Origin of the sequence: Bacillus sp. es.036, assembly GCF_002563635.1 — a bacterium.
In the GTDB taxonomy this organism is placed as follows: domain Bacteria; phylum Bacillota; class Bacilli; order Bacillales; family Guptibacillaceae; genus Guptibacillus.
The window spans coordinates 171,108-228,778 of the sequence record NZ_PDIZ01000003.1 but is presented as its reverse complement, the minus strand read 5'-3'; the positions used below and the strand labels follow the sequence as shown (position 1 = coordinate 228,778).

The 57,671-nt window shown below is 42.7% G+C and carries 56 protein-coding genes, 2 rRNA genes and 1 riboswitch (2 of these 59 cut by a window edge); of the genes, 17 read left to right on the top strand and 41 right to left on the bottom strand.

Features of this window, described 5'->3' with window-relative positions:
* The 3 genes from ATG70_RS19930 to ATG70_RS19920 form a co-directional block, all read left to right on the top strand.
* Positions 1-939, top strand: partial view of a lactate permease LctP family transporter gene (locus tag ATG70_RS19930; protein ID WP_098446177.1) — the 3' portion only. 714 nt of this gene lie to the left of the window's left edge; the window shows 939 of its 1,653 coding nt (coding positions 715-1,653); its start codon lies off the left edge, out of view; the stop codon is at positions 937-939.
* A gap of 142 nt (positions 940-1,081) precedes the next feature.
* On the top strand, positions 1,082-1,270 hold the full coding sequence (locus ATG70_RS19925; protein WP_098446175.1) for a hypothetical protein: 189 nt from the start codon (positions 1,082-1,084) through the stop codon (positions 1,268-1,270).
* A 135-nt stretch (positions 1,271-1,405) separates the two neighbouring features.
* The gene (locus ATG70_RS19920) at positions 1,406-2,203 is read left to right on the top strand and encodes an alpha/beta hydrolase family protein (protein WP_218925502.1); all 798 of its coding nucleotides are present in this window, start codon (positions 1,406-1,408) and stop codon (positions 2,201-2,203) included.
* Positions 2,204-2,253: 50 nt separating this feature from the next.
* Here the strand turns inward: ATG70_RS19920 and ATG70_RS19915 are convergent, their stop codons facing one another.
* Positions 2,254-2,616 carry a winged helix-turn-helix transcriptional regulator gene (locus ATG70_RS19915; RefSeq protein WP_098446173.1) on the bottom strand — a complete coding sequence of 121 codons (363 nt, stop codon included), beginning with the start codon at positions 2,614-2,616 and terminating at the stop codon, positions 2,254-2,256.
* 183 nt (positions 2,617-2,799) lie between these two features.
* Between ATG70_RS19915 and hxlA the strand changes: the two genes are divergently transcribed.
* From hxlA to ATG70_RS19890, 5 genes are all read left to right on the top strand, one after another.
* A complete protein-coding gene (gene hxlA / locus ATG70_RS19910) occupies positions 2,800-3,429 on the top strand; it encodes a 3-hexulose-6-phosphate synthase (protein ID WP_098446171.1) in 630 nt (209 codons plus the stop codon).
* Between the two features lie 7 nt (positions 3,430-3,436).
* Positions 3,437-3,991: a 6-phospho-3-hexuloisomerase gene (hxlB, locus tag ATG70_RS19905; protein ID WP_098446170.1), complete on the top strand. Its 555-nt coding sequence runs from the start codon at positions 3,437-3,439 to the stop codon at positions 3,989-3,991.
* 224 nt (positions 3,992-4,215) lie between these two features.
* Complete coding sequence (locus ATG70_RS19900; RefSeq protein WP_098446168.1) at positions 4,216-5,274, top strand: fatty acid desaturase; 1,059 nt, start codon at positions 4,216-4,218, stop codon at positions 5,272-5,274.
* A gap of 132 nt (positions 5,275-5,406) precedes the next feature.
* The gene (locus tag ATG70_RS19895) at positions 5,407-6,543 is read left to right on the top strand and encodes a sensor histidine kinase (RefSeq protein WP_098446167.1); all 1,137 of its coding nucleotides are present in this window, start codon (positions 5,407-5,409) and stop codon (positions 6,541-6,543) included.
* Positions 6,540-7,139 carry a response regulator transcription factor gene (locus ATG70_RS19890; protein WP_098446165.1) on the top strand — a complete coding sequence of 200 codons (600 nt, stop codon included), beginning with the start codon at positions 6,540-6,542 and terminating at the stop codon, positions 7,137-7,139. The genes ATG70_RS19895 and ATG70_RS19890 overlap by 4 nt, the downstream gene beginning before the upstream one ends.
* A 13-nt stretch (positions 7,140-7,152) precedes the next feature.
* Here ATG70_RS19890 and ATG70_RS19885 read toward each other — a convergent pair whose 3' ends face one another.
* Positions 7,153-8,043 carry a LysR family transcriptional regulator gene (locus ATG70_RS19885; RefSeq protein ID WP_098446164.1) on the bottom strand — a complete coding sequence of 297 codons (891 nt, stop codon included), beginning with the start codon at positions 8,041-8,043 and terminating at the stop codon, positions 7,153-7,155.
* Between the two features lie 115 nt (positions 8,044-8,158).
* Here ATG70_RS19885 and ATG70_RS19880 point away from each other — a divergent pair, with 115 nt between their 5' ends.
* Positions 8,159-8,908: an SDR family NAD(P)-dependent oxidoreductase gene (locus ATG70_RS19880; protein WP_098446162.1), complete on the top strand. Its 750-nt coding sequence runs from the start codon at positions 8,159-8,161 to the stop codon at positions 8,906-8,908.
* Positions 8,909-9,063: 155 nt separating this feature from the next.
* Entirely contained in the window at positions 9,064-9,231 is a 168-nt protein-coding gene (locus ATG70_RS19875; protein ID WP_098446161.1) for a YjcZ family sporulation protein, read from the top strand.
* 140 nt (positions 9,232-9,371) lie between these two features.
* Here the strand turns inward: ATG70_RS19875 and ATG70_RS19870 are convergent, their stop codons facing one another.
* On the bottom strand, positions 9,372-10,022 hold the full coding sequence (locus tag ATG70_RS19870; protein WP_098446159.1) for an SDR family oxidoreductase: 651 nt from the start codon (positions 10,020-10,022) through the stop codon (positions 9,372-9,374).
* Positions 10,023-10,135: 113 nt separating this feature from the next.
* Positions 10,136-11,440, bottom strand: a complete 1,305-nt coding sequence (locus ATG70_RS19865; protein WP_098446158.1) for an aldehyde dehydrogenase — start codon at positions 11,438-11,440, stop codon at positions 10,136-10,138.
* A gap of 268 nt (positions 11,441-11,708) precedes the next feature.
* Between ATG70_RS19865 and ATG70_RS19860 the strand changes: the two genes are divergently transcribed.
* Both ATG70_RS19860 and katG read left to right on the top strand, forming a co-directional pair.
* Complete coding sequence (locus tag ATG70_RS19860; protein WP_098446156.1) at positions 11,709-12,533, top strand: Cof-type HAD-IIB family hydrolase; 825 nt, start codon at positions 11,709-11,711, stop codon at positions 12,531-12,533.
* Positions 12,534-12,910: 377 nt separating this feature from the next.
* Positions 12,911-15,148 (top strand): catalase/peroxidase HPI, encoded by a 2,238-nt coding sequence (gene katG, locus ATG70_RS19855; RefSeq protein ID WP_098446155.1) that lies wholly within the window; start codon positions 12,911-12,913, stop codon positions 15,146-15,148.
* A gap of 80 nt (positions 15,149-15,228) precedes the next feature.
* On the opposite strand, the gene rlmD is transcribed toward katG, so the two are convergent.
* From rlmD to putP, 6 genes are all read right to left on the bottom strand, one after another.
* The gene (gene rlmD, locus ATG70_RS19850; protein ID WP_098446153.1) at positions 15,229-16,599 is read right to left on the bottom strand and encodes a 23S rRNA (uracil(1939)-C(5))-methyltransferase RlmD; all 1,371 of its coding nucleotides are present in this window, start codon (positions 16,597-16,599) and stop codon (positions 15,229-15,231) included.
* Between the two features lie 296 nt (positions 16,600-16,895).
* Positions 16,896-17,843 carry a diacylglycerol kinase gene (locus ATG70_RS19840; protein ID WP_098446150.1) on the bottom strand — a complete coding sequence of 316 codons (948 nt, stop codon included), beginning with the start codon at positions 17,841-17,843 and terminating at the stop codon, positions 16,896-16,898.
* 295 nt (positions 17,844-18,138) lie between these two features.
* Positions 18,139-19,572, bottom strand: a complete 1,434-nt coding sequence (gatB, locus tag ATG70_RS19835; protein ID WP_098446149.1) for an Asp-tRNA(Asn)/Glu-tRNA(Gln) amidotransferase subunit GatB — start codon at positions 19,570-19,572, stop codon at positions 18,139-18,141.
* A 16-nt stretch (positions 19,573-19,588) separates the two neighbouring features.
* Positions 19,589-21,037 carry an Asp-tRNA(Asn)/Glu-tRNA(Gln) amidotransferase subunit GatA gene (gene gatA, locus ATG70_RS19830; protein ID WP_098446147.1) on the bottom strand — a complete coding sequence of 483 codons (1,449 nt, stop codon included), beginning with the start codon at positions 21,035-21,037 and terminating at the stop codon, positions 19,589-19,591.
* A gap of 14 nt (positions 21,038-21,051) precedes the next feature.
* Positions 21,052-21,342 carry an Asp-tRNA(Asn)/Glu-tRNA(Gln) amidotransferase subunit GatC gene (gene gatC / locus ATG70_RS19825; RefSeq protein WP_098446146.1) on the bottom strand — a complete coding sequence of 97 codons (291 nt, stop codon included), beginning with the start codon at positions 21,340-21,342 and terminating at the stop codon, positions 21,052-21,054.
* A 236-nt stretch (positions 21,343-21,578) separates the two neighbouring features.
* Entirely contained in the window at positions 21,579-23,042 is a 1,464-nt protein-coding gene (gene putP, locus ATG70_RS19820) for a sodium/proline symporter PutP (RefSeq protein WP_098446144.1), read from the bottom strand.
* A 617-nt stretch (positions 23,043-23,659) separates the two neighbouring features.
* Here putP and ATG70_RS19810 point away from each other — a divergent pair.
* Positions 23,660-24,637, top strand: a complete 978-nt coding sequence (locus ATG70_RS19810) for a metal ABC transporter solute-binding protein, Zn/Mn family (protein WP_098446141.1) — start codon at positions 23,660-23,662, stop codon at positions 24,635-24,637.
* 36 nt (positions 24,638-24,673) lie between these two features.
* Here the strand turns inward: ATG70_RS19810 and ATG70_RS19805 are convergent, their stop codons facing one another.
* From ATG70_RS19805 to ATG70_RS19780, 6 genes are all read right to left on the bottom strand, one after another.
* The gene (locus tag ATG70_RS19805) at positions 24,674-25,921 is read right to left on the bottom strand and encodes a CamS family sex pheromone protein (RefSeq protein WP_098446140.1); all 1,248 of its coding nucleotides are present in this window, start codon (positions 25,919-25,921) and stop codon (positions 24,674-24,676) included.
* Positions 25,922-25,934: 13 nt separating this feature from the next.
* Positions 25,935-27,935 (bottom strand): NAD-dependent DNA ligase LigA, encoded by a 2,001-nt coding sequence (gene ligA, locus ATG70_RS19800; protein ID WP_098446138.1) that lies wholly within the window; start codon positions 27,933-27,935, stop codon positions 25,935-25,937.
* A 25-nt stretch (positions 27,936-27,960) separates the two neighbouring features.
* Positions 27,961-30,183, bottom strand: a complete 2,223-nt coding sequence (gene pcrA / locus ATG70_RS19795) for a DNA helicase PcrA (RefSeq protein ID WP_098446137.1) — start codon at positions 30,181-30,183, stop codon at positions 27,961-27,963.
* Positions 30,184-30,246: 63 nt separating this feature from the next.
* The gene (locus tag ATG70_RS19790) at positions 30,247-30,936 is read right to left on the bottom strand and encodes a heptaprenylglyceryl phosphate synthase (protein WP_098446135.1); all 690 of its coding nucleotides are present in this window, start codon (positions 30,934-30,936) and stop codon (positions 30,247-30,249) included.
* 514 nt (positions 30,937-31,450) lie between these two features.
* Positions 31,451-31,747, bottom strand: a complete 297-nt coding sequence (locus tag ATG70_RS19785) for a YerC/YecD family TrpR-related protein (protein WP_048313459.1) — start codon at positions 31,745-31,747, stop codon at positions 31,451-31,453.
* A 155-nt stretch (positions 31,748-31,902) separates the two neighbouring features.
* Positions 31,903-33,642, bottom strand: a complete 1,740-nt coding sequence (locus ATG70_RS19780; protein ID WP_098446134.1) for an adenine deaminase C-terminal domain-containing protein — start codon at positions 33,640-33,642, stop codon at positions 31,903-31,905.
* Between the two features lie 93 nt (positions 33,643-33,735).
* On the opposite strand from ATG70_RS19780, the gene ATG70_RS19775 reads away from it, so the two are divergent.
* On the top strand, positions 33,736-33,981 hold the full coding sequence (locus tag ATG70_RS19775; protein WP_224883748.1) for a YgaP family membrane protein: 246 nt from the start codon (positions 33,736-33,738) through the stop codon (positions 33,979-33,981).
* A gap of 67 nt (positions 33,982-34,048) precedes the next feature.
* Complete coding sequence (locus ATG70_RS23005) at positions 34,049-34,150, top strand: EYxxD motif small membrane protein (RefSeq protein WP_337958033.1); 102 nt, start codon at positions 34,049-34,051, stop codon at positions 34,148-34,150.
* Here ATG70_RS23005 and purD read toward each other — a convergent pair.
* From purD to ATG70_RS19705, 14 genes are all read right to left on the bottom strand, one after another.
* Positions 34,128-35,396 (bottom strand): phosphoribosylamine--glycine ligase, encoded by a 1,269-nt coding sequence (purD, locus tag ATG70_RS19770; RefSeq protein WP_098446132.1) that lies wholly within the window; start codon positions 35,394-35,396, stop codon positions 34,128-34,130. The two genes, ATG70_RS23005 and purD, sit on opposite strands and share 23 nt — an antisense overlap.
* A gap of 15 nt (positions 35,397-35,411) precedes the next feature.
* The gene (purH, locus tag ATG70_RS19765) at positions 35,412-36,950 is read right to left on the bottom strand and encodes a bifunctional phosphoribosylaminoimidazolecarboxamide formyltransferase/IMP cyclohydrolase (RefSeq protein WP_098446131.1); all 1,539 of its coding nucleotides are present in this window, start codon (positions 36,948-36,950) and stop codon (positions 35,412-35,414) included.
* A gap of 14 nt (positions 36,951-36,964) precedes the next feature.
* Positions 36,965-37,543 (bottom strand): phosphoribosylglycinamide formyltransferase, encoded by a 579-nt coding sequence (gene purN / locus ATG70_RS19760; RefSeq protein ID WP_098446130.1) that lies wholly within the window; start codon positions 37,541-37,543, stop codon positions 36,965-36,967.
* Positions 37,540-38,580, bottom strand: a complete 1,041-nt coding sequence (gene purM, locus ATG70_RS19755; RefSeq protein WP_098446129.1) for a phosphoribosylformylglycinamidine cyclo-ligase — start codon at positions 38,578-38,580, stop codon at positions 37,540-37,542. Before purM ends, purN begins: the two co-directional genes overlap by 4 nt.
* 15 nt (positions 38,581-38,595) lie before the next feature.
* Entirely contained in the window at positions 38,596-40,008 is a 1,413-nt protein-coding gene (gene purF / locus ATG70_RS19750) for an amidophosphoribosyltransferase (protein ID WP_098446128.1), read from the bottom strand.
* Positions 39,984-42,209, bottom strand: a complete 2,226-nt coding sequence (gene purL / locus ATG70_RS19745; protein WP_098446127.1) for a phosphoribosylformylglycinamidine synthase subunit PurL — start codon at positions 42,207-42,209, stop codon at positions 39,984-39,986. The genes purF and purL overlap by 25 nt, the downstream gene beginning before the upstream one ends.
* On the bottom strand, positions 42,193-42,876 hold the full coding sequence (purQ, locus tag ATG70_RS19740) for a phosphoribosylformylglycinamidine synthase subunit PurQ (RefSeq protein WP_098446126.1): 684 nt from the start codon (positions 42,874-42,876) through the stop codon (positions 42,193-42,195). The genes purL and purQ overlap by 17 nt, the downstream gene beginning before the upstream one ends.
* Positions 42,873-43,124, bottom strand: coding sequence for a phosphoribosylformylglycinamidine synthase subunit PurS (purS, locus tag ATG70_RS19735; protein ID WP_098446125.1), 252 nt, complete (start codon positions 43,122-43,124; stop codon positions 42,873-42,875). Before purS ends, purQ begins: the two co-directional genes overlap by 4 nt.
* Positions 43,112-43,837 (bottom strand): phosphoribosylaminoimidazolesuccinocarboxamide synthase, encoded by a 726-nt coding sequence (purC, locus tag ATG70_RS19730; RefSeq protein ID WP_098446124.1) that lies wholly within the window; start codon positions 43,835-43,837, stop codon positions 43,112-43,114. Before purC ends, purS begins: the two co-directional genes overlap by 13 nt.
* A 22-nt stretch (positions 43,838-43,859) precedes the next feature.
* Positions 43,860-45,152 carry an adenylosuccinate lyase gene (gene purB, locus ATG70_RS19725; RefSeq protein WP_098446122.1) on the bottom strand — a complete coding sequence of 431 codons (1,293 nt, stop codon included), beginning with the start codon at positions 45,150-45,152 and terminating at the stop codon, positions 43,860-43,862.
* Positions 45,153-45,177: 25 nt separating this feature from the next.
* On the bottom strand, positions 45,178-46,290 hold the full coding sequence (purK, locus tag ATG70_RS19720) for a 5-(carboxyamino)imidazole ribonucleotide synthase (protein ID WP_098446121.1): 1,113 nt from the start codon (positions 46,288-46,290) through the stop codon (positions 45,178-45,180).
* On the bottom strand, positions 46,287-46,772 hold the full coding sequence (gene purE / locus ATG70_RS19715) for a 5-(carboxyamino)imidazole ribonucleotide mutase (protein WP_098446120.1): 486 nt from the start codon (positions 46,770-46,772) through the stop codon (positions 46,287-46,289). The genes purK and purE overlap by 4 nt, the downstream gene beginning before the upstream one ends.
* A gap of 142 nt (positions 46,773-46,914) precedes the next feature.
* Positions 46,915-47,016: riboswitch (purine riboswitch) on the bottom strand.
* A gap of 79 nt (positions 47,017-47,095) precedes the next feature.
* Entirely contained in the window at positions 47,096-47,290 is a 195-nt protein-coding gene (locus ATG70_RS19710) for an NETI motif-containing protein (RefSeq protein WP_098446118.1), read from the bottom strand.
* Between the two features lie 3 nt (positions 47,291-47,293).
* Positions 47,294-47,821, bottom strand: coding sequence for a DUF2179 domain-containing protein (locus ATG70_RS19705; protein WP_098446117.1), 528 nt, complete (start codon positions 47,819-47,821; stop codon positions 47,294-47,296).
* Positions 47,822-48,045: 224 nt separating this feature from the next.
* Between ATG70_RS19705 and ATG70_RS19700 the strand changes: the two genes are divergently transcribed.
* Complete coding sequence (locus tag ATG70_RS19700) at positions 48,046-48,483, top strand: Hsp20/alpha crystallin family protein (protein WP_098446116.1); 438 nt, start codon at positions 48,046-48,048, stop codon at positions 48,481-48,483.
* A 55-nt stretch (positions 48,484-48,538) separates the two neighbouring features.
* On the opposite strand, the gene ATG70_RS19695 is transcribed toward ATG70_RS19700, so the two are convergent.
* The 9 genes from ATG70_RS19695 to ATG70_RS19655 form a co-directional block, all read right to left on the bottom strand.
* Complete coding sequence (locus ATG70_RS19695) at positions 48,539-49,171, bottom strand: HoxN/HupN/NixA family nickel/cobalt transporter (RefSeq protein ID WP_098446114.1); 633 nt, start codon at positions 49,169-49,171, stop codon at positions 48,539-48,541.
* Between the two features lie 21 nt (positions 49,172-49,192).
* Positions 49,193-50,002: an urease accessory protein UreD gene (locus ATG70_RS19690; protein ID WP_098446113.1), complete on the bottom strand. Its 810-nt coding sequence runs from the start codon at positions 50,000-50,002 to the stop codon at positions 49,193-49,195.
* On the bottom strand, positions 49,999-50,616 hold the full coding sequence (gene ureG / locus ATG70_RS19685; RefSeq protein ID WP_098446112.1) for an urease accessory protein UreG: 618 nt from the start codon (positions 50,614-50,616) through the stop codon (positions 49,999-50,001). The genes ATG70_RS19690 and ureG overlap by 4 nt, the downstream gene beginning before the upstream one ends.
* Positions 50,617-50,632: 16 nt before the next feature.
* Positions 50,633-51,319, bottom strand: a complete 687-nt coding sequence (locus ATG70_RS19680; RefSeq protein ID WP_098446110.1) for an urease accessory protein UreF — start codon at positions 51,317-51,319, stop codon at positions 50,633-50,635.
* Positions 51,312-51,752 (bottom strand): urease accessory protein UreE, encoded by a 441-nt coding sequence (locus ATG70_RS19675; RefSeq protein WP_098446109.1) that lies wholly within the window; start codon positions 51,750-51,752, stop codon positions 51,312-51,314. The genes ATG70_RS19680 and ATG70_RS19675 overlap by 8 nt, the downstream gene beginning before the upstream one ends.
* A gap of 12 nt (positions 51,753-51,764) precedes the next feature.
* A complete protein-coding gene (gene ureC, locus ATG70_RS19670; RefSeq protein WP_098446108.1) occupies positions 51,765-53,471 on the bottom strand; it encodes an urease subunit alpha in 1,707 nt (568 codons plus the stop codon).
* Complete coding sequence (locus ATG70_RS19665; RefSeq protein WP_098446106.1) at positions 53,468-53,791, bottom strand: urease subunit beta; 324 nt, start codon at positions 53,789-53,791, stop codon at positions 53,468-53,470. Before ATG70_RS19665 ends, ureC begins: the two co-directional genes overlap by 4 nt.
* Positions 53,792-53,803: 12 nt before the next feature.
* Positions 53,804-54,106: an urease subunit gamma gene (locus ATG70_RS19660; RefSeq protein WP_098446105.1), complete on the bottom strand. Its 303-nt coding sequence runs from the start codon at positions 54,104-54,106 to the stop codon at positions 53,804-53,806.
* A 269-nt stretch (positions 54,107-54,375) separates the two neighbouring features.
* A complete protein-coding gene (locus ATG70_RS19655; RefSeq protein ID WP_373560803.1) occupies positions 54,376-55,023 on the bottom strand; it encodes a nitroreductase family protein in 648 nt (215 codons plus the stop codon).
* Between the two features lie 126 nt (positions 55,024-55,149).
* On the opposite strand from ATG70_RS19655, the gene ATG70_RS19650 reads away from it, so the two are divergent.
* Entirely contained in the window at positions 55,150-55,368 is a 219-nt protein-coding gene (locus tag ATG70_RS19650; protein ID WP_306472724.1) for a winged helix-turn-helix transcriptional regulator, read from the top strand.
* 602 nt (positions 55,369-55,970) lie between these two features.
* Here the strand turns inward: ATG70_RS19650 and rrf are convergent.
* Positions 55,971-56,087 (bottom strand): 5S ribosomal RNA (rrf, locus tag ATG70_RS19645).
* Positions 56,088-56,263: 176 nt separating this feature from the next.
* Positions 56,264-57,671 (bottom strand): 23S ribosomal RNA (locus ATG70_RS19640); it runs 1,522 nt beyond the window's last position.

Below are 57,671 nucleotides of genomic sequence, written 5' to 3'. Positions count from 1 at the left end.
TGGGCTACAGTCACATTTATTGGACCTGAACTCCCTAACATTACTTCTTCCATCGTTAGTTTAGTAGCCGTAGCTGTATTCGTGAAAATATGGCATCCCAAAATGCAACAAACTCATGGAATTAACCCTGAAGTGGAGGCACAACTGGCTGTTTCTCTTGACCCTGAAGCTCAGCTAACAGCAGGTAGAATTTTAAAAGCATGGTCTCCATTCATTGCGTTAACAGGAATGGTCACAATCTGGAGTTTAAAACCTTTCAAAAATTTATTTGTAGAAGGCGGATTACTTGAAGCAACGATTCTTCAAATTCCTGTACCTGGACTCCATAATCTCGTTATTAAAACAGCACCAATTGTAAGTGAACCTACACCATATGGGGCGATGTTGAAACTTGATCTTCTTTCAGCAACAGGAACAGCCATTTTCATCGCTGCGATCCTATCTATTTTTATTCTTAGAATGAGTCCTAAAGCGGCGCTAGAAGCTTTTGTTGAAACGGTAAAAGAACTTCAAAAGCCCGTTCTTACAATTATGATGGTGCTAGGATTCGCCTTCATTGCAAATTATAGTGGAATGAGCTCTACATTAGGTCTAGCCCTTGCTGCAACAGGTGGCGTCTTCCCATTCCTCTCTCCACTGCTTGGATGGATTGGCGTATTCTTAACAGGTTCTGTTACATCTAACAACGCACTATTCGGGAATCTACAACAGATTACCGCTCAACAAATCGCTGTTCTTCCGATGGTGCTCGTTGCTGCGAATACAGCAGGTGGCGTGATGGCAAAAATGCTATCTCCACAGTCTATCGCCGTTGCAACAGGTGCGGTTGGTCTTGTAGGACGCGAAGGAGATCTCTTCCGTTTCACTCTCAAATATAGCTTCGTCTTTTTACTCATCACAGGGGGCATCACCTTTGCTCAAGCCCTTTTCATAAGTTAACGCGTTACTTAGGGGTCAGGCAGCTGGCTCCTATTTTTATGATTAATTCTATATAGACGCTGATTCTCAATACATGTCCACACCATTCACTCAGTTTGTCCATATACTGCTATCAGAAGACGGCTTTTGAGGAGTGAAATAGATGGGTTGTTTTATTAGAGGGCCAGTGATCATTACGAACAACAGCGGAACGGTAGTTCAGTGTGCGCACACGATCTCTCCAATCTCCGTAAGTAATACGGTTAGCGGATCCGGTGGAGGCAATACGGGATCATTTATGATTGTAAATAATTTTTATAGCGTTGCAAGAGGCATAAAGCTAGGTAACTAGGCATCATTATTCTTTTTTCGCAGTAAAGCCAATCGTTTATTGATTGGCTTTTTAAGTGCAACATCTGATGAAAGTGTCACGTGATATGCGATAATGAAGGGGCATGTCATTTCGATCAGAGAGGTGGTTAACAACGTGGAAAAGATATTCTATGGTGAAAACGAAAATCAATTTGGTGAATTGCGTCTTCCGAAAGGAGATGGCCCTTTTCCGATTGCCGTTGTCATTCACGGGGGCTTTTGGAGAAAACAATTTACACTCGAGATCATGAGAGAAGTAGTGGAAGATTTAACAGCAAGTGGATTTGCCACATGGAATATTGAATACCGTCGAACTGGGCAACAAGGTGGCGGCTATCCTGGAACATTTACTGATGCAGCACAAGCAACAGACTACATAAGGACGCTTGCTGATTCTTACCCTCTTAACCTTGATAAGGTTGTTACAATTGGGCATTCAGCTGGAGGTCATCTAGCAACATGGCTTGCTGCGCGAGGTCGCATTGACGAGAGTAGTGAATTATATATCAAGAAACCTCTTCCTCTTCATGGAGTGGTTAGTCTAGCAGGGGTGAACGATCTCGAAATGATGTATGGCGTTCACAACTATAGAGATCAAGCTCTTTCTCTTGCCCCCAACAATCCAACGGCTGAACTGATAGGGGGTTCACCAGAGCACTATCCAGATCGGTACAAAAACGCATCACCAGTAGAACTTCTTCCTCTTGGCGTTCAGCAAATTCTCGTTCACGGTGCATTAGATATTAACGTACCAATCGGCATTAGCGACTACTATCAGCGGGAAGCTGAAGGTGAAGGTGATTTTGTAAAACTGATTGAGCTTCCTTCAGCGGAACACTTCATATTAATCGACACAACATCTTTTGCATGGGAAACAATCAAAGAAGAAATACAGTTATTGGTTGAACACTAACCTGTAAAACCCCTGCGCGCTCTGTACAGAGCGCGCAGGGGTTTTGTGTTTTATACCGACTCTTTCGTTTCAATCGGTTTGCCAAGGACATTTTGATTGTAATTCTTGCCCCACTCATACATGGAGTCGAGTATTGGCATTAATGTTTCACCTTGCTCTGTAAGGGAATACTCTACCTTCGGAGGGACAACTGGGTACACTTCTCGATGAACAATTTGGTCATCTTCTAATTCTCTTAGCTGATTTACTAGCATACGCTGTGTAATTCCCGGCATAAGGGACTTTAATTCACCAAATCGTTTTGTACCCTGCTTGCCTAAATGCCATAAAATCAGCATTTTCCACTTGCCTCCGATAACCGCAAGCGTTAATTCTTTTTCACAATAGAATGTTTTATCCTGGGTGCGTGACACGAAATCACCTCCGTATAAGCCCATTATAACTCATAGTATACTTTTTGACACTATGTAAGTTTAATGTGCGTACTTACATGATGTGATAGTAAGCAGTATACTTGCTACTACACCATCAGATCGATTATATTGGTGTCGGATAAGAGAGAGAAAGAAAAAATATGGATTGGGAGTGAACGTATTATGAAATTACAGCTAGCATTAGACTTGGTAAACACAGAAGAAGGAATTGAACTAGTGAAAGAGGTTCAGGAGCACATTGATATCGTTGAAATCGGTACGCCGATCGTTATCAACGAAGGTCTTCGCGCTGTTAAAGAAATGAAAGCCGCATTCCCTAACCTTGAAGTTCTTGCAGACCTTAAAATTATGGATGCTGCAGGTTATGAAGTGATGAAAGCCTCTGAATCAAATGCAGATATCATTACAATTCTTGGTGCCGCTGAAGATGAATCAATCAAAGGTGCTGTTGAAGAAGCGAAGAAACAAGGGAAAGAAATCCTTGTAGATATGATGGCAGTGAAAGACCTTGCAACTCGTGCGAAAGAAGTAGATGCACTAGGTGTTGACTATATTTGTGTTCACACTGGTTATGACCTTCAAGCAAAAGGCCAGAATTCTTTCGAAGACCTTGAAACAATCAAAGGCGTTGTGAAGAATGCCAAAACCGCTATCGCTGGTGGGATTAAGCTTGATTCTCTTGAAGAAGTTGTAAAAGTACAACCAGACCTTGTCATCGTAGGTGGCGGTATTACTGGTGAAGACGATAAAAAAGCCGTTGCATCAAAAATGCAAAAGCTTATTAAAGGATAATACTACTATGCAGACTACTCACTATTTAGCTGAAATTATTGATGAGCTAAATCGTTCAGTAGATCTCATTGCTGACGAAGAAGCTGAACAGCTCGCCAATGAAATACTAGCAGCCAAGAAAGTATTCGTTGCTGGCGGTGGTCGCTCTGGCTTCATGGCAAAGTCCTTTGCCATGCGCATGATGCATATGGGCATCGATGCTTACGTTGTTGGCGAAACAGTCACACCAACCTTTGAAGAAGGTGATCTAATCATCATTGGATCAGGTTCTGGTGAAACCAAGCAGCTCGTCTCTATTGCGAAGAAAGCTGCGAACATTGGTGGAAAAATTGCGGCTGTTACAATTAATCCCAACTCTACAATTGGTGAATTAGCAGATATTATCGTAACACTACCAGGCTCTCCCAAAGATCAGTCTGGTAACTACGAAACCATTCAACCAATGGGATCGTTATTCGAACAAACCCTTTTGCTTTTCTATGATGCAATTATTTTGCGATTCATGGAGAAGAAAGGTTTAGATACGAATAAAATGTATGGGAAACATGCGAATTTAGAGTAGCATTTCTTAAGTCCTCCAAGCCTCACTATAGAGGTTTGAGGGGCTTTTTTTGTGATATTTCTAAGTGGACACAAGTTTTTAGAACGGTTTTTCCTAATATCCCCAACAAACCCATGACATTTATCATGGTTATGTCCTGACGTTTGTGTCTTCCACCATGACACTCTATCCTCTATCATTAGGCTTAACGTTATTTCAACTATGCCTAAAAAAGGGGTAACCATATGAATGAACAAAAACAAAAACAAAAAGAATTGAAAAAAAGTGTATCAACTTTCGCAAAGCCCGACACGGTCGTAGGGGTACGACAGCTCTTGAACACCCTTCTTCCATTCTTATTGCTATGGTTTCTCGCTTACCAGAGCTTAAGCGTTTCTACCTGGCTAGCCGTTCCACTTGCGATGATTGCAGGAGGATTTGTTGTTCGAATCTTTATCATTTTTCACGACTGTACGCACGGTTCCTTCTTCAAAAGTCAAAAAGCAAACCGGATTGTTGGGACAATCTCTGGCATCATCACACTCTTTCCTTTTGAAAAATGGAAACGTGAGCATAACATCCACCATGCAACGAGCGGTAACTTAGATAAGCGCGGAACAGGTGACATCTGGGTGATGACGGTTGAAGAGTATGCCCAAGCTTCATTTTGGGGTAGACTTGCTTATCGTCTCTACCGTAACCCGATTGTGATGTTTGGTCTTGGTCCAATTTACTTGTTCCTTATCGCTAATCGTTTCAATCGTAAAGATGCGAAACGTAAAGAACGTATGAGCACATATATTACAAATGCATCCATTGTAGCGATTTATTCTCTTTTGATTCTCGCGATTGGATGGGAAGCGTTTTTAATTATTCAGCTACCAATCCTTTACGTAGCAGGCTCACTTGGAATTTGGTTGTTCTACGTACAGCACCAATTTGAGGACTCTTATTATGAAGATGAAACAGAATGGGATTTTGTAAAAGCTGCGGTTGATGGTAGTTCTTATTACAAGCTTCCAAAAATCCTTCAATGGGTATCCGGAAGCATCGGGTATCACCATGTACATCACTTAAGCCCAAGAGTACCTAACTATCATCTTGAGAAAGCGCATGAATCTACGCCACCATTGCATAAGGCGACGACAATTACGTTGTTATCAAGTCTTGAATCAATTCGATTCCGTCTCTATGATACAAAAAACAAAACATTTGTTACCTTTAAAGAAGTTAAACCACTTCTTAAAAACCCTGGCAAACTTGCAATGATGAATGCTAAAAGACCAAGCTTCCAGGAAAAATAACATTACTGAAAAACCCATTCATCTTGGATGGGTTTTTCAATATCTTTAAAGGGATTATACTAATGGTAGATAAGTGACATACGCATACAGATGGTATATCCTGTAACCATAGCGTTTCGAAAGGAGATCCCCATGCAAAGCTGGTATCACATCATTCCTAAGAACACCGGGATCAGTTCTTATGTTTGGATTATTTTTTGTTTGCTTCCCTTCTTTTTTATTTTCAGATCATCATCGGTTATTGAAATTACAATCGGTATTTTTGTCATACTTTTATTTTTCTTATCCTACCGTCTCTCTTTCATCTCTAATAGTAAATTGGTTTATTTATGGGTCAGTATTGAAATGGCGATTAGCATCGTAATGACAATTTTATTTGGGTACGTGTACTTCGCTCTATTTTTAGCGTTTTTCATTGGTAGCATTGAGAATAAAGCTGGTTTTCTCTCACTCTATATTGTTCATTTAACAACAACGATTGCAGCAACAGTCATTATTTTCTTTACACATGATGATACCTTGCTTCCACAGCTTCCGTTTATCTTCATCTGTGTGCTAGGCGTTGCTCTCCTTCCATTCACAATTCGGTACCGTAATAAGCAGCACCACCTCGAACAACAATTACAAAGCGCCAATGAGAAGATTTCACAATTAATGGTGATTGAAGAAAGAGAACGAATCGCACGTGATTTACATGATACACTTGGTCAAAAGCTTTCGATGATCGGTTTAAAAAGCGATTTAGCTCGAAAATTAATCCCAGTAAAACCTGATGCAGCTATTAATGAAATTCATGACATAAGACAGACTGCAAGAACCGCATTGAAAGAAGTTCGCGAAATGGTTTCAAATATGCGCGGAGCCAGGTTAGAGGATGAATTGATTCGCGTGCAACAAATCCTACAAGCGGCGGAAATGGAGTTTCGTCTTGAAGGGAATCCACAGCTCGAAAACACGCCATTGCTTGCCGAAAATGTTTTAAGTATGTGTCTGAAAGAAGCCGTAACAAATATCGTTAAACATAGCCAAGCTTCATGGTGCAGGGTTCTCGTGAAGCAATCCCAAACCGAAGTCCTGATCCAAGTTGAGGATAATGGTATTGGCATCCCCGAAGGAACGACGTCATTTCAAGGGCACGGACTTCAGGGGATGAGAGAACGATTAGAGTTCGTAAACGGAACTCTTGAATTTCACTCTTCACAAGGAACAACCTTAAACATTCGAGTACCAAATGTGATTCAACAAAATGAACAGGAGGGATCGGTGTGATACGCATCGTACTTGCAGAAGACCAACGTATGCTCCTTGGAGCGCTTGGCTCTCTACTCGATCTAGAAGAAGGAATGGAAGTCGTCGGCCAGGCAACAAATGGTGAAGAAGCGATCTCTTTAGTGAAAGAATTAAAGCCCGATATATGTATTATGGACATTGAAATGCCACTGAAAAGCGGACTCGATGCTGCGGAAGAATTAAGTAGTGTATCGTGCAAAATCATTATTCTTACCACTTTTGCACGCGCCGGTTATTTTGAAAGAGCACGTAAAGCTGGGGTTAGTGGGTATTTATTAAAAGATAGTCCAAGTGATGAATTAGCTAGCTCGATTCGTAAAATCATAGAAGGTCAGCGAATTTTTGCTCCAGAGCTAGTCGATCTCGCTTTTGGGAATGAAAACCCACTAACGGAACGCGAAAAGCAGGTAATCCAGCTGATGGCTGATGGTAAAAACACGAAAGATATCTCAAGTGAACTTTATATTACTCCAGGTACCGTTCGTAATTATATTTCCGTCATTCTCGATAAATTAGAAGTCACAAACCGAATCGAAGCGATTTCACGTTTTAAAGAAAAAGGCTGGTTCAAATAATGAACCAGCCTTTTTAAAAATACTTTTTTATACTCGCTTCGAACTCTCGTCTAACACGATTCGCTTGTCCTTCACGATGACGCACAAGAGCAAGGAACACATTTTCTTGCTCCCCTTCCTCAATCTCTACCATAACAATGTCACGCTCTCTTATATGCCTGTTCCCAAACGAATAGTCAATTCCAAGGGTTACTGCAATCCCTCTCTTAACAGCATTTTTTATTGCATCTGTATTGTTTGTAGTAAACAAAATATCAGGCGAACCAAATTGCGATAACGTTTCTGCCACAAATTGTTCGATATAAGCATCATCGTAAAGAACGAGCGTCTCATGAATAAGATCCTCTGGTTTAATCGTCTTTTTGCTAGCTAGAGGTGATTCCTTTCTTACCCCTACGACCATTTTTCCATCCCTTACTTTTTCAAAAGAAAGCATGTTATGTTTTTGAATAAGCCGCTCCGATATTAAAATAAGCCCTAAATCCAACTGCTTTTGATACAGTTCTTCAATTATTTTTACCGGTCCATTCTCATAGATCTCTAGTTTCACATTGGGATACGCTCTTTTAAAACGTGAAACAACGTCAACTAACAAATGAATCGGTCCTGGAATCGTAGCGATCTTTAATTCACCACTCAACATATCTAGTTGACGGTTTACTTCTTCTCTTACTTCTTCCATCTTTGTTATGACTTCTCTCGCCTTCGATACAATTTGCTCGCCTTGGGAAGTTAGAGCCGCGCCTGCTCGATTACGCACAAATATTTTCAAACCTATTTCGTTCTCTAACTTACTTATTGATTGGCTGATAGCCGATAAGCTGATGTGTAGTTCTTCCGCAGCCTTCGATAGTGATCCCGTGTTTGCCACTGTAACGATATACGCCATTTGTTCGATATTCATTCTACACACTTCCTTAAGCAATGCTTAATTAAGTATAACGATATTTAAATATTTATTAAACATGAACGATGATAAACTAAAGCCGTGAAATACTTTTAAAAAGGGGCCCTTAGATATGACTGCAAATAGAGTAGTAGTAATTACAGGTGGAGCGAGTGGAATTGGGAGACAAACATGTTTAAAGTTCGCAAGGAAAGGTGATCAAGTCGTTGTTGCTGATTTTGATGAAAAGAAAGGTACTGAAACAGTTGAATTAATTGAAGCAGAAGGTGGAGCTGCACTCTTTGTGAAGACAGACGTTTCGCGTTATGAAGATGTGGAAGCGCTTATCGAAAAAACTGTTGAACAATTCGGGACGATCGACGTGATGTTTAATAACGCCGGAATTGGACGTCCTACCCCTCTTCCGGAATTTGATTTAGAAGATTATCATAAAGTAATCGACATTAACCAGCACGGCGTCGCGTATGGAATTATGGCTGCCGCTAAAAAGATGAAGGCTTTAAATGTGAAAGGCGTCATCATCAATACAACATCTGTTTTTGGTGTCCTCGCTTCGCCAGCCACTTTCGCTTACCATGCAACAAAAGGGGCGGTCAATATGATGACGAAATCAGCTGCGCTTGATTTAGCACCATACGGCATCCGCGTTGTTGGTGTCGCACCTGGCGTTGTCGATACGCCAATCGTTCAAGGATATCGTGATAAAGGCTTAATCGACGGTATGAAAGCAAAAGTTATCGGCAATAAACTCACAGATCCCGAGCAGCTAGCCGACGCAGTTTACCTTCTTTCATTAGAAGAAGCTAGTGCGATAAACGGCAGTGTCGTCATGGCTGATGAAGGATACGCTTCATTTAAATAGAGCGAACAAAACCCATTTTTCTTAAGTAGAATTTTTCTTTAAGTTCTAGATGATGCCACCAGTGCACCTAACTTTTTTTTAACTAGTCCAACACCTAAGCACCATCCTCTTCTCCTTCATACACTAAAGAAGAAACTATGAAAGGAGATGATTTCATGAGTTATGGTTACGGATGTGGAAACCAGGTTGGTGGCGCTGGATACGGCGGTTGCGGAAACCAAGTTGGTGGCGCTCGTTACGGGAATGGCTTTGCGCTAATCGTTGTATTGTTCATTCTTCTTATCATCGTTGGCGCTGCTTTCGTTAATGGAAAAGACTGCTAATACTTCATCAAAACCATCGGGGAGATTCCCAGGTGGTTTTTTAATATCTTCCTTTAATAAAAAGATCAAAACAAACCCCCTTGCCTGTGAACAAGGGGCTTTGTTTGATGCAATTTCTTTTTTAAAAAATCGAGTTTCAGTTAAAGTGAATGGATGCTTTCTTTAATTGGCTCCGTTCCTGTCACGACTTGAAATTCCTTGCCAATCGTTGCATCATTTTCGAGCGTCGCTATGATCACACTCGCAACATCTTCTCGAGGTATTTCATTTCTTTCTACTCTAGTAGCAGCGTTGACCTTACCGATTCCCTGATCATTCGTTAAGGCACCTGGATGGATGATCGTATAATCTAAATCCGTTGCTCGCAACCATTCATCTGCATAGTGCTTCGCTGCTACATAAGGTGAAAATGAAGATGGAGCAGACTGAATCGCTTCACGCGTTGTGTCATAAGAACTAATCATTACAAACCGTTTTACGCCAGCTACTTTCGCTGCTTCAATTGTTTTTACAGCACCATCTAAATCAACCAGCATTGTTTTATCAGCACCGGTATTTGGACCGGAACCTGCTGTAAAGACAATCGCATCCACGCCTTCAGCAGCTTTCGCGATCGCGTTAATATCTTCCTCTAAATCAACCACAGCAGTTTCTGCGCCTAAATCCTTAAAGTAAGAAGCCTGCTCTTCCTTACGAATCATTACTTTCGCTTCTAGATCGTTATGCTCTTTAATAAAGGAAGTTAAATGCTTCCCAATCTGACCATTTGCTCCAACTATAAGTACTTTCATTTTCAACACCCTTTCTACGTATATTCTCCTATTAAACAAAACTTCAGATTCAATGTTGTCTACTTTCGTCATATACCCTTTATGAAGCATCATAAAGCATGAAAATAGGCTATTTACTTATTTGAGCGTTTCAAAATGCTCTTGAAGTGTGAGAACGTATCAAAACTAGCTTTCCCATGGTAAGCTCCCATACCGCTATTCCCTACACCGCCAAATGGAAGGTGGTGAGAAGTCATGTGATTGATCGTATCATTGATTGCTCCGCCACCAAATGAAATGGTATTTAATACGTCATCTTGTACCTGTTCATTATCAGAGAAAAGATAGAGTGCTAGTGGCTTTGGACGTTCAACGACAGCATCAATCGCTTCTGCAATTTCGTCATAAACAAGAACAGGTAGAATAGGTCCAAAGATCTCATCTTGCATCACAGGATCATCCCATGAAATATGATCTAATATTGTTGGTTCGATGAATAAGCGTGATTTGTCAGCGTTACCTCCAGCGACTACTTCTCCATTACTCAAGAATTCATTCAAACGATCAAAATGACGTTCACTTACTACGTGGGGGAATTCAAGGTTTTCTGAAACGTTCTCTCCGTAAGTGTTGGTGATCACTTCTTTCATTTTGCTAACCAACTGATCTTTTACCTTTCGATGGACAAGAAGATAGTCAGGTGCTACACACGTTTGACCCGCATTCGCAAATTTACCGCGGGCAATTCGCGCTGCTGCTTCCTCAAGGTCAGCATCTTCATGCACGATAGCAGGACTTTTTCCACCTAACTCAAGTGTCACTGGTGTTAAATTCTTAGCAGCCGCTCCTGCCACAATTTTTCCCACGCCGGTACTACCAGTAAAGAAGATATAATCAAATTTCTCTTTGAGAAGAGCCGTGCTTGTTTCTACTTCCCCTTCAACAACGCGCAAGTATTCTTCAGGGAAATTCTCATTAATCATCTTAGCTAAAAGATTAGAAGTATGTGGTGTTAACTCTGATGGTTTTAAGACAGCACAGTTTCCAGCGGCAATCGCTCCAGCTAGCGGTGCAACGGCAAGTTGTACCGGATAGTTCCATGGTGCAATGACGAGTGCTGAGCCGTATGGTTCAGGAACAATGAAGCTTGTTGCTCCTGCATGAGTGGATGGTGTTTCCACTTTATTTGGTGTTGACCACGCAGATAAATTCTCAATCATGAAATTAATTTCCCCTAAAACAAGACCAATCTCCGCGCGCTTTGTTTCTGTTTCAGGTTTATTTAAATCTGCTTTTAGAGCAGCAATAATGTCTTGTTCATGAGATGACATGAGCTCTTTTAATTTTGTTAACGCATCTATTCGAAATGATACATCTTTTGTTTTCCCGCTTCTGAAGTAGGATTGTTGCTTTAATGTAAGTTCTTGATAGTTTTCCATTGTATATTCTCCTTTGATTCGTTTAAACGTTTCAAAATATAGCGTCTAACTTTCGAAATCGAATGTTGAATCCAAAGATACTCCTCTCATAGAAAATGGTCAATTGATTTGCTTTGAAAAGGGTTTACTATAAAAAACAAGTCTTTATAAAGACATCTTCTCTACTCTACATAATCATTACTTTTTTCCATTTTAGGAACCCTCCCCCCTTTTTAACTGAATTCTAGTAAAATGGTAAGGGAAACTAGTAAGGAGATGAAAATCACATATGTCTTATAAAATGATTGTATTAGATTTAGACGATACATTGCTCAGTGCTGATCAAACGATTTCTAATCGAAATAAAGAAGCTCTAATGCAAGCGCAGCAAGATGGAAAAAAAGTTGTGCTTGCATCTGGAAGACCAACGTTCGGAATGGTTTCATATGCTGACGAACTCCTCCTCGCAGACTATGAGAGTTACATTCTATCCTTTAATGGCGGAAAAATTATTAACTGTCACTCAAAAAAGGATTTCTTCAGTCAGACATTATCTGTAGAAGCGGTTCAACGACTCCATGACATTAGTACGCGAGAAGATGTGTACATTCATACGTACGTTGGAGATGAAATTATTACTGCAGAAGGAAACCCCTACACAACGATTGAGGCTGAACTCACAGGTTTACCGATTACTGTCGTCGATTCCTTTATGGATGGGGTCACGGAACCCGTCGTAAAAGTTCTCATGGTCGGAGAGCCAGAGCATCTCAAGAAAGTTGAAAAGAAACTACAAGCTGAGTTAGGAGAAGAATTCAGCGTGATGCGATCCAAGCCTTATTTTCTCGAGTTCACCGATAAAGGAATCACGAAAGGCACGAGCATCGAGAAACTTATTAATGAGTTCGGTATTAAACGAGAAGAAGTTATTGCCGTTGGAGACAGTTACAATGATCAAGAAATGATTGAATTTGCCGGACTTGGCGTTGCGATGGGGAATGCTCCGGATGACATCAAAAAGATTTCTGACTACATTACAGATACGAACGAGAATGACGGTGTCGCAAAAGTAGTTGAAAAGTTTCTATTAAAAGATCAGCTTGTAACAAAATAGAGTTCCAAAAAGAGAGGCGGTTTACCACTGCCTCTCTTTTTCTATTAAATGAATGTCTCTAACTGTTTTTTGAAAGAGGTAAACCGGTTAATAAATCGAAAGTATATAGTAAGTGGGAGAATGAAACTGGAAGAAAAGCGCTTCTTCTGTTGCCTAGCTATCGGATGGTTCTCTTATCTACTTACCATGAACGTTGGAAGATTAACCAGTGCCTTTCTTCATTTCCAAACTAGTTGTAACCGCTCTAACTAGTAGTGTTTTGAAATTATTTTGTGAAAATTAGTTCATAACTCTTCCAAAATGATTATTAATTTATTATAATTATAATCTAATAGGAGTTACAATTAATTTTCTTACATTCGAAAGGAGATTGAAATATGGATAATAACGAAATGCACAGCAGCCAAGCTGGGAAATGCCCTGTCTCTCATGGCCAAACTCAGGAAGATAGTGCGATTACAACGACAAAAGTCGCAACAACAAATAAAGACTGGTGGCCAAACCAGTTAAATTTGCAACTTCTTCAACAGCACGACCGCAAAAGCAACCCAATGGGGGAAGACTTTGACTATGCTGAAGAATTCAAAAAGCTGGATTATTACGCACTGAAGCAAGATCTTCGTGACTTAATGACCGACAGCCAGGACTGGTGGCCTGCAGATTACGGCCATTACGGCCCTCTCTTTATTCGTATGTCATGGCACGCAGCTGGTACATACCGTACTGGTGACGGACGTGGCGGTGGCGCTACAGGTTCACAGCGTTTTGCCCCTCTCAACAGCTGGCCTGATAACGCGAGCCTTGATAAAGCACGTCGCCTCCTTTGGCCAATTAAGCAAAAGTACGGAAATAAGATTTCTTGGGCTGACCTACTCGTCATCACGGGTAACGTCGCGCTTGAATCAATGGGCTTGAACACATTTGGTTTTGCCGGAGGACGCGAAGACGTGTGGCATCCAGAAGAAGATATCTATTGGGGTACCGAGAAAGAGTGGCTCGGTGACAACCGTTACTCAGGCGACCGCGAGCTTGAAAGTCCGCTAGCTGCTGTTCAAATGGGGCTTATTTATGTCAATCCTGAAGGACCAAATGGCGAACCAGATCCACTAGGAAGTGCACGTGACATTCGTGAAACATTCGCTCGTATGGGAATGAATGATGAAGAAACAGTTGCCTTGATTGCTGGTGGTCATACGTTTGGTAAAGGACACGGAGCAGGAGACGCTGAAGCTAACGTTGGAGCCGCACCGGAAGCTGCTGATATTGAAGAGCAAGGCTTTGGATGGAAGAACTCTTACGGAAGTGGTAAAGGCCGTGACACGATTACAAGTGGTGTAGACGGCGCATGGACCGCTAATCCAACAAAATGGGATAACGGATACTATGACTTACTATTCGGCTATGAGTGGGAATTAACGAAAAGCCCTGCAGGTGCACACCAATGGAAGCCAGTGAATCCTAAACCAGAGCACCTTGCACCAGATGCTGAAGATCCTTCAATCAAAGTGAATACTATGATGACAACAGCAGATATGGCGCTTCGTGAAGATGAAATTTATGAAAAGATTTCACGCCGCTTCCACGACGATATTGAATATTTCGCTGATACATTTGCACGTGCGTGGTTCAAGTTACTTCACCGTGACATGGGACCGAAAGAAAGATACCTTGGCCCTGAAGTACCACAGGAAGATTTGATCTGGCAAGATCCAATCCCGAATGTGGATTATGAACTGACTGCTGCTGAAGTTGAAAACTTGAAAGCTAAAATCCTCGACTCCGGATTAAGCGTTAGCGAGCTTGTGACAACAGCTTGGGCATCTGCAAGTACGTACCGTGGCTCTGATTATCGCGGTGGTGCAAATGGTGCGCGTATTCGCTTAGAACCACAAAAGAACTGGGATGTAAATGAACCAGAGCAATTGTCAAAAGTACTATCCGTATATGAGAAAATCCAAAGCAAACTTGAGAAAAAAGTGAGCTTAGCTGACTTGATCGTGCTAGGAGGTAGTGCAGCTGTAGAAAAAGCGGCAAAAGATGCTGGTGTTGACGTTACTGTTCCATTCGCACCAGGACGCGGCGATGCAACGCAAGAGCAAACAGATGTGGAAAGCTTTGATGTATTAGAGCCAATGGCTGACGGATTCCGTAACTATCAGAAGAAGGAATACACGTTAAGCCCTGAAGAGCTACTCGTCGACAAGTCACAGCTTCTCGGTCTAACTGCTCCTGAAATGACCGTTCTTATTGGTGGTATGCGCGTACTCGGGACAAACCACAAGGGTACGAAGCATGGCGTGTTCACTGATCGGGTTGGTACACTAACGAACGACTTCTTTGTAAACCTACTCGACATGGGCATTGAATGGAAGCCAGCTAACTTCAATGAATACGAAGGACGCGACCGCAAAACAGGCGAACTCGTACGCACCGCTTCACGCGTGGACCTCGTCTTCGGTTCAAACTCGATCCTCCGTGCTTATGCAGAAGTCTATGCACAAGAAGACAATAAAGAGAAATTCGTGCGCGACTTTGTGTCGGCATGGGTGAAGATTATGAATGCCGATCGATTTGATCTTAAAATGAGTAAGGATAAGATGGCGTCTAACGCTTAAGTATAATGAAAAAAGCACCCTCCCATTCGCTTTAATTAGCGTTTGGGAGAGGTGCCTTTTTTTATATTGCATGAAATGATTTATTTCTTTTCTAGCCAGGTTACGCACTCGACGTGAGTAGTATGCGGGAACATATCAACCGGCTGAACTTCCTTCGTTTCAAATCCACCATCTTCTAAGATCCGTAGATCCCGAGCTAGCGTTGCCGGGTTACATGATACATAAACGACTTTCTCAGGCTTCATATCAATAATCGTTTGAAGTAGCGCTTCGTCACACCCTTTACGTGGTGGATCAACGACGATGACGTCAGGCTTTATGCCCTGCTCTTTCCAGGCTGGGATGACGTTTTCTGCTTCACCAACCGCAAATTCTGCGTTTGTAATGCCGTTTAGCTCAGCATTACGTTTCGCATCTTCAATCGCTTCTGGTACGATTTCAACTCCGTACACCTGCTTCGCTTTTTGAGCAAGGAAAAGTGAAATGGTTCCGATACCGCAATAAGCATCGATGACCGTTTCATTCCCAGTCAGACCAGCGTATTCAAGCGCCTGATCGTAAAGCACTTTCGTTTGATCCGGGTTTACTTGATAGAATGAGCGAGCTGAGATGGCGAATTTTATGTCACCAATCGTGTCGTAAATGTATGGTGATCCCCATAGGACGCGGGTTTCGTCACCGAAAATCACGTTTGTGCGCTTCGGATTCACGTTTTGAACGATCGATTTCACTTTCGGAAGTTGCTCTGTGATGTCTTTGATGATGTTCTTGCGATTTGGTAAGTCTTTGTTTTTCGTTACGATCACAACCATAATGTCATCCGTTTGCTTTCCGTATTTTGCAACAACGTGTCTAAGCGTTCCGCGATGTGAGCGCTCGTCGTATGCACGGATGCCGTACTTCTCAGCAATTTCTTTCACAACGTGTAGAACCTCATCGTTCTCCTGCTCCTGAATGAGGCACTGGTCCATATCAATAATCTGGTGACTGCGCTGTTGGTAGAAGCCTGCAACGATTTTACCGTTCTGTTCACCAACTGGAACCTGCGCTTTATTGCGGTAGCGCCATGGGTCTTCCATGCCAAGAACAGGATGAACAGGTACATCAATTTTCGCAATACGCTCCATCACGTCTTGAACTTGCTTGTGCTTGAATTTTAGCTGGCTATCATACGTAATGTGCTGTGTTTGACAGCCGCCACACTGATAGAAAATCGGACACGGCGGCGTGTTGCGGTCTTCGCTCTCCACTTTGACATCCAGCAGCTTAGCGAAGCCATAGCCTTTCTTCGTCTTGATCACTTTTACGCTCGCGGTTTCTCCGGGAATGCCATACGGGACGAAAAGCGTGTATCCATCTATTTTCGCGACGCCTGCCCCGTCATGGGAAAGGTCTCTGAATTCTACTTCGACAACGTCATTCTTTTTTACAGGTACTTCTTGATTACTCATTAGGTTTCCGTCCTTTTCCGTTCGATTTCATGTACAAAAATTGTACCACAGTGTGAATGGATCGCGAAATGTAACAGCGCGGTGCTTTTTGCATGTGAGGCGAGCTTGATTTCATGGTTTATTGGCCAAAATGGAATTATATTGGCTAAACTCTCGATATATTGGCCAAATCTGAAATATATTAGCCAAAATCTATTTTTATTGGCTAAAACCGAATTCACAACCCGCTTCCCCTCATCCACAGAGAACAACAGAAAAAGCCAGAGCTCTCAGTCTCTGACTTCTCTCCTTCATTTCTACTCACCTGAAATGGCGCGCTTGTGCGCGGCTTCTTCTTCATTTGTATGTTTTTCGCTCGTTTCTTTCGGCACGATCATTGTAATATGACGGTATAAGTTCGTAAACTCGGCTGGAAGCGGGCCACCGTACTCGCCGTCCAGGTTCAGCTGCATTTTATCAACTGATTCTACTTTAATGTGGCTTGCTTTCTTATACACAACATTTGGATCATTAATATGATCACCGCGAAGTGCACTGCTTGCGATGCGAATGAATTCTGCGATGTTCGTCTTCTTTAAAATCATTAGATCGAACAGACCATCATTCAACGATGCATGTGGGGCTAGCTTCTCAAATCCGCCGATGGAGTTTGAGTTTGAAACAAGGAAAAGCATAATTTCACCTTCAAAAAGCTTACCGTCGTATTCAATCCTCGTTCTTGCAGGGCGAATCGATGGAAGCATCTCAATGCCTTTCATATAGTAAGCTAGCTGGCCAAGCATTGTTTTAAGCTTACTAGGCACTTCATATGTTAATTCAGTCAGGCGTCCGCCACCTGCGATATTGATGAAGTAATGCTCGTTCACTCGACCGATATCAATTGGCATTTCAAGACCATTGCACAGAACGTCCATCGCACCTTCAACTGTGCGCGGAACGCCAATCGCTCGTGCAAAGTCATTGGTTGTACCAACTGGAATAATCCCCATCTTCGGCCGATATGGCTGCTCGGCAATGCCATTGATCACTTCATAGATCGTCCCATCTCCCCCTGCCGCAATGACAAGATCAAAGCGTCGCTCGACGGCAATGCGCGCTGCTTCCGTCGCATCGCCTTCACAAGTGGTTGCATGGGCAGACGTCTCGTACCCATTTTTTTCAAGGCGTTCGAGGATATATGGTAGTGACCTCTTCACTTGTTCTCTTCCGGACGTTGGATTATAGATTAGTCTCGCACGTTTCATCCTTCATCATCCTATCTTCTCTATCTTAATTCTTCATGCAGAATGTTTATATTTCTTCAATCTTCAAGCGTATCAAAGCACGCGGCATTTTAAATGTCCTCGTTACTTATTTATATGATAGTCGCAAACAAAAAACGCCCACAATCTCGTGACCGTTTTCTTCCGCTTAACCTTCTGTTCTGATTATAGGCTTTTCCCTAAAAAAAAGCAAAGCCGAAAATAAGTGAATAAGGTGAACATACTCAAACTCCTCTTTAGACATAAAAAAACCCTCCACTTGGGAGGGTTTCGCCATTTAGCGTTTATCCATTTCTTCTACAATCAGCTTGTTAACCATTGGAGGATTTGCTTTTCCTTTGGTTGCTTTCATCACTTGACCAACGAGGAAGCCGATAGCACGGTCTTTCCCGTTTTTGTAGTCTTCAATGGATTGTTCGTTCTCATCAAGAATACCTGACACGATAGAACGAAGCTCGCCTTCATCAGAAATCTGTACAAGACCTTTGTCTTTAACGATCTGTTCAGGATCTCCGCCTTTTTCAATAAGGTCTTTGAATACTTTCTTCGCGATCTTCGAAGAAATTGTTCCCTTTTCAATAAGAGAAATCAGTTTCCCTAATCCTTCTGGAGTAAGAGCCACTTCGTCAATTTCTTTATAGTTCGCATTCAAGTAAGCCGATACTTCACCCATTAACCAGTTTGAAGTCTGTTTTGGATCAGCACCCTGGCCAATGGCAACTTCAAAGAAATCGGACATTTTCTTGGATTGAGTAAGCACCATCGCATCGTACTCAGGAAGATCATATTCCTTCACATAGCGCTCACGACGAGCGTCTGGAAGCTCAGGAATGTCCGCACGAACGCGGTCCATCCATTCTTTATTAATCGCTAGACGAACAAGGTCTGGTTCTGGGAAGTAGCGGTAGTCGTCAGATCCTTCTTTTACACGCATTAAGATCGTTTTCTTACCAGCTTCGTCGTAACGACGCGTTTCCTGGCCGATCACATTTCCTGCAAGAAGTTCTTTCTCCTGACGCACTTCTTCATATTGAAGACCTTTCTGTACGTTAGCGAACGAGTTCAAGTTTTTAAGCTCTGTTTTCGTACCAAACTCTTCTTGACCATATGGACGAAGAGAAAGGTTCGCATCACAGCGAAGAGATCCTTCTTCCATTTTACAGTCAGACACTTCCGTATATTGAAGAATCGCTTTAAGCTTCTCAAGGTAAGCATACGCTTCTTCTGGCGTACGGATATCCGGCTCAGATACGATCTCAACAAGAGGCGTACCCTGACGGTTGAAGTCAACAAGAGAATGGTTCTCGCCATCAACGTGCGTGAGTTTACCAGCATCTTCCTCGAGGTGAAGACGTGTAATACCGATACGTTTTGTTTTGCCATTTACTTCAATATCAATCCATCCGTTTTCACCAATTGGCTTATCATATTGAGAGATCTGATAGGCTTTCGGGTTATCTGGATAGAAATAGTTTTTACGGTCAAACTTCGTATCTTCAGCGATTTCACAGTTCAATGCCATTGCCGCACGCATTGCAAAATCAACGGCCTGTTCGTTCATGACTGGAAGAACACCAGGATGGCCGAGACAGATCGGGCAAACGTTCGTGTTAGGCGGCGCACCGAAATTCGTTGAACAATTACAGAAAATCTTTGTGTTTGTCTTCAGTTCTGAGTGAACTTCCAGACCAATAATAGTTTCAAAATTCATTTTCAGTCGTCACCCCTTACAGCTCTGGTTTAGCCTTATGATGATCCGTTGCTTGCTCATACGCATGAGCAACGCGATAAACGGTCTTCTCATCAAAGTGCTTTCCGATTATTTGAAGTCCAACAGGTAGGCCATTTGATAAACCACATGGTACGGAAATCGCAGGAACGCCTGCAAGGTTAACCGGGATTGTGAGAATATCATTCGCATACATTGTTAGCGGGTTATCAATCTTCTCGCCTACTTTAAAGGCTGGAGTTGGCGTTGTAGGTCCGATAATCACATCATAGTCTTCGAACACTTTTTCAAAATCGTTCTTGATCAGCGTACGAACTTTTTGTGCTTTCTTGTAATAAGCATCGTAGTAACCAGAGCTAAGAGCAAACGTACCAAGCATGATGCGTCGCTTCACTTCGTCCCCAAAGCCTTCGCTTCTTGTTTTCTTATAAAGATCAATCAGGTTCTCTGCTTCAGCACGAACGCCATAGCGTACGCCGTCAAAGCGAGCCAGGTTTGCTGATGCTTCTGAAGAAGAAAGAAGATAGTATGTTGCTACTGCATATTTTGAGTGCGGAAGCGATACTTCTTCCCACGTTGCGCCAAGTTCTTCAAGCTTTTTAAGTGACTGAAGGACGCTGTTCTTCACATCTTCATCTACACCTTCAGCAAGGTACTCTTTCGGTACAGCAATTCGAAGACCTTTCACATCACCTGTTAGACTTGAAAGATAATCTGGAACGTCAACGTTCGCTGATGTTGAATCCATCTTGTCATGACCGGCAATCGATTGAAGAAGATAAGCGTTATCTTCTACTGTGTTCGTAATGGGGCCAATTTGATCAAGTGATGATGCAAAAGCAATTAGTCCAAAACGAGAAACTAGTCCGTACGTAGGCTTTAGTCCAACAACACCACAAAAGGCAGCTGGTTGACGGATCGAACCACCTGTATCAGAACCAAGAGAAAAGAATACCTCTCCAGCCGCAACAGAGGCAGCTGACCCACCGCTTGATCCGCCCGGTACATAATCTGTATTCCAAGGGTTACGCGTGCCGAAATAACCAGAGTTCTCATTCGAAGAACCCATCGCGAACTCGTCCATATTCAATTTGCCGACAGTAATCGTTTCCGCTGCATTTAAGCGTTCAACCACCGTTGCATTATGTAATGGTTCAAAGTTACTTAGAAGCTGACTTGACGCTGTTGTGCGTAGTCCTTTCGTAACGATGTTATCTTTCACACCGACAGGGAGACCAAAGAGAAGTCCTCTTGCCTCTTCGGTACCGAGCTTTTCATCAAGCGCTTTTGCCGCTTGCATGGCACCTTCTTCATTTAACGTCATGAACGCTTTTACCTTTTCGTCGACCGTTTGAATGCGATCAAACGAAGTTTGAACAAGTTCACTGACGGATAACTCTTTCTTATGAAGCAAGCTGTGAAGCTCACTTATGCTTTTATCAAACAAGGACGTTGCCTCCCTTACTCAAATATTGATGGAACTTTTACTTGACCGTTGGCTTGATCCGGTGCATTCTTCAATGCTTCCTCACGCGTTAGCCACGGCTGTACTTTGTCTTCACGCAGTACATTTTTCAAATCAAGAACGTGCGTTGTAGGCTCAACGTTCTCTGTATCTAATTCATTTAGCTGCTCCGCCATAGAGATAATGTCATCAAGCTGAGTTGTAAATTTTTCGACCTCTGCCTCATCCATTTCTAGTCTAGCGAGATTGGCTACATGCTTAACCTCTTCTTTGGTAATTCTGGACATCACTTTCACCTCCACAAATTTCGAACAACCTGCAATATATAGATGATACCAAAAATAAGCTTCATTAAGCAACAGAACGCTGTCTGTTCCAATTTTAAACAAACGTTTGATTAATCCGACTTAATCAAACGTTTGTTTAACGAGTGTTTGGACATTAGCCTCAATCAATCATTCCCATTCTTAATTCTATAAAAAAGACTCACCCCCAAATGGGATGAGTCTCTGAGTAAAGCTAATTAGAATTTAGACGTTTTTGCCGCTTCGAATTCAGCTTCAATTTCTTCACCTGGCTCTTTACCAACAAAGCTGAATGCCATTACAGCAATCCATGCCAGGATAAAGCCTGGGATTAATTCATAAAGATCGAACAGTCCACCTGATAGTTGAGCCCATAAGATAACAACTACGGCACCAGTGATAATACCAGCAAGTGCACCATTACGGGTCATGCGTTTCCAGAATAGACTTAAGATAATAACAGGTCCAAATGCGGCACCAAAACCAGCCCACGCATAACTTACAAGATCAAGAACACTGCTATCAGGGTTATAAGCAAGTAGGATGGCAAGTAACGCAATACCTAGGACAGCAATACGACCTACCCATACAAGCTCAGTTTGGCTTGCATTTTTACGAAGAATCGCTTTATAAAAGTCCTCCGCAACAGCACTTGAAGATACAAGTAGCTGAGAATCAATTGTACTCATGATCGCAGATAGGATTGCAGCTAGTAAGAAGCCGGATACCCATGGATTAAAGAGTACTTGAGTAAATTCGATAAAGACGGTTTCAGAGTTCGGAAGTCCAGCATCAAAATAGGCAATACCGATGAAACCAGTAAAGATTGCACCAAACAGAGAAAGAACCATCCATGACATACCAACAAGGCGTGCTTTAGGAATTTCTTTCGAAGATTTAACTGCCATAAAACGAGTAATAATGTGAGGTTGTCCAAAGTAACCAAGTCCCCAACCAAGTAGAGAAATAATTCCCATGAAACTCATACCAGTAAAGATATCTAGGTAAGTTGTATCCGTTGCACCAACTTGATTAACTGTTTCATTCCAGCCACCCATTTCATTTAGGGCAACAATTGGAACGACAACTAGTGCAAGGAACATAAGTATTCCCTGGAAGAAATCTGTCCAGCTTACCGCTAGGAAACCACCGAGGAACGTATATGAAATAATAACAATTGCACCGATCCACAATGCGCTTTCATAGCTCATTCCGAACGAGCTTTCAAACAGGATTGCGCCCCCAACAAGACCTGAAGACGTATAGAACGTAAAAAATACAAGAATAACAATTGCTGAGATCACACGAAGTGCTTTCGATCCATCACGGAAACGATTCTCAAGGTAATCTGGAACCGTTATTGAATCATTCGCTACTTCAGTATAGCGACGAAGGCGTGATGCAACAAATTGCCAGTTCAAGTAAGCTCCGATTGCGAGCCCAATCCCAATCCAAATTTGACTCATACCGCCTGCGTACATTGCACCAGGTAGTCCTAGTAAGAGCCAGCTACTCATATCTGATGCGCCTGCACTTAATGCGGCCACAGATCCACCTAATCTTCTTCCTCCAAGTACATAATCGGACAAGTTACTTGTCATTCGGTATGCAATTAATCCGATTGCGAGCATACCCACAAGATAAACAATAAACGTAACTAACGTTGGCGTTTCAATACCCATCGAGTACTATTCTCTCCTTTCGGTAAAAAAAGTTATTATTGATAATACGACTAATAAAGGCATTGGTATAAGTAACCAGAACCATGTTGCGGTAGTTAAGGTGTATTCCACACTTTCACCCCCTTCAAAGTCAATATTCACAGCTATGCATTTTTCCTGTGAATTCAAATTATTGATGTAGACCATTAGTCCTTTTCAAACCAATGATTACTATATCACAAAATATTTTTCAGAACAATTAAAATATTATAAGATAAACTTTTTAATGAATAAAAATTCACTAAAGGAGTTTATTTCCTTCTTTTAGCAACTTTTATGTCATAAGTATTCAAGAAAATTTATTTAAATAAGTTGCTGATTGTGTGATGCTTCGACATACTTTAGTAACATTTACCCACCTTTTTGTAATGTTAACCTCCGAATTGAAATATTTTTTTATAGATTGCCGCGTTTCTCTTCTTTTCATACCGTTTTAAATGTTCAATTCCCAACTTATTTTTCGTCCTATATTGAGTTCCTCACCAGGAACGAAATAAATCGGAAAGGTTACTGTTTGCAAAACGTAATGATTACGATATAATGAGTGGCAGAGAAACTTAGGGAAGGGAAAATCGCTTATGAAAAATCGCTTTTTAACAGTAGCATTCTTACTATCTATATCTACGCTTGTCCTAGTCGGTTGTGGTCAAGAGCCAGACACAAATGCGGATGGAAAGCTAAGTATTTATACAACACTTTATCCTCTTGAATATTTTGCTGAACGAATTGGCGGAGAACATGTAACCGCTGAATCCATCATTCCTCCTGGCAGTGACGCACATAGTTTCGAGCCAACGACGAAAACAATGACAGAGTTAGCTGAATCCGATTTATTTATCTACAATGGAGCAGGCATGGAAGGATTTGCTGATGCAGCTAAAGATACCTTGAAAAATGAAGACGTCATGACGCTTGAATCCGCTGAAGGAATTCACTTTGATGAAACAATAGAAGAACATGAGGAACATGCTGATGAAGAAGGAGAGCATGAAGAACATGCTGATGAAGAGCACGCCGATCACGATCATGGCGATGTGAATCCACACATTTGGATTGATCCAACCCTCGCTATCCAGCAGGCCGAAAATATTAAACACGCACTTATAGAAATTAATCCTGACAATAAGAAAACATTTGAGTCTAATTTTGAAACATTAGAAGAAGAGCTATTAGCTCTAGATAAAGAATTCCGTGAAATGGCTGACAGTGCACCGAAAAAAGAGTTCCTTATTTCGCACGATGCCTATAGCTACTGGGAAAGTCGCTATGGACTTAAACAATTAAGTGTATCTGGCCTTTCACCATCTCAAGAACCTACGCAAAAACAGTTAGAAGATATCATTGAAACAGCTAAAAGTTACAATTTGAAGTATATGCTTTTTGAACAAAATGCTACGCCAAAGCCAGCAAAAGCAGTTCAACAAGAGCTTGGCCTTGAGACGCTTCGCATTCATAACCTCTCTGTCTTAACAGAAGAAGATATCGAAAATGATGAAACTTATTTCACTTTAATGGAACAAAACATTCAAACACTAGAAAAAGCTCTATCAGAATAGCAAAAGCCCTCCCGTTGTCTCGGGAGGGCTTTATTTTTATTGATAAATATGAACAAACGGTTCTTCTTCGTTAGGATCCTTCACAATCAAACTTTCTGTTTCCCCGTTGCTTGTGATATAGATCGAGACAGGTAAATCTTGAGGAAATGTATCATTACGCTTTTTAACAAGTCCATTTACAAACTGGGTGAACGAAATCACTTCAGATTTGCTATAGAACTGAATTGGAATCTCAATCTTTAATTGAGAAAGTTCGTCTTGTTTATAGAAGCCGGTTCCAATGACTCCTACAAAGTTCGGAAAGAAATCTTGTATTTCACGTGTGAAGTCATCAAACTTCTCAGCTTCCGCTGGATATTCCTCATCAGCGGCAGATGAAGGAAATGCAATGTACTTTTCATTTAAATCTTTCCATGACTCAGGGCTAGATTTACCTTTCTCTACAATCGTGCTTGCCACGAAGTTACCTGGGACAACCGATTGTCGTGGCTGCTCTAAGAAGAGCGTAAACATGATTGGGACGTCATGCTCGGCTCGAATTTTCTCAACGATTGGTTTAATTGATTCTTTTGCCTTTGCAACCACTTCATCTTTATCTAACTTTACCGAACCGGTATACTTCAAACCATTTTCATCAAGAACCGAGTAAGGATATTCAGAATAAAGCGATAAGGCAATCGAAACTCCGCCTAGCTGCAATTCTTCATCTTTGTTCTGAACATAATAATCCTGTTCATGAATATAAGAGAGGAATTTAGGGTTTTTCTTTTCAGCTTCAATTACTTGCTCGTATTGTGCAGGGTTTTCTTCCACACCGAGCTGCGGATTAAGCCCTACATTTACTTCCTTCTCATCATCTTTCTCAGCTTCTTCCTTTGTTACACCGTTATCACGATACAGCCAGCCATGGATTTGCTCTGTATCAAAAAGCTGTCCTTCTTTAAAGAAATATTTATCAGGATCAAATTGTTCTTGAGAAAGTCGAATCAATCCCATTTCAAGTGCATCTACATCAAGACGGTTATCAACACCAGCCGTAATTAATCCTCTAACTTGTGAAGTATCAAGAGAATTTTTTTCCCCATCTTTATCTAACACCGAACGATAATACGTCTCTGAAGTTTTTATATCTTCACTTACAATCATTTCTTCACTTTCTTCGCCTTCTGAGTCATTCACCTTTACTGTATCGTCCTGCTCGCCCTTCATAAAACTCGGAACACAACCGGATAATACGAGCGAAAGAGCCATGATACTAACGATGAACGTTTGCTTCTTTGGCATTAATTTCCTCTCCTCATTCGTTTAACTCTTCAACGAACCTGTTCTCACTCCATACGTCAATACCAAGTGACTCTGCCTTCTCGAGCTTCGAGCCAGCATCTTCCCCAGCAATCACAAGGTCTGTGCTTTTACTGACACTTCCTGTTACCTTTGCACCTAGTTCTTCTAACTTCTTTTTCGCTTCCCCACGACTTAACTGTTCAAGTTTACCGGTTAAAACAACTGTTTTCCCTGCAAAAACAGAGTCAATTTCTTCAATTGAAACTGGCTTAGGGCCTTTATAAATCATGTTAACACCAGCATCTTTTAACTCATCAATAAGCTCATGAACTTCTTCATTTTGGAAGTATCGTACAACAGAATCAGCCATTTTTTGCCCAACTTCATTAATTGCTTCAAGATCTTCTATGCTTGCTTGGACAAGACTTTCCATTGAGCCAAATTGCTGTGCAAGTGTTCTTGCCGCTTTAGCCCCTACATGACGGATTCCAAGACCAAACAACAGCTTCTCTAATGAATTATCTTTTGACACTCTAATTGCTTCAAGTAGATTGGAAACTGATTTTTCTCCCATTCGCTCAAGTTCAATAAGCTGACCATGAGTGAGCTGATAAATATCAGCTACATCGTGAATTAATTCCTCACGAAAGAGCTGCGTAATGACCCGCTCGCCCAAGCCATCAATATTCATCGCATTACGTGAAACAAAATGAATTAATCCTTCACGGAGCTGCGCTGGACATTTGGGGTTAATACACCGAAGCGCAACCTCTTCATCCAGTCGAACAAGATCACTTTCACACTCTGGGCATTGCTCAGGCATAGAAAAGGCCTTCTCATCTCCTGTGCGACGCTCTTCTAGAACAGAAACAACTTCAGGAATAATGTCTCCTGCTTTTTTAATAACAACATAGTCACCAATTTTTATATCTTTTTCGCGAATCAAATCCTCGTTATGAAGAGACGCCCGCTGTACGGTCGTTCCTGCAACGAGAACTGGTTCTAATACCGCTGTTGGGGTTACAACACCGGTTCTCCCTACGTTTAGTTCAATATCCCGTAGTTGCGTGACCACCTCTTCAGCAGGAAACTTATAGGCAATCGCCCAACGGGGACTCTTCGCTGTAAATCCGAGCTCTTCCTGCTGATTAAGTGCATCTACTTTCACAACGATCCCATCAATTTCATAGGAAAGGTCAGGGCGTTTCTCTGACCATCCACCTATAAAATCAATCACATCATCAATCGTGTTACATCGCTTCCATTCTGGATTGGTTTTAAACCCAAGCTCCTTGAGAAAATCAAGGCCATTGGAATGAGAGCTAATTTCTCTCCCATCAACCGTACCAACACCATAGACAAAAATAGAAAGGTTACGACTAGCAGCAATTTTAGGATCAAGTTGACGTAAAGAACCAGCTGCTGCATTTCGAGGGTTAGCAAAAAGATCCTGCTCATTCTTCTCCCGTACTTCATTTAATTTCATGAAGGATGGCTTTGGCATATAAGCTTCGCCACGAACCTCCATGCTCACATTTTCTCGTAAACGTAAAGGGATCGCAGGAATGGTTTTAAGGTTCTGAGTAATGTCTTCGCCTACAGTACCATCTCCTCGCGTTGCACCCCGAACGAGACCACCATCTTCGTAGATAAGTGAGACCGCGAGACCATCTATTTTTAATTCGCATACATATGAAAAGTTTTCGCCAATTCGATCGCGTACACGTCGGTCGAAATCTTTCAGGTCTTCTTCTCCAAAGGCATTCCCAAGGCTTAGCATCGGCACTCTGTGTTCAACTTTTTGGAAGCCTTCTAGCGGAGGACCGCCGACGCGTTGTGTTGGCGAATCATCTGATTTAAGCTCTGGGTTCTCTTCTTCTAAATTCAATAGTTCGTTCATCATCCGATCATATTCGGCATCCGGGACGCTCGGCTGATCAAGAACATGGTACTCGTAGTTGTATTGATTTAAGAGCTGACGAAGCTCTTCGATGCGCTTATGCTTTTCTTCCATCGTCAAACCTCACCTTCTAAAATGACTATTGCTTTTCAATTGGCGCAAATTTTGCTAACAAGCGCTTGATTCCAACTGGATTTGGGAATGCAATATCAAGCTCAGTCGAATCGCCATCACCTTTCACGCTAACAACCGTTCCAACTCCCCACTTGCGGTGGCTCGCTTTGTCTCCTACCTTCCAGTCCAGTGAATCTCCGCCTGTTGAAGTCAGCTGAGGGCGTCTCGGTGTTTTAGGAGTAGCAGGTCTTGAAGAAGGTCGAGAACTTGTCCCTCCAAACGGTGTTGCAGGTTTTTCCTGTCCTTGCTTTTCAAGTAATTCTTCTGGAATTTCACCAATGAAGCGAGAGACAGGATTCGCATTCGTTTTCCCGTAAAGCGTTCGAAGACGAGAATTTGTTAAAAACAATTCTTCTTCTGCCCTTGTAATACCTACGTAAGCAAGTCGGCGTTCTTCTTCCATTTCTTCTTCCTCAAATAGGGAGCGACTATGCGGAAACACGCCTTCTTCCATCCCGATAAGGAAAACGACCGGGAACTCCAAGCCTTTCGCTGAGTGAAGAGTCATGAGCGTAACAGCTTCCTTTTGCTCGTTTTCATCCTCATCCAACTTATCAATATCTGCAACCAAGGCGAGGTCCGTTAGAAAAGCAATCAAGCTCTTGTCTTCACTTGCTTTCTCAAACTCCTGCGTTACAGAAAGAAATTCATCAATATTTTCAAGTCGGGTTTGTGATTCAATCGTGTTCTCGTTTCGTAGTGCATCTCGATAGCCCGATTTATCAATCACTTCTTCAACAAGTTCAGATACCGCTAAATATTCCTGCATTTGCGACCAGTTGGCCATTTGATTACCAAACGTTTTAAGAGACTTCGTAAAACGGGCACTTAAGCCAATCTGTTCAACCTCTTGAAGCGCTGTAAAGATAGAAATATCTTGATTAGCTGCATATTGCGCTACCTTGTCCATAGTCGATGCACCGACACCGCGCTTTGGAACATTGACGATTCTAAGTAAGCTAATATCGTCATCGGGGTTTGCAATAAGACGAAGATAGGCAAGAACGTCTTTAATTTCTTTACGATCGTAGAACTTTGTACCGCCGACAATGTTGTAATGAATGTTCGACTTATTTAAAATTTCCTCAATCACTCGAGACTGTGCATTCGTCCGATAAAGAATCGCAATTTGTGCATTCGTTCGCTTTCCGCTATTCACCATATCAAGGATTTTCCCTGTTACAAAGCGACTCTCATCATGTTCATCATTGGCTTGATAATACGTAATGTGCGGGCCATCATCATTATCGGTCCATAATTTTTTAGGTTTTCGATTCATGTTGTTTTCAATCACTACATTCGCCGCTTGGAGAATTTTCTTTGTCGAACGATAGTTTTGCTCAAGGAAGATCGCACGTGCACTTGGATAGTCTTTTTCAAACGAGAGGATATTTTGAATATCAGCCCCGCGCCAGCGATAGATCGACTGATCGGAATCACCTACTACGCATAGGTTTTGATATTTCTCAGCCATTAATTTGACAAGGACATATTGTGCTTTGTTCGTATCTTGATACTCGTCCACATGAATGTACTGAAATTTGCGCTGATAGAATTCCAGCACTTCTGGCACCTTTTTAAAGAGCGTAATGGTTCTCATAATCAAGTCATCAAAGTCGAGCGCCTGGTTTTTACGAAGCTGCTTTTGATATTGTTCATATGCATCCGCAACAACACTTTCATACGGTCCTTTGGCGTTTGCTTTATAGTCTTCCGGCGTTTCTAGTTCATTCTTTGCAGAGCTAATACTTCCTAAAATTCCTCGCGGCTCAAATTTCTTAGGATCGACGTTTTGTTCCTTCAAAATTTTCTTAATCACCGTCAACTGGTCACCAGAATCAAGAATTGTAAAGTTCCGATTAATGCCAATGCGATCCCCGTCTCTTCTTAAAATACGGACACACATCGAGTGGAACGTTGAAATCCAAATGTCTTCGGCAACCGGGCCTGTAATGGAATTCACTCGTTCTCTCATTTCTCGCGCTGCTTTATTTGTAAAGGTAATCGCAAGGATGTTCCATGGAGAGACTTGTTTCTCAACAAGAAGGTACGCGATTCGATGCGTGAGCACTCTCGTTTTTCCACTGCCTGCTCCAGCCATAATTAAAAGCGGTCCATCCGTGTGCTTGACCGCTTCCTGTTGTTCGGGGTTTAATCCGTTTAATAACTTATCAACTATTCGTTGCATGTTTTCGCACTCCTCGCAAACGTATGTTCTTATATCTTATTTTACCTGATCGATAGGAGAGAATCAATTTCCTTTCACAGCAGCAACCGTTTTAATCGCTTGTTTGATATTATCGTAAATAATATTCCCAACAATAACAGTATCTGCAGAAGCAGCCATTTCTTTTGCTTTCTCCGGCGAATCAATTCCTCCACCGTAGAAAAGTTTCGTCTCATCAAGAACGCGGCTTACCTTCTGAACAAGTTCTTTATCTCCATAGGTTCCACTGTATTCCACATAAAAAATCGGCAGTTTGAACATCTTTTCTGCCATTCGCGCATAAGCAAGTACATCTTCTTCATCAAGATTAGTATGAGCAGAAGTTAACTGAGCAACCTTAGAATCCTGATTGAGAATACAGTACCCCTCCATAATGATTTCATCCCAATTCATAATCTCACCAAACTCTTTTACAGCTTCATGATGCAAACCCGTTACCCAACGACTGTCTTCCGTATTCAACACGGTTGGAATAAAATAAAAATCAAATCCTGGGGTCACTGCTTCCACAGTCGACACCTCAAGAGCACATGGTACCGCGTAACGACGAATTCTAGCAAGTAAATCTAACGTCCGATCAAGCGTCACACCATCACTACCACCAACAATCACCGCATCCGTCCCAGACTCACAAATCGCCTCAAGATCATAATCTTCAATCTCCTTATTCGGATCCAGCTTAAACACATGCTTCCACTCTAGAAAATCAAACATCCTAACCCTTCCTCCCACTTTTCCTCATAAATTGGATTATATCAAAGAATACCTGAAAAGCGGAAGTGGGCGTTTAGACTCGAAAGGCACTGGAACCTTTCAAATTGAACACGGTCTTTGTGTTCGAGTTGAAAGGTGAAGTGACCGAGAGTCTGCCCACTGCAGCTGGATCAATGAAAAGCGGAAGTGGGCCCGTTTAAATCTGCAGGATGTTGGAGCCCATGAGACTGAGACGCTTTTTGTCTCATTCGATTGGGCGAAACAGCCGGAAGATTTGGCCTACTGCAGCTGGATCAATGAAAAGCGGAAGCGTCCGTTTAGCCTCGACAAGCGCTGGAGCCCCCCAAATTGAACACGTGAATACCACCGCGCCATATTCCCGCGATTTTCTTAATAATTCCGCGAAATCGAACCTTTTTTCCGCGATTCCTTTAATAATTCCGCGAAATGGCTAAACTGCATTACAGAAACCCTCAAACCAAAACAAAAATGAGCCGGAATCCGGCTCATTTTTCTACTCGTTATTATGGACGCGATCAAGCGTCATTTGATAGCCGTCGTTTCCATAATTTAAACTACGCTTCACTCTGGAAATCGTCGCTGTGCTTGCGCCTGTTTCCGTTTCAATTTTATGATACGTAAACCCTTCACGAAGCATTCTTGCTACTTCCAATCGCTGAGCGAGAGATTGTATTTCGTTCACAGTCGCTAAATCGTCAAAGAATAAATAACACTCTTCTAGATCTTTTAATGAAAGAATCGCTTCAAACAATTGGTCCAGTGTTTTACCTCGAAGTTTATCAATTTGCATTATACATCCACTCTCCTTACTTCATTCTGTATCGGTCTATGTTTTCTATTCTGCACTCATCATGATGCGCTATTATTCCACTTTGCGTTCATTTTAACAATTGAACGTGAGAAATTCACGTGCTTTACTTCATTAAGGATTTACTTTGTTATAGTTTAACGCATTATCGAAGGAAAAAGTACCATTTTTCTCTTTACATCATAAATTCCTTGCTGCGTCAATCGTATAAAAGGTAAATGCGTCGAAGAGAAGAACAGCAAGCTATAAACCGGATCTTTGTATGAATAGCCTCTATTCTCAAGTTCTTGGATCATTTGTTTTTCCTTTGTAATCAATTCTTCAAGCGGAAGATCGGACATTTTCCCCATCAGAGGTAATTGGATTTCGGAAATAACTTCTCCGTCTTCAACAAGTGAGATACCTCCACCAATTTCATTAATTCGATTAAAAGCCGTCATCATATCTGCTTTACTTTTACCGATAAGAATAAAATCACCCGTGTTCGAAAAACTACTGGCAAAACCTTTCACTCGATTCGCGAAACCTTTAATGATCGTATTTACCCGCCATTTCCCTTCGCGACTAAGGAGCATGATAAAGCTTTCATCTGATTCTGCCGGAAGCTCGTCTACGGACGTTTCAACAGATAAGTTATACGGCTTTGTAATCACCGCATTCATCATTTCCATTCCTGCTGGACCTGAAAACGTTAAATCATTAGGCTGTATTTTCCAATTATTATTAAGTGGAGTAAGCCCATGCTTTTCCCAATCAAAAGACCAGTCCTGGTCCATTTCTTCTCCATCACACTTTAACCATTGCCCACCCGCAAGTACGGCAACGGGAAGGGGCTTTTCTTTTGATTCAAGGATATTAATATGAGCGACTCTACCCGGTGCTATCATACCATGCGTATCGCTTATTCCGTAGTGGTTTGCCACATTATATGACACCATTGAATACGCATCTTCTGCACTTACTCCTTTCTCAAGCGCCATTTCAATTAACTTGTCCGTCGTGCCATTTTCTAAGAAGGAAGGCGTTGAGCCATCTGTATTCATCATCACTCGCTCAAAGGAAGTGACCCCTTTTTTTAGTAAAGATTCCAGAATGACAGGAAGATCTGGCCTGATCGAAGAATAACGAAGTGATGTCATCATACCCATCTCTAAACGGCGCAAGGCCTCTTCACCCGTCATCGCTTCATGATCACATGAAACACCCAACAGTCCCATCTTTGTTAATGTGGCAAGAGAGGCACCCGGCAAATGACCTTCAACAGGCTTACCAAGTCTTCGCGTCTCTTGCATCCATTCTAGAATTTCATCATCTCCACTAAGTACATCAGGCCATGCGGTCAGTTCCCCGCCTTGAATGACTAATGGGTGCGCAAGCCATTCCTTCATCAATTTATTTGTAATCATATCTTCATCTAACAGCTTTGTTTGCGAATCATATCGTGCCCACCAATACATGGAAACAGGAAACTGATCAAGCTCTTCGATTAATGTAAGCGCTTTCTCTTTTGGTAAACCTAGAAGTAAAAGAAGGTTGTCATTCATCATTGTCGTCGTTCCCCGCTGAGATGTATATCGCGCAAGAGTAAGGGGATTATATAGTTGAAATGGGTGTGCATGTGGTTCAATGTAACCTGGTACAAGGCATCGGCCTTCGCAATCAATCCATTCAGTCGATGGATGCTTTTCAGGTAGATCATCGCCTACGTACACAATCCGATCTTCATATACCCATATATTAGATGTCACCCATTTTTTTAATCCGTGATTCAAATAAGTTGCATGATAGAAAACGATCGATGGAGGCAGTTCTCCAGACACAACTTGAACGTGTTGTCGTAATTGCTGCTTCGTCCATAAATTTTTTCTTTTCGCCATAACCATCACCCGCTTCAAGAAGTTTTCTTTATTTTAACATAATTTCGACACGTTGCTACTTTAGATTTGTGAATGAAGAAAGGAGATTTTCAAATGAAGCCAAATATTAGTATGTTAAATGCCTTTATTCGCTTAACAGCCGGTTTCACTCTGCTTGCCTATTCAACCGCCAAGCTTTCTAAAGAGGAGTCAAACTCAGCCTGGCTTCTCGCTGCTGTCGGTGCCATGAAGGTAGCAGAAGGTCATACGCGTTATTGCCCTGTCGTCGATCTTATGACGCATGATGAAACACGCGACCCAGATGAAACAGCACTTGAAAGAGTGATCAACCCTTCTTAAATCTTCACAAAAAAACTTCCCTATATTTAGGGAAGTTTTCTCTACCTTATTAAAAGGAGGTTTAGTTATGCTCGAGTATATAACAGATACCTGGTTAATTTACACGATGATCATTGGAAGTATTGTAGCGGTTGCGTTTGCCTACATTAGAAAGAAACGCGTGAAATAGCACGATGTCCAATGTCCGTTCGATAAAAACCGTCCGTAACATGAATATGTTCAAGTTCATTGTAAACAGATTCACTAGCCGCTTTCAAATCAACACCTGATGAAGCGACAAGAAGTACGCGACCACCGTCTGTTAGAAGGTGCTCTCTACTTTGTTTCGTTCCAGCGTGGAAAACAAGTGCCTCAGAACCAACATGGTCTAGCCCGGTAATGACCTTACCTTTTTCATAACTACCTGGATAGCCACCTGAAGCAACAACGACACCGATAACGGCTTGTTTACTCCATTCAAGCTTAGGTTCTTGTCCATCAAGAAGATCAAGAATCGCTTGAACGAAATCTGACGTCATTCTTGGTAAAACGACTTGCGTTTCCGGATCGCCAAATCGTGCATTGAATTCAATTACTTTTGGACCATCCGCCGTTAACATAAGTCCCGCATAGAGAATGCCTGTGAAGGAGCGACCATCCGTCTTCATTCCTTTAGCAGCCGGCTTCAAAATTGTCTCTACCGCATGATCAACAATATCTTGAGAGATTTGGGGCACAGGGGAATAGGCTCCCATCCCACCAGTGTTCGGTCCCTGATCACCATTGAAAGCCCGTTTGTGATCTTGCGAAATAACGAGTGGGTATACCCGTTCTCCTTCGACAAGAGCCATTAAAGAGAATTCCTCTCCTTCAAGAAATTCCTCCACTACAACACGTTCACTGGCAGCACCAAACTGGTTGTTCTCCATCATATCATGAAGACTTTCCAGCGCTTCCTTCAGTGACATCGCCACTACTACACCTTTACCCGCAGCAAGCCCATCTGCTTTTAAGACGGTAGGAGCGCCGACTTTTTCAACATAGGCTTTCGCTTCTGCATAGTCAGTAAAGGACTTAGAAAATGCGGTAGGAATACTGTTGGCAACCATTAGTTCTTTGGCGAACGTTTTACTTCCTTCAATTAAAGCTGCTTCCTTCTTTGGACCAAAGACGCGAAGTCCGGCCTCTTCAAAACGATTCACAATTCCAGCAAGTAGAGGTTGTTCAGGACCAACAAGTGTTAAATCAATGTTTTCCTTTTTCGCGAAGGCAACTAGCCCCTCATGATCACTCTCATCAATTGCTACAAGCTGGCTAACGTCTGTCATACCTGCGTTACCTGGAGCGACATAGACTTGATCGACAAGGCTGCTTTCTGCCGCTTTCCAGGCCATCACATGCTCGCGACCACCGCGGCCAATTACCAATACCTTCACTCGAAAAACCTCCTCTTAATGTTTGAAATGACGAATGCCAGTAAAGACCATTGTAATGCCATATTCATTCGCTTTCTTAATCGAATCCTCATCTCGGATCGATCCGCCAGGTTGGATGATCGCTGTCACACCAGCTCGTCCTGCTGCTTCAACCGTATCATCCATCGGGAAGAAAGCGTCTGAGCCCATTACCGATCCTTTACTCTGATCACCCGCTTGTTCAATCGCAATATTTGCCGCACCGACACGGTTCATCTGTCCAGCACCAATTCCGATTGTTTGATCATTTTTCGTTAATACAATCGCATTGGACTTGACGTGCTTCACAACTTTCCATGCTAGTTTGAGCGCTTCCCATTCTTCTTCTGTCGGTTCACGGTCGGTTGGTACGGTAATGTTCGCTTCGTCAAAACCATAACGATCTCGTTCTTGTAATAAAAGACCGCCATTTACTGATGTAAGCTGGTGTTCTACAGCAGGTGAAGCCGCGACATCTAGCTTTAATAGGCGAAGGTTCTTTTTCTTTGTTAACACAGCCAGAGCTTCTTCCGTAAATGAAGGCGCCATAATAATTTCAAGGAATATTTCTTTTAACTTAAGCGCCGTTGCTTCGTCCACTTCACGATTGATCGCAACAATGCCACCAAAAATAGACGTTGAATCAGCTTCATACGCTTTCTGATAAGCTTCGACAATCGTCTCCCCCGTACCTACGCCACAAGGGTTCATATGTTTAACAGCTACAACAGCTGGCTGATCAAATTCCTTCACAATATTTAGCGCTGCATTTGCATCATTAATGTTATTGTAAGAAAGCTCTTTCCCATTTAACTGCTCAGCTGAAGCAAGAGATGCCCCTTTGTACAATGGTTTTTTATAGAAAACAGCTTTTTGATGAGGATTTTCACCATAGCGAAGCGTTTGTTTGCGCTCAAAGGTTACCGTTAGTGATTCAGGCTCTTCTTCACCGGATTGAGCAGTTAAATATTCGGAGATCACAGCATCATAAGAAGCCGTATGACGGAATACTTTTGCTGCAAGTTCACGACGAAGAATTTCTGTTGTGTCGCCATTTTCTTCAACTTGACGTAAAACGCGGTTGTAGTCAGAAGGATCGACAACTACAGTAACATCCCGATGATTTTTAGCAGCGGAACGAAGCATTGTAGGTCCACCAATATCAATGTTTTCAATTGCTTCTTCATACGTCACGTCTGGTTTTGCGATTGTTTCCTGAAAAGGATACAAATTCACAACGACAAGATCAATCGGTTTGATATTAAGCTCTTTCAACTGTTCTTGATGAGCTTCATTATCACGCACAGCAAGAAGACCACTATGTACGTTAGGATGGAGTGTTTTTACTCGGCCATCAAGAATTTCTGGGAAACCAGTGACGTCTGAAATGCCAATCACATTAACACCGGCTTCTTCAAGGGCACGCTTTGTCCCACCTGTTGAGATCACCTCTACCCCTTTTTCCGCAAGTCCTTTTGCAAATGCTGTAATATCTGTTTTATCAGAAACGCTAATGAGTGCGCGTTTAATCGTCATGTGAACTCCTCCTACTATCTCTTGTTTTTTTCCTGAAGAAGGGAACGAATGACAGCTGGATACAAAAGGTGTTCAACGGCCTGAATTTTGTTTGCCAGGTCCTCTTTCGTATCTCCCTCATCAATTCGAACGCTGTCTTGATCAATAATTTTCCCTGTATCCATTCCCTCGTCCACGAAATGAACGGTAACACCTGTGATTTTAACCCCAGCTTCGAATGCTTGGCCAATCGCGTCTTTTCCTGGAAAAGACGGAAGGAGAGAGGGATGAATATTGATGATTCTTCCTTCAAAACCTTGAAGGAGCGTTGGACCAATTAACCTCATATAACCAGCAAGAACAATCCAATCAACACCCGCTTCGTTCAATTGTTGAAGAATGAAGTTTTCAAAATCAGCTTTTGAGTCATATGATTTAGGATAAAAGGAAAGGACAGGAATGCCAAAGCGTTCTGCCCTTTTTTCAACTTTTGCTCCAGGACGGTCGCATACAACAAGAGCAACTTCAGCCTCTAATTGTCCTTTTTCAATGGCTGCGGCAATCGCTTCGAAGTTCGAGCCGCTTCCAGATGCGAATACGGCTAGCTTCTTCACGACAGGTCACCGCCTCCAAATTCAATTCCTTCTCCTTTGACTACGCGCCCAATCATATAAGCTCGTTCGCCATCCTGTTCAAGAGCTTTAATGACATTAACAGCCTCATCTTCCGGCACAGCAAGTACCATACCTACACCCATATTAAATGTTGTAAACATTTCCTTACGAACAAGATTGCCTTTCTTTTCGATTAAATCAAAGATTGGCGGAATCGGCCATGAACCATAATCAACTTGAGCTGCCAGTCCTTCAGGAAGCATACGCGGAATATTCTCTTCAAAACCACCGCCTGTTATATGGGCAATTCCATTCACAGTGTGTGATTTAAGAACATTTAAAACCGGTTTAACATAAATACGCGTTGGGGCAAGCAACGTCTCTCCAAGCGTTGAATCAAGCTCTTCATATGAGGTTGCAAGATCCATCTTATGATCTTTCAGCAACACTTTACGTACAAGGGAAAAACCGTTGCTGTGAATGCCGTTTGAAGCAAGACCGATTAGGACATTTCCTTCTTTCACATTCTCTGTCGTAATCAGCTTCGACTTTTCAACAGCTCCCACAGTAAACCCAGCAAGATCATAGTCGTTTTCTTGATACATATCAGGCATTTCCGCTGTTTCTCCACCAATTAAGGCACAGCCTGCCTGTGAACAGCCTTCTGCCACACCCTTTACAATTTCCTCGATTCGCTCTGGTGCAAGCTTTCCAGTTGCAATATAATCAAGAAAATAGAGAGGTTCTGCCCCCTGTGCGACAACATCATTGACGCACATGGCCACGCAATCAATGCCAATCGTATCGTGCCGATCGAGTTGAATCGCAAGCATGAGCTTTGTTCCAACACCGTCCGTTCCTGAAACGAGAACTGGTTTCTCGTAGTCTAGTTCAGACAGATCGAACATGCCGCCAAAGCCACCAAGTCCGCCCATTACGCCTTTGCGAATTGTTTTCTTGACGTGAGGCTTAATACGATCCACTGCTTCATAACCTGCTTCTATGTTAACGCCTGCCTGCCTGTATGCTTGTGCCATAATGGCCTCCTTCGGTTAAACTTTTTCGTAAGGATGAACGGTATCAGGATAAATTTCCGTTGGATAGTTGCCTGTAAAACAACCTAGACACTGACCACACGATGAATCTTTCTCTTCTCTGCCGATCGCTGTGGTCATGCCATCAGTTGTAAGGAATGTTAGCGAATCCGCACCAATTTCTTCACACATCTCATCAACACTCATCTTCGCCGCAATCAATTCGCCTGAGTTTGATGTATCAATTCCGTAATAGCATGGGCTGATAATAGGTGGTGCACTAATGCGAACGTGAACTTCTTTCGCTCCTGCTTCACGAAGCATTGTCACGATTCGTCTGCTTGTTGTCCCTCTTACAATTGAATCATCAACAATCACGACACGCTTGCCTTCAACAACTCCTCGAACTGGTGAAAGCTTCATCTTCACCCCTCGTTCTCTTAGCTCCTGAGAAGGTTGGATGAACGTTCTGCCTACATAGCGATTTTTAATTAATCCCATTTCATATGGAATACCTGATTCTTCTGCGTATCCAATTGCTGCAGAAATACTGGAATCTGGTACACCCGTTACAATATCCGCTTCAATTGGCGCTTCTTTTGCAAGCTGTTTACCCAGCTGTTTACGAGCGGTATGCACATTAATGTTTTCAATGTTGCTATCTGGCCTTGAGAAATAGATGTACTCCATCGAGCAAATGGCACGTGAAACCGAAGAAGAAAAGCGCTCAGATTCGAGTCCATTCTCGCTAATGATCAAAAGCTCACCTGGTTGCACATCTCGAATATATTCCGCTCCGATTAAATCAAATGCGCACGTTTCAGATGCCACGACATAGGCGCCTTCTAGAATGCCTATGGAAAGGGGTCTCAATCCGTGGGGATCAAGAGCAACCATCATTTCTTTCTCTGTCATCATAATGAAAGCATAAGCACCTTTTACCATTGTGAGGGCATTCTTTACTTTTTCACGCTGACTTAAGTAGCCGCTTCGTTTAATGAGATGGGCAAGCACTTCTGTATCGGACGTTGTTTGAAAAATACTCCCTTGACCTTCGAGCTGGTGCTTAAGCGCATTCGCATTTACTAAGTTTCCATTATGCGCAAGAGCGAGGCCACCATTTTGTGAGCGGAACACAAGAGGCTGAACATTCTCATATCCCCCGCCTCCAGCAGTTGAATACCTCACATGGCCGATCGCACCATTTCCTTCAAGCTTCTCAAGATCACCTGGTCCAAAGACATCATTCACAAGTCCAAGGCCTTTATGGTTATAGAGACGATCACCGTCAGTCGTGACAATTCCAGCACCTTCTTGCCCACGATGCTGTAAACTATGAAGACCGTAGTACGTTAATGACGCAGCATCCGGGTGACCCCAGATACCAAATACGCCACACTCTTCATTTAAGCCTTTGATTTCACCAAACATGGAATGGCTCCTTTCCAGGCTGCTTCAAGCTCTTGAACTGGAGCATCGAAGATATGTGTTTCATCCTCGTGCATAATCGTTAATACGCCCGTACCCGTTACTTCACCGATTAGCGTTGCTCCCGTTCGTTGCTCAAATGCCTGCTGATGTTCCCCCTTGATGCTTACAAGAAAACGAGATTGTGTTTCACTAAAGAGGTCTGTCGTAATATCTCCGTCAATCCTTACGTTGGCTCCAAGCTCTGTGCCAATGAGCGATTCTGCAAGGGCCACACTAAGGCCGCCTTCCGCGAGATCGTGAGCTGATTCAACAAGACCATCTTGAATGGCCGTTAGAAGTTGGTTTTGGCGTTCTTTTTCAATTTCAAGATTAAGGGTTGGGGCTTGACCTGAGATCTTACCATCAAGGTACTTTTGAAGCTCGCTACCGCCAAAATCTTCTCCCGTTTCGCCCAGCATGTAAATCAAGTTTCCTTCTTTTTTAAAATGCTGCGTCGTAACATGACTAAGATCATGAACGAGACCGACCATGCCAACTACCGGTGTTGGATATACGGCAATGCCGTTCGTCTCGTTATAAAGGGACACGTTCCCCCCAATAACAGGTGCATTTAGCATGCGACAAGCTTCACTCATACCATCTGTTGCTTTTTCAATTTGCCAGAAGATCTCTGGTTTCTCAGGGTTACCAAAGTTCAAGCAATCAGTGATCGCTAATGGCTCGCCACCTGAACAAACGATATTACGTGCCGCTTCTGCAACCGCGATCTGACCGCCTACTTCAGGATCGAGATATAAATAACGTGAATTACAATCCGTCGTCATCGCTAACCCTTTGTTCGTTCCACGCACGCGGACAACTGCAGCATCTGATCCTGGTGCTACAACTGTATTCGTACGCACCATATAGTCATACTGATCAAAAACCCATTCCTTGCTTGAAATTGTCGGCTGACCTAGAAGCGTATAAAGCATGTCTTTCGCATTTTCCACTTCAGGAATTGGCTTATGAAGCTGTTGATTTTCAATATAATACTCAGGAATGCGAGAAGGTTTATGATAAACCGGCGCTTCTTCGGCAAGTGCATCAACCGGGACGTCTGCCACAACTTCCCCTTTATGAAGAAGTCGGAACCGCTTATCTTCTGTTACAACCCCAACTTCTTTCGCTAAAAGACCCCAGCGATCTGTAATGGCTTTGATCTCAGCTTCGTGCCCTTTCTTCACCACAACGAGCATTCGCTCCTGTGACTCAGACAACATCATTTCATATGGCGTCATGCCTTTTTCGCGCTGTGGAACTTCATCAAGATTCATTTCAAGTCCCATTCCTGCCTTACTCGCCATTTCGGAAGCTGAAGATGTTAGTCCAGCTGCTCCCATATCTTGAATACCGACAAGTGAGTCGCAGTGAACAAGTTCAAGACACGCTTCAAGCAGAAGCTTTTCCATGAACGGATCCCCTACTTGAACAGCAGGGCGCTTTTCGTCAGAAGCATCTGTTAATTCTTCAGACGCGAAGGTTGCGCCGTGGATGCCGTCACGCCCAGTGCTCGCACCAACGTACATGACCGTGTTTCCAGCTCCAGATGCAATTCCTTTTTGAATGTCTTTATGATCGATTAAGCCAACACACATCGCGTTCACAAGCGGGTTTCCATCGTAAGAAGAATCGAACTGTACTTCTCCACCTACCGTAGGGATTCCAATACAGTTCCCGTATCCTGCAATACCAGCAACAACTTCTTCAAACAGATACTTCACTTTCGGATTGCTAAGTTCACCAAATCGAAGGGAATTAAGAAGGGCAATAGGACGAGCTCCCATCGAGAAAACGTCACGAATAATGCCGCCAACCCCTGTTGCCGCACCTTGATAAGGCTCGATCGCAGATGGATGGTTGTGGCTTTCAATCTTAAATACGACTGCCTGCTCATCACCAATATCAACGATTCCAGCCCCTTCCCCAGGACCTTGAAGAACACGCTCACCAGTTACGGGGAATTTTTTCAACACCGGCTTTGAATTTTTATAGCTACAGTGTTCCGACCACATAACGGAAAATAACCCCGTTTCCGTGTAATTCGGTGTACGGCCGAGAATCACTTCCACCATACTGAATTCTTCATCTGTTAAGCCCATCTGACTGTAGAGTTTCTGGTCTTTAATCAGCTCAGGTGTTGGTTCATGCATGTGTGACATGGGATTCCCTCCAGTTGCGTAATATCGATTTAAATAGATTTAATCCATCTGCACTTCCTAACAGCTCATCTACCGCTCGTTCAGGGTGAGGCATCATACCGAGGACGTTGCCCTTTTCGTTTACGATCCCAGCAATATCTTCAACCGAGCCGTTCGGATTATCCGCATAGGTAAACGCAATACGATTTTCCTGCGTCAGTGTCGCGAGTGTCGCCTCATCGCAATAATAGTTTCCTTCTCCGTGTGCGATTGGAATCGTAATTTCTTCTTCTTTATCATAAGCTGAAGTAAACATCGTTTCATTGTTTTGAACGCGTAGTGTCACTGGACGACACATAAACTTCAGGTTTTTATTTCGCTTCATCGCTCCTGGTAACAGACCTGCTTCCAAGAGAATTTGGAATCCATTACAAACACCGAGGATCGGTTTCCCTGCTTCAGCTGCCTTCACTACCTCAGACATAATCGGCGCAAAGCGAGCAATGGCGCCACTGCGAAGGTAATCTCCGTAAGAGAAACCGCCTGGTAGAAGAATCGCATCATAGTTTGCTAGATTTTGCTCATCGTACCGGACATAAACCGCTTCTTCTCCAAGCTCATCTTTGATGGCGTGATACATATCCACATCGCAGTTAGAACCCGGGAACACAATCACCGCAAATTTCACTGTGCGACTCCCTCCTCGATTTCATAGGTGTAGTCTTCAATAACCGTATTCGCAAGAAGCTTTTCGCAAATTTCTTTAATTCGCTGATCCAGGTTCTCCGTATCTTTTACTGTGAGTTCCATGTATTTCCCGATCCGTACGTCTTCCACTTCATGATACGAAAGACTGTGTAATGAATTTTTCACAGCACTTCCCTGCGGATCTAGAACACTTTCTTTTAACGTTACATAGACTTTTACTTTGTACATGATTCGGAGCCCCCCAGGCGAGTTAAAATTTGTTCGTACGCTTCTGTCAAATTTCCAATATCTCTTCGAAACACGTCTTTATCTAATTTTTCGTTTGTTTTACTGTCCCATAGTCGACAAGTATCTGGAGAAATCTCATCAGCTAATAGGATCTTGCCTTCCGGTGTGACACCAAACTCTAATTTAAAATCAACGAGCTTTACGTCACGTTCAAGAAAGTAACCACGTAATAGCGTATTGATCTTTAATGCGCGTTCTTTTAATTCTTGAACGGTTTCTTCTGTTGCAAGTTCAAGTTCTAACACGTGATCAAGCGTGAGAAGAGGATCACCAAGGTCATCATTCTTGTAATAAAATTCAACGATCGGCTGTTTTAGTAACTTCCCTTCTTCCACACCCGTGCGTTTGGAAAAGCTCCCAGCTGCGATGTTTCGAACAACCACTTCGAGTGGAATGATCGAAACACGTTTGACAAGCTGTTCAGTAGAAGAAAGCTTTTCAATAAAATGACTTTCAATTCCAGCGCTTTTTAAATAATCAAAGAGCAGGCTTGTAATTTCATTGTTCAGGCGGCCTTTGCCTGTAATCGTTGCTTTCTTCTCACCGTTATAAGCAGTTGCTGAGTCTTTGTATGCGACCCAAACAACCTCTGCTTCATTCGTTGCGTAAATTCTTTTCGCTTTTCCTTCGTACAACAATGCTTGCTTTTCCATGGTGATCCCCTCCGATGCTTAATTAAAGTCCGAGACGTTCAAAAATCATATCCACCGGCTTCAGGTGGTAATTGTAGTCAAAGCAATCTTCAATTTCTGCTTCACTAAGCTGATCTGTAATCTTAGGATCTGCTTCAACAAGCTCTCTAAATTGAATGCCTCTTTCCCAAGCATCCATTGCTTTTGGTTGAACGAGATCATACGCCGCTTCACGCGCCATACCTTTATCAATAAGGGACAAAAGAACGCGCTGACTGTAAATCAAGCCGTATGTTCTTGTCATATTGCGCTTCATGTTCTCAGGGAAGACCGTTAGTTTCGAAACAATTCCTGCAAAACGATTAAGCATATAGTTAAGCGCAATTGTTGCATCAGGAAGAATGACACGCTCTGCTGAAGAATGAGAAATATCACGCTCATGCCAGAGAGGAACGTTCTCGTAAGCTGTTGTCATATAGCCACGAATGACACGTGCCATTCCAGTCATGTTCTCAGAACCAATTGGGTTACGCTTATGTGGCATAGCGGAAGACCCCTTTTGTCCCTTCGCGAAAAACTCTTCTACTTCACGCGTTTCACTCTTTTGGAGACCGCGAATTTCAACAGCAAACTTTTCAATCGATGTTGCCACAAGTGCTAGAGCGGACATGTAATGAGCATGACGATCACGTTGAAGCGTTTGTGTAGAAATCGGCGCTGCTTGAAGGCCAAGTTTTTCACAAACATACTGCTCGATAAATGGATCAATGTTTGCATATGTTCCAACTGCCCCAGATAGTTTACCGAATCGAACGTTATCTGAAGCTGTTTTGAATCTTTCAAGGTTACGCTTCATTTCTTCATACCATAGCGCCATTTTAAGACCAAACGTTGTTGGTTCTGCGTGAACACCGTGCGTTCTTCCCATCATGACCGTGTATTTATGTTCCTGCGCTTTTGCTTTTAGAACTTCAATGAACTTCTCAATGTCTTTAATCAAAAGGTCGTTCGCTTGATTCAACTGATAAGACAGTGCTGTATCAACCACATCGGTTGATGTTAGACCGTAGTGCACCCACTTCCGTTCTTCTCCAAGTGTTTCAGATACGGCTCTTGTAAAAGCCACAACATCATGACGTGTTTCTTCTTCAATTTCGTGAATGCGATCAACGTTGAAACCAGCGTTTTCACGTATTTTCTGGACATCTTCTTTCGGGATAATACCAAGTTCTGCCCAAGCTTCACATGCTAGGATCTCGACTTCAAGCCACGCGTTATAGCGGTTTTCTTCTGTCCAAATGGCTCCCATCTCGGGGCGAGTATAACGTTCAATCATTGTAAGTCCTCCTGGTCTCTTGTCTTTACTGCCATAACTTCCATGAGTTCATTTGCTTCATTGCTTCTTCTATTGAAGGGGCAAGAAAGTTGATGTGTCCCATTTTCCGATTAGGCTTTGCTTCGTCTTTCCCATATAAATGTAGCTTTGCTTCACCTAGCTCTGAAATGCTGTTCATTAGCGGAGTCACATGCTGACCGAGCAAGTTTCCCATCACCACAGGTTTTAACAGTTCTGTGTTCCCAAGCGGCAATCCACATATCGCTCGAATATGCTGCTCAAATTGTGATGTCTCACATGCCTCCATCGTATAATGGCCAGAATTATGCGGACGTGGTGCAAGCTCATTCACATAAATCTCATTATCTTTAAGAAATAGCTCAACTGCAAGTGTTCCAACAAGTTGAAGTGAATTTGCAATCTTCTTTCCGACCTCATCCGCTTTCGTAATGACCGCTTCTTCTACTCGAGCTGGAACGATGGTTTGATGAAGAATGTTGTTCACATGAATGTTTTCCCCTATAGGGAATGTGGTTGTTTCCCCCGTTACACTGCGTGTCACAATCACGGAGAGTTCCTTTTGAAATGGAACCCAGCTCTCCAGAATGCAAGGTACATTCGGAAAAGTGAGAGCTTCAACATCTTTTTCTGTTTTTAAAACCCACTGGCCTTTTCCATCGTAACCACCCGTACGTGTTTTAAGGACTGAAGGGAGGCCGATCTTCTCGAGCGCAACCTTAAGGTCTTGATGAGAACCGACCGCTTCAAAAGGTGCTACTTGAAGTCCCGACTTCTGAATCGCTGTCTTCTCAACATAGCGATCCTGCGTTACTCGAAGCAGTTCCCCACCCTGAGGCATATACGCATTTTCTTCCAACCACTTTGCAGTATCATGTGTAATATTTTCAAATTCATAAGTAATCACATCACTTAAATCAGCTAGCTTACGAGCGCCATCTAAGTCATCATAACCACTAACCACTTCATGATCAGATACCTGACCACAAGGGGAATCTTTTTTCGGTTCGAGAACGGCGATTTTGTAGCCCATCTCTCTTGCCTTTAACGCCATCATTCTCCCTAGCTGTCCGCCACCTAAAATTCCAATTGTACTTCCTGGCAAAATGGTTTTCCTCATAAGCTGTCACTACTTTCGAGTACGGTTTCTTTCATCTGATTTCGATAGTCGCTAAGCTTCTGCTCGATCGTTTTATCAGCTAAACTTAGTATTTGCGCAGCAAGCAATCCAGCATTTTTCGCTCCCGCTTTTCCAATCGCCACGGTTGCTACCGGTACGCCGCCTGGCATTTGAACGATCGAAAGGAGAGAATCTAAACCGTTTAATGTGCGTGATTGAACAGGGACGCCAATGACTGGGAGGGTTGTTTTGGCTGCTACCATCCCTGGTAAGTGTGCAGCACCACCAGCACCAGCAATGATGACGTTCAAGCCACGTTCTCTTGCCGATTCTGCATATTCAAACATTAATTCCGGAGTTCGATGAGCCGAAACAACTTTTTTCTCGTATGGTACTTGAAGTTCTTCTAGTATGTCACAGGCATGCTTCATCGTATCCCAATCAGAAGTGCTTCCCATGATAACGCCAACTTTTGCGTTCATGCTATTCCTCCTTAAATGAAGGTGCTAATTAATCGAAATAGTGTGAAAATAACAGAAAAGCCCGAGATAGAATTCTTCTATTTACTTAGAAGAAGCTTCTACCTCGGGCGAAAACACATCCGTCCTGATTTGCGCATACGCAAAACACGACTTTCCCCCTCATAGTCCGACGATTCATGGTCGTCAGGTAGAAACTTATGGGCCTTATTCCCAAGATTATATGAGGTATCCTTTTTGCTCCTCTTTCATAGTAACAAGAGCGACGTTCAACTGTCAACGAAAAATCGAACGATGTGTTTTATATCGACTATAATGTTCGGTTTTTACTTTAACTTTCCATCAAAAACAATTTTCCGACCGGCTAGCTCAGGTTCTTTAGACCCTTTACTTTCTTTAAAGACAGGTTCTTCCCTACGTCTCACAGGCATATATCCTTCGTCATCCATTCGTTTTAAACAGTCAGAAAGTGATTCATTTTCATGAACCTCGAACTTCTTTTTCTTTGCTTTCTTTTCCATACATTACCTCCGAATTTTTCTAACCCAGAATCCACCCTGGAAGGTCCGGGGTTCATAAGAGATAACGAAAGCTTTCGGATCAAGATCTTCAATCGCTTTATAGAGCTTTCTTTCCGATTTACGTGACGTTAGTACTTGCATCACCAAGCGTTCTCCCTGTCTACCATGTGCAAGGTAATGCGTAACACCATACCCGATATCTCTTAATTTATTAGGAATATCATCTTCAAGCTTTGTTGTAATGGCATTCACTGTAATATAACCAAGCGCAAGGTATTCTTCAATCTTCATCCCAACGATAATTCCTACACCAAAACCAAGGGCGTATGCAATTACGTTTTGAATTTGCCCTAGGTTATCGAGGACGAGACCAAGTCCTATAACATATATGGCAATTTCAATTGTTCCTGTAACAGCTGCAAGGTATCGCTGACCTTTAAGTGTTAGAATCGTCCGCATCGTAAGAAACGATACATAGAAGATATTAATCACAAAAATAGTCAAAACCATGCCAAGACCTGTATCCAGCATGTCCATCCTCCTTTTCCCTTATCGTTCTAACTCGAACTTTCCCTAGCATAACACGAGGAAACAGAAAATCGCATGCGATATTTATCGAATTTAGCTAAAAAGTTTCGACTAATTTTTCCATGTTTCTCTTTTAACAGGATTCGTTTTTGAAAACCATTTCTTCAACCTCTTAACAATCACTAGTTTGATGCATATACTGGGAAAAAGCCCGGGGAGGAAACCATATGGGGGACTATTGGAGTCAAATGTATGATTGGCGAAATAAGATGAATAAATTTATGGGGGATGACTTCTGGACAGATTTTCAGGATATGTTCGCTTCAAACGGGCCACTTGTTAATCTTTATGAAGCAGGAAACGAACTTATTTGCACTGTCTACCTTCCGGGAATTAAGAAAATCGATGATGTAGATGTGTACATTCATTACCGGACACTTAAAGTAAAAGGACAGACGACAATGAACCTAAAAGGGTATCAAAACGTTCAGGAAGAGTATAAGCATGGCCCATTTGAGCGCATTGTTGAACTTCCTTTTCCCGTTCGTGATAAACCGATTGATGCAAGTTATAAAAGAGGTATCCTATTAATTCATCTTCATAGACTCATTGAATCAAGAGAAGAGAAAAAACGCCTGAAAATTACAGATATAGACGAATCTTAAAAACAGAGGCAATCGGTATACGTAACCGATTGCCTCTGTTTTGCCTCACCCTCTTCTAAAGAAAGCTAAATAACCCATCTGTTACACCAATACGATAAATATAATAAAACCCAAACCCAATTGAGAGAACTCCTGTTAGCTGAGTTAATCTGTGGTTTAACGTTACCTGTTTTCTTGTAGCGACAAACGGAATGCCAAGAATGGTTGTGAACCCTAGCATGCCGACACATGTCCCGACACCAAAAACAAGAATATAGATAGCCCCCTGCCATAGCGTTTCAACCGTACTCATCGTTAATAGAACCATTGCAGCGCTCCCAGCTAACCCGTGAACAAATCCGATTATTCCTGATTGGATATAGCTACGATTACCTTTCACACCTTTATTAACTGCCTTTGTTAGAAAGGTTCTAATTCCAAGAAACACGAGCATAAACCCAACAAGCATCTCAAGCGACATCGCCCATTTATCTGTAATCGTTGCGTTAAAAATAAAAACAAGCATACCTACTAAAAAGAGTGTTGTTGTATGACCAATTCCCCAATAAACACCAGCTAGTGACGACTTCCACAAACTACGCGTTTTGCTTGCAATTGTTGATACAGCAATCACATGATCCGGTTCAATGGCATGTTTGATACCAAGTAAAAAACCAATGACCAAGATTGATACTAAACTAGCGTCCATTCTTATCCCCCTCTATGTCTGCTACTTGCGCCAGGATATCGCACCTTGGTGGTCAATCGTACGATGCATGAACGCTTCAATCGCACCAAATACCTTCTCAATCAAAGCTGTCCGCTTCGCAAGTATTCTGAAACAGCACCCAGGAACCGCTAATAATGAAACACCATAATGCACTTCATCAAAAGAAGAAAGGTGTTCTCGTAACTCCTCGATCCATTCATCTGTCACATTCGGATGGATAAAAAACAGCGATCCGATATGTGTATTCCCCTCTAAATAAAAAAGCTTATTAACGTCATCCTGAGGTTTTAAACGCAAGTGATCATAGACTGTCAGTTTATGATTTTGATAGACTTTTACCTTTGATGACACAAGCGTGTATGGGAATAGGTCACCCTCTTTTGACCAGCCAGGCGTCACAATATCGGTTAAAAAAAAGACAGCGCTCTTATCCATATAGACGTCTGTTTCCTGTAAAAAACGGGCATCCCGATAAGCAATGAGCGGATCTTGCTTGATATGTAATTCGCTTTGCTCATCCAACTTATAGACGATTTTCTGCTCGACTTGCTTGTTTGGCGTTTTATAAACCTTGGTGGAAGCCTGCGTCGTAACCGCTAACTTCGCGTTCTTCTTCACATTAATTTGCGTAAAATATGTATCGCCATCAACATAGCCACCACCTACGTGGATAAGCTGGACAAGCGGGAGACCCTCCTCTGTGTATGTAGGGCGTGAGATTTTAAACACACCGTTATAGTAAGCATCTGAAAGAACTGATTTGCCGTACCTCTCAGATGCTTCTAGCTCAAGGTAACCTGTATAAGTCACTGCTCAAGTCCTACAAAAAATGCCTGTTCTTTTAACCATTTCACAACATCACTTACACCAGTCTCGTCTTTTAAATTCGCAAAGAAAAACGGCCTGTCTCCTCTAGACTTCAACGTATCTTCGCGCATCACATCAAGGTTCGCTCCTACATATGGGGCAAGATCTGTCTTATTAATGATAAACAAATCTGATTTAATCATCCCTTGTCCACCTTTGCGGGGAATTTTCTCCCCTTGCGCAACATCAATAATGTAAATTGAAAAATCGACAAGCTCTGGACTAAACGTAGCAGCAAGGTTATCCCCACCGCTTTCTACAAAGATGAGATCAAGATCTTCATGACGCTCGTTTAGTTCATCAATGGCTGCAAAGTTCATCGAAGCATCCTCACGAATCGCAGTATGCGGACACCCTCCTGTTTCTACTCCAATAATTCGATCTGAAGGTAAAATCCCATTTTTGTTTAAAAACATCGCATCTTCTTTTGTATAAATATCATTTGTGATAACGGCCATACTAAATTCATTTTTCATTGCCCGTGTTAATCGATCCACTAATAATGTTTTACCTGCACCAACTGGGCCTCCGATGCCAATTCGAATTGGCTCACTCATTTTCATCATCCTTTCGTTAGCTCATAAATAAGCGGACATTAATGGTCTCATGCTGCATTTGTGCGATTTCAAGACCTGGTGCTCCGACCCCAAAGTCACTCTCACCAAGCATCATCACTTTTTCTACGCTATTCGTTAATAACGGTTGAATGTTTACGAGGATTTTCTGGCCATCGGTTTGCCCAAGTGGAACCCCTCTCACCGCATTTTGAACAAGTGATGAAGCCGTCGCAAATCCATAACATGAAACCGCTGTTTCCACATCGATACCAAGTTGGTGAGAGACAATGGCAAATACGAGTGCCCCATGTCCATATGCATTTTTCCTTTTCAATTCAATGAGATACTGATCAAAAATTGAACTGGGATAAAGTGTCGAAACGACTTTAACGAGACGATCCCCAATTCTCCTATTCCCTTCTCTCGTTTCTCGAGCCATGCCAAGCGCATACAATGTTTGATCCAGTTCCCACAGTTTCTCAATGTTCCCTGACTCCAACCACTCATAGGCAAAGCGACAGGCTAGTCCATCCGTATAGACAAGTTGATTAGCTAGAAACAGTTCTAGCACATGTTGAAAGGAAGCGGAATCATGAACGATGCCGTTTGAAATATACGTTTCGATTCCAAACGAATGAGAGAAAGCACCTGATGGAAATTGCGAGTCACTCATTTGTAGCATTGGAAAAAGCGCATTAGTCATGCCCAATGTATTTAAACGCTTCTTTCATTTTTCGTTCCTCGATCACATGTCTGACGTTCAATTCAGTTAACAACCTCACGACGAGATAGTCATGCTGTACAATCATTTCGCTCCCCTCAAATTGTGCTGGCAAATGCCGGTTGCCGAGCATATGCGCTACTTCTCCCATTTGTTTTAAGGAATCAGGCTGAATCACAATCACTTCATCCTCAAGGACACTGACCACAATCATATTTTCTCCTGTTCGATAAAGAATGTCGCCGTCCACCAAATCTTTTGGTACGGACAACTTAATACCAAGCTCTTTCCCATGATCTGTTTTTACACGCTGAATTCGTTTCACAAGCTCATCACTACGCAAATACACTCTTTCTAAGTGTGGCAAAGCTCCTTTTTCTTCATGAATGTTCCCCTTGATTTCACTAATGATCATCGATTCTCCACCTCAAAATAAAAAGTATCGCTGGGCAAGTGGTACACTTGTCGCAGGTTCACAGGTGATCAGTTCACCATCTACTACCACTTCATATGTCTCTGGATCAACTTGAATATCCGGCGTTTCGCCATTGTATTTCATATCTTTTTTTCGAAGCTTTCGAATGTTTTTCACCGGCTTAATGATTTTTTGTAGTTCAAGCTCTTCATGAACCCCTTTTTCAATGGCAGCTTGTGATAAAAAGGTAATCGATGTTTGAGATTTCGCTTTTCCGAATTGTCCAAACATCGGTCGATAAAGAGCTGGCTGCGGCGTAGGGATCGAAGCATTTGGGTCTCCCATCACGCTCCACGCGATCATTCCGCCTTTAACAATCTGCTCCGGCTTTACACCAAAAAAGGCCGGCTTCCATAGAACGAAATCTGCTAACTTTCCCACTTCAATGGACCCAACTTCCTCTGAAATGCCATGCGCAATCGCGGGATTAATTGTATATTTCGCTATATAACGTTTCACACGTTCGTTATCATTGCCATCATCTTTTGGCATGGTTCCGCGCTGCTTTTTCATCTTATCTGCCGTCTGCCATGTTCTAGATATCACTTCGCCAACTCTCCCCATCGCTTGCGAGTCTGAGCTAATGATGCTAAAGACTCCCATATCATGCAGAATATCTTCTGCTGCGATGGTTTCTTTCCTAATTCTCGAGTCCGCAAAAGCCACATCCTCGGGTACTGAAGAATCAAGATGATGGCAAACCATCAGCATATCCAGGTGCTCTGCGATTGTATTGGTTGTAAAAGGCCGAGTTGGGTTCGTAGAGGACGGGAGGATATGTTCATAAGAAGCGGCTTTTATAATATCCGGCGCATGCCCCCCACCTGCTCCTTCTGTATGGTACGTATGGATAACCCTACCATCAATGGCATTCAGCGTATCTTCTACGAATCCACCTTCGTTTAAGGTGTCCGTATGGATCGCGACTTGAACATCGTACTGATCAGCTACCGTTAATGCCGTATCGATAGAAGCAGCTGTTGTCCCCCAATCCTCATGAAGCTTCAAACCAATAGTGCCTGCCTCAATCTGTTCCTTTAACGCCTCTTGCCCTGAAGCATTGCCTTTGCCGAGAAAGCCAAGATTTACAGGAAACGCTTCTGCTGACTCAAGCATACGATGGATATTCCATTTACCAGGTGTACATGTAGTCGCATTCGTTCCTGTCGCTGGCCCCGTTCCTCCTCCCAGCATCGTCGTAATACCAGACTCGATCGCTGTCTCGATTAATTGGGGACAAATAAAATGAATGTGAGAATCGATTCCTCCCGCCGTAACAATCATTCCCTCAGCCGCAATCACTTCTGTAGAAGCACCAATCACAATATCAACATTATCCATTAAATAAGGATTACCGGCCTTACCAATCGAAATAATACGACCATCCTTCACTCCGATGTCAGCTTTATAAATGCCGGTATAATCAACAATGAGAGCATTGGTTACGACTAGATCGACAGACTCAGCTCTTGTAGCGAGCGGATGCTGGCCCATACCATCTCGAATCACCTTTCCCCCACCGAATTTTACTTCATCACCATAGGTTGTTTCATCTCGTTCTACTTCAATAAACAACTCTGTATCAGCTAGTCTAACTTGATCACCAACTGTCGGACCGAACATATCCGAATAAGCTTTTCTTGAAAGTTCAAAACTCATCGATTCACCTCTCGATCTAACGAACCGTTTGTTCGATTATTAAGTCCGAATACCTTTCGATCACCTGAAAATTCAACTAATGTAACTTCTTTCGCATCACCTGGCTCAAACCGAACAGCGGTACCTGCTGCAATATCTAAATGCGTGCCAAAAGCACGATCACGATCAAACGTTAATGCATTATTCACTTCATAGAAATGAAAATGTGATCCAATTTGAACAGGCCGATCACCAACGTTTGTCACTTCTATCTCAGTAGTTTCCCTCTCTTCGTTACAAACGATTGGTGTTGACTTTAACTTGTATTCACCTGGAACCAATGCTTTTCCCCCTCATATAATTGGATCATGCACAGTTACTAATTTGGTACCATCCTGAAAGGTAGCCTCCACCTGTATATCTGAAATCATTTCCGGGACACCTTCCATTACATCTTCTCTAGTCAGAATCTTTCGCCCATACTGCATCAATTCTGCGACGAGCTTTCCATCTCTTGCCCCTTCAAGTACTTCATATGTAATAATTGCAATCGCTTCCGGATAATTTAGTTTTAACCCTCTAGCCTGCCGCCTTCTCGCTAAATCTGCCGCCACGACAATCATTAATTTCTCCTGTTCTCTCGCCATTAGCTTCAAAGAAACTCCCCCCTCACTTACACGGAAACCGAAAATTATGATAATTCACATTATACATAAAATAGAAGGTTATTAAATATCTTAGGGGTATTTTTATTTTACAAGTTCACCTCGTGGTCTAAAAAATTATGACGAAAAACATATTTATATCAACGTTTGGTAACGTATTCATTCTTGTGTTTGTAAGTTTAAAATAATATGTTAGATTAACTAACATTACCGGAATTTCACCATTAAAAAAGAAGAAGCATCTCGCTTCTTCTTTTTGATTACTTATGAAAAATCACTCGTTCTTCTACTGGCTGAAATTCTTTCTCTCCTGGAGGTGCCGTTGGATTGCCAAAAGGCATCTGTGCAATAAGTTCCCAGCTAGAAGGTACATTCCATTTTTCTTTTACTTGATCGTCAATTAATGGATTGTAATGCTGAAGAGAAGCACCCAGTCCTTCTTTTTCTATTGCTGTCCAGATCACAAACTGAAGCATACCAGAAGAATGCTGTGACCACTTCGGAAAATTGTCAGCAAATGTTGGCAGTTTTTCTTGAAGCCCCTTAATGACATCTTGATCTTCAAAGAAAAGAACCGTACCATACCCACTTGCGAATCCGTTCATACGGCCTTCTGTCGCCTCAAACTGATCTGCAGGAACGATAGCGCGAAGCGTCTCTTTTGTAATCTCATTCCAGAGTTTATTATGGTTCTCATCTAAAAGAACAAGTACCCTTGCGCTTTGGGAATTAAAAGCTGAAGGCGTGTGTTTAACCGCATACTCAATCACCTCTTGCAGTTTTTCATCGGAAATGACGCGGTCTTTTCCAATCCCGTAAATGGACCTTCTTGCTTTTACAGCCTCGTAGAACCCCTTCTTGTCTGCATTTGTCTCATTTTTCGTTGCACCAAAAATCCTATCCATCATACTCAAGTTGATAACCACCTTTTTCTTTATTTTTTCAAACTCGGACGAATCCTATTCCCTGAAGGATCATTTGTATAGTACTCATCATCCTTCTGCCATACAATGTGAATACCGCATGATTGCACCTTGAAAATCTCCATTTCCATCAGTGGTCGTGTGCTCTCTGTGATGTTAAAGGATCTTGAGCAACAGGGGATCGTTATACGAAAAGTATATTCTGAGACACCAGTTCGGATAGAATACTCTTTGAGTGATAAAGAGTACGCACTCGCTCCGGTTTTACAAGAGATTGAAAACTGGGCAGAGCACTGGGTAGAAAGTGATGATACTGGTAAGGCAAAATAGCATAAAAAAACCGATTGATCTTATTTTGAGTAATCGGCTTTTGTTTTAATGGATAAAAAAGCTTTTTGGAAGTGAATTAGTTGAAAATGAGGTCTAATTCCGCGATACTTTAAATAATTCCGCGAAAATCGGATTTATTCCGCGCTTTCGCATGATAATTCCGCGAATTTGAGATTAATTCCGCAAACGTCATGAATGAGGGCTTGGAGCTAGTGAAAAGTCATCCATAAAACCATATAAAAAAAGCGAGAAACCATTTGGTCTCTCGCCTTTCTTCTTTGCCCAGCGACGTCCTACTCTTGCAGGGGGAGATCCCCCAACTACCATCGGCGCTAGAGAGCTTAACTTCCGTATTCTCATACGGGGCGCGATAAGCGGCGAACTTCTTCGTCAGCTGCGCGCTGCCAGATCCTCATGGATCTTCAAATATCCACTCCGGTCTGACATCACTTGCTTCCTCGAATTTCTTGCTTCTCCCACCCCTACGTAGCTTTCGAAGAAGTTTTGATTGTCTCACATGAAGCTTTTTTCTCTTGCGAGTTTTCAAGTCTTTATCAATAAAAAAAAGCGAGAAACCAATCGGTCTCTCGCCTTTCTTCTTTGCCCAGCGACGTCCTACTCTTGCAGGGGGAGATCCCCCAACTACCATCGGCGCTGAAGAGCTTAACTTCCGTGTTCGGCATGGGAACGGGTGTGGCCTCTTCGCCATCGTCACTAGACAATTCAGGTGTTCCCTGAAAACTAGATAGCACGCACAACGTATTCCAATAATGTGTCCAGCTACGTAAGCCAAATCCTCGATCGTTTCACCTTTTGATTCTGACGCAAAAAGCGCGTCTGATTCAAAAGCTTCCAACGCTTGTCGGATTTAAACGGCTTACTTCGCTTTTCGTTTTAGGTTAAGCCCTCGATCGATTAGTATTCGTCAGCTCCACGTGTTGCCACGCTTCCACCCCGAACCTATCTACCTCATCATCTCTAAGGGATCTTATCAGCTTAATGCTGTGGGAAATCTCATCTCGAGGGGGGCTTCATGCTTAGATGCTTTCAGCACTTATCCCTTCCACACGTAGCTACCCAGCTATGCTCCTGGCGGAACAACTGGTACACCAGCGGTGTGTCCATCCCGGTCCTCTCGTACTAAGGACAGCTCCTCTCAAATTTCCTGCGCCCGCGACGGATAGGGACCGAACTGTCTCACGACGTTCTGAACCCAGCTCGCGTACCGCTTTAATGGGCGAACAGCCCAACCCTTGGGACCTACTTCAGCCCCAGGATGCGATGAGCCGACATCGAGGTGCCAAACCTCCCCGTCGATGTGGACTCTTGGGGGAGATAAGCCTGTTATCCCCAGGGTAGCTTTTATCCGTTGAGCGATGGCCCTTCCATGCGGAACCACCGGATCACTAAGCCCGACTTTCGTCCCTGCTCGACTTGTAGGTCTCGCAGTCAAGCTCCCTTGTGCCTTTACACTCTGCGAATGATTTCCAACCATTCTGAGGGAACCTTTGGGCGCCTCCGTTACACTTTAGGAGGCGACCGCCCCAGTCAAACTGCCCACCTGACACTGTCTCCGCACCGGATCACGGTGCTGGGTTAGAATGTCAGTACAGCCAGGGTAGTATCCCACCGACGCCTCCATCGAACCTGGCGGTCCGACTTCTATGGCTCCTACCTATCCTGTACAAGCTGTACCAAAATCCAATATCAGGCTACAGTAAAGCTCCATGGGGTCTTTCCGTCCTGTCGCGGGTAACCTGCATCTTCACAGGTACTATAATTTCACCGGGTCTCTCGTTGAGACAGTATCCAAGTCGTTGCACCTTTCGTGCGGGTCGGAACTTACCCGACAAGGAATTTCGCTACCTTAGGACCGTTATAGTTACGGCCGCCGTTTACTGGGGCTTCGATTCAGAGCTTCTCCCGTAAGGGATAACCCCTCCTCTTAACCTTCCAGCACCGGGCAGGTGTCAGCCCCTATACTTCGCCTTACGGCTTTGCAGAGACCTGTGTTTTTGCTAAACAGTCGCTTGGATCTTTTCACTGCGGCTCCCCTGGGCTATTAACCCGAGGAAGCACCCCTTCTCCCGAAGTTACGGGGTCATTTTGCCGAGTTCCTTAACGAGAGTTCTCCCGATCGTCTTAGGATTCTCTCCTCGCCTACCTGTGTCGGTTTGCGGTACGGGCACCTCTTTCCTCACTAGAGGCTTTTCTTGGCAGCGTAGAATCAAGGACTTCGGTACTAAATTTCCCTCGCCATCACGACTCAGCCTTCACGGTGAACGGATTTACCTATTCACCAG

What these genes read in the sequence shown, in the direction of transcription:
- ATG70_RS19790 (WP_098446135.1), bottom strand. Translation starts at nt 30,936, where the DNA reads ATGTTTGATTTTCTAGAGTGGAAGCATGTGTTTAAGCTGGATCCGAAT.
- ATG70_RS19655 (WP_373560803.1), bottom strand. Translation starts at nt 55,023, where the DNA reads ATGATGGATAGGATTTTTGGTGCAACGAAAAATGAGACAAATGCAGAC.
- ATG70_RS19810 (WP_098446141.1), top strand. Translation starts at nt 23,660, where the DNA reads ATGAAAAATCGCTTTTTAACAGTAGCATTCTTACTATCTATATCTACG.
- ATG70_RS19675 (WP_098446109.1), bottom strand. Translation starts at nt 51,752, where the DNA reads ATGATCATTAGTGAAATCAAGGGGAACATTCATGAAGAAAAAGGAGCT.
- ATG70_RS19780 (WP_098446134.1), bottom strand. Translation starts at nt 33,642, where the DNA reads ATGGCGAAAAGAAAAAATTTATGGACGAAGCAGCAATTACGACAACAC.
- hxlA (WP_098446171.1), top strand. Translation starts at nt 2,800, where the DNA reads ATGAAATTACAGCTAGCATTAGACTTGGTAAACACAGAAGAAGGAATT.
- purL (WP_098446127.1), bottom strand. Translation starts at nt 42,209, where the DNA reads ATGTCACACATGCATGAACCAACACCTGAGCTGATTAAAGACCAGAAA.
- ureG (WP_098446112.1), bottom strand. Translation starts at nt 50,616, where the DNA reads ATGAGTGAGCCAATTCGAATTGGCATCGGAGGCCCAGTTGGTGCAGGT.
- hxlB (WP_098446170.1), top strand. Translation starts at nt 3,437, where the DNA reads ATGCAGACTACTCACTATTTAGCTGAAATTATTGATGAGCTAAATCGT.
- purM (WP_098446129.1), bottom strand. Translation starts at nt 38,580, where the DNA reads ATGGCACAAGCATACAGGCAGGCAGGCGTTAACATAGAAGCAGGTTAT.
- ATG70_RS19785 (WP_048313459.1), bottom strand. Translation starts at nt 31,747, where the DNA reads ATGCAAATTGATAAACTTCGAGGTAAAACACTGGACCAATTGTTTGAA.
- ATG70_RS19710 (WP_098446118.1), bottom strand. Translation starts at nt 47,290, where the DNA reads ATGGAAAAGAAAGCAAAGAAAAAGAAGTTCGAGGTTCATGAAAATGAA.
- ATG70_RS19860 (WP_098446156.1), top strand. Translation starts at nt 11,709, where the DNA reads ATGTCTTATAAAATGATTGTATTAGATTTAGACGATACATTGCTCAGT.
- ATG70_RS19865 (WP_098446158.1), bottom strand. Translation starts at nt 11,440, where the DNA reads ATGGAAAACTATCAAGAACTTACATTAAAGCAACAATCCTACTTCAGA.
- gatB (WP_098446149.1), bottom strand. Translation starts at nt 19,572, where the DNA reads ATGAATTTTGAAACTATTATTGGTCTGGAAGTTCACTCAGAACTGAAG.
- ligA (WP_098446138.1), bottom strand. Translation starts at nt 27,935, where the DNA reads ATGGAAGAAAAGCATAAGCGCATCGAAGAGCTTCGTCAGCTCTTAAAT.
- ATG70_RS19875 (WP_098446161.1), top strand. Translation starts at nt 9,064, where the DNA reads ATGAGTTATGGTTACGGATGTGGAAACCAGGTTGGTGGCGCTGGATAC.
- ATG70_RS19805 (WP_098446140.1), bottom strand. Translation starts at nt 25,921, where the DNA reads ATGCCAAAGAAGCAAACGTTCATCGTTAGTATCATGGCTCTTTCGCTC.
- katG (WP_098446155.1), top strand. Translation starts at nt 12,911, where the DNA reads ATGGATAATAACGAAATGCACAGCAGCCAAGCTGGGAAATGCCCTGTC.
- pcrA (WP_098446137.1), bottom strand. Translation starts at nt 30,183, where the DNA reads ATGCAACGAATAGTTGATAAGTTATTAAACGGATTAAACCCCGAACAA.
- ATG70_RS19880 (WP_098446162.1), top strand. Translation starts at nt 8,159, where the DNA reads ATGACTGCAAATAGAGTAGTAGTAATTACAGGTGGAGCGAGTGGAATT.
- ATG70_RS19695 (WP_098446114.1), bottom strand. Translation starts at nt 49,171, where the DNA reads ATGGACGCTAGTTTAGTATCAATCTTGGTCATTGGTTTTTTACTTGGT.
- ATG70_RS19885 (WP_098446164.1), bottom strand. Translation starts at nt 8,043, where the DNA reads ATGAATATCGAACAAATGGCGTATATCGTTACAGTGGCAAACACGGGA.
- ATG70_RS19840 (WP_098446150.1), bottom strand. Translation starts at nt 17,843, where the DNA reads ATGAAACGTGCGAGACTAATCTATAATCCAACGTCCGGAAGAGAACAA.
- purH (WP_098446131.1), bottom strand. Translation starts at nt 36,950, where the DNA reads ATGACGATTAAACGCGCACTCATTAGCGTTTCTGATAAAACAGATATT.
- purB (WP_098446122.1), bottom strand. Translation starts at nt 45,152, where the DNA reads ATGATTGAACGTTATACTCGCCCCGAGATGGGAGCCATTTGGACAGAA.
- putP (WP_098446144.1), bottom strand. Translation starts at nt 23,042, where the DNA reads ATGGGTATTGAAACGCCAACGTTAGTTACGTTTATTGTTTATCTTGTG.
- ATG70_RS19680 (WP_098446110.1), bottom strand. Translation starts at nt 51,319, where the DNA reads ATGACTAATGCGCTTTTTCCAATGCTACAAATGAGTGACTCGCAATTT.
- ATG70_RS19900 (WP_098446168.1), top strand. Translation starts at nt 4,216, where the DNA reads ATGAATGAACAAAAACAAAAACAAAAAGAATTGAAAAAAAGTGTATCA.
- purF (WP_098446128.1), bottom strand. Translation starts at nt 40,008, where the DNA reads ATGTTTGGTGAAATCAAAGGCTTAAATGAAGAGTGTGGCGTATTTGGT.
- gatC (WP_098446146.1), bottom strand. Translation starts at nt 21,342, where the DNA reads ATGTCCAGAATTACCAAAGAAGAGGTTAAGCATGTAGCCAATCTCGCT.
- purK (WP_098446121.1), bottom strand. Translation starts at nt 46,290, where the DNA reads ATGAGGAAAACCATTTTGCCAGGAAGTACAATTGGAATTTTAGGTGGC.
- ATG70_RS19895 (WP_098446167.1), top strand. Translation starts at nt 5,407, where the DNA reads ATGCAAAGCTGGTATCACATCATTCCTAAGAACACCGGGATCAGTTCT.
- ATG70_RS19700 (WP_098446116.1), top strand. Translation starts at nt 48,046, where the DNA reads ATGGGGGACTATTGGAGTCAAATGTATGATTGGCGAAATAAGATGAAT.
- ATG70_RS23005 (WP_337958033.1), top strand. Translation starts at nt 34,049, where the DNA reads ATGCTCGAGTATATAACAGATACCTGGTTAATTTACACGATGATCATT.
- ATG70_RS19870 (WP_098446159.1), bottom strand. Translation starts at nt 10,022, where the DNA reads ATGAAAGTACTTATAGTTGGAGCAAATGGTCAGATTGGGAAGCATTTA.
- ureC (WP_098446108.1), bottom strand. Translation starts at nt 53,471, where the DNA reads ATGAGTTTTGAACTTTCAAGAAAAGCTTATTCGGATATGTTCGGTCCG.
- ATG70_RS19775 (WP_224883748.1), top strand. Translation starts at nt 33,736, where the DNA reads ATGAAGCCAAATATTAGTATGTTAAATGCCTTTATTCGCTTAACAGCC.
- rlmD (WP_098446153.1), bottom strand. Translation starts at nt 16,599, where the DNA reads ATGAGTAATCAAGAAGTACCTGTAAAAAAGAATGACGTTGTCGAAGTA.
- purE (WP_098446120.1), bottom strand. Translation starts at nt 46,772, where the DNA reads ATGAACGCAAAAGTTGGCGTTATCATGGGAAGCACTTCTGATTGGGAT.
- purC (WP_098446124.1), bottom strand. Translation starts at nt 43,837, where the DNA reads ATGGAAAAGCAAGCATTGTTGTACGAAGGAAAAGCGAAAAGAATTTAC.
- ATG70_RS19925 (WP_098446175.1), top strand. Translation starts at nt 1,082, where the DNA reads ATGGGTTGTTTTATTAGAGGGCCAGTGATCATTACGAACAACAGCGGA.
- ATG70_RS19705 (WP_098446117.1), bottom strand. Translation starts at nt 47,821, where the DNA reads ATGCTGGATACAGGTCTTGGCATGGTTTTGACTATTTTTGTGATTAAT.
- purS (WP_098446125.1), bottom strand. Translation starts at nt 43,124, where the DNA reads ATGTACAAAGTAAAAGTCTATGTAACGTTAAAAGAAAGTGTTCTAGAT.